The 55,000-nt window shown below is 70.7% G+C and carries 55 protein-coding genes, 1 tRNA gene and 2 pseudogenes; 36 read left to right on the top strand and 22 right to left on the bottom strand.

All coding sequences use genetic code 11. The annotated features are described in order from the left end of the window. Window positions 1-237 precede the first annotated feature (237 nt). From ACFV9H_RS03565 to ACFV9H_RS03550, 4 genes and pseudogenes are all read left to right on the top strand, one after another. Window positions 238-1,401, top strand: coding sequence for an LLM class flavin-dependent oxidoreductase (locus ACFV9H_RS03565; RefSeq protein WP_385392722.1), 1,164 nt, complete (start codon window positions 238-240; stop codon window positions 1,399-1,401). A gap of 64 nt (window positions 1,402-1,465) precedes the next feature. Beyond that, on the top strand, window positions 1,466-2,428 hold the full coding sequence (locus ACFV9H_RS03560; protein WP_385392719.1) for an ABC transporter substrate-binding protein: 963 nt from the start codon (window positions 1,466-1,468) through the stop codon (window positions 2,426-2,428). An 11-nt stretch (window positions 2,429-2,439) separates the two neighbouring features. Continuing rightward, a complete protein-coding gene (locus tag ACFV9H_RS03555; RefSeq protein ID WP_385392716.1) occupies window positions 2,440-3,204 on the top strand; it encodes an amino acid ABC transporter ATP-binding protein in 765 nt (254 codons plus the stop codon). A 373-nt stretch (window positions 3,205-3,577) separates the two neighbouring features. Next, window positions 3,578-3,769, top strand: a pseudogene (locus ACFV9H_RS03550) (purine-nucleoside phosphorylase); the annotation flags it as partial. A gap of 31 nt (window positions 3,770-3,800) precedes the next feature. Here the strand turns inward: ACFV9H_RS03550 and ACFV9H_RS03545 are convergent. Then, entirely contained in the window at window positions 3,801-4,961 is a 1,161-nt protein-coding gene (locus ACFV9H_RS03545) for a sensor histidine kinase (protein WP_385393072.1), read from the bottom strand. 355 nt (window positions 4,962-5,316) lie between these two features. Here ACFV9H_RS03545 and ACFV9H_RS03540 point away from each other — a divergent pair. Beyond that, a pseudogene (locus tag ACFV9H_RS03540) lies at window positions 5,317-5,661 on the top strand (heme-binding protein); the annotation flags it as partial. A gap of 159 nt (window positions 5,662-5,820) precedes the next feature. After that, entirely contained in the window at window positions 5,821-6,447 is a 627-nt protein-coding gene (locus ACFV9H_RS03535; protein ID WP_385393069.1) for a DJ-1/PfpI family protein, read from the top strand. Between the two features lie 36 nt (window positions 6,448-6,483). Here the strand turns inward: ACFV9H_RS03535 and ACFV9H_RS03530 are convergent, their stop codons facing one another. Then, window positions 6,484-8,022, bottom strand: coding sequence for a DUF6056 family protein (locus ACFV9H_RS03530; RefSeq protein WP_385392714.1), 1,539 nt, complete (start codon window positions 8,020-8,022; stop codon window positions 6,484-6,486). A gap of 265 nt (window positions 8,023-8,287) precedes the next feature. Here ACFV9H_RS03530 and ACFV9H_RS03525 point away from each other — a divergent pair, with 265 nt between their 5' ends. Further along, window positions 8,288-9,706 (top strand): hypothetical protein, encoded by a 1,419-nt coding sequence (locus ACFV9H_RS03525; RefSeq protein WP_385392711.1) that lies wholly within the window; start codon window positions 8,288-8,290, stop codon window positions 9,704-9,706. A gap of 41 nt (window positions 9,707-9,747) precedes the next feature. Here the strand turns inward: ACFV9H_RS03525 and ACFV9H_RS03520 are convergent, their stop codons facing one another. The 3 genes from ACFV9H_RS03520 to ACFV9H_RS03510 all read right to left on the bottom strand — a co-directional run bounded on the left by ACFV9H_RS03520 (window position 9,748) and on the right by ACFV9H_RS03510 (window position 14,453). Next, window positions 9,748-10,182: a hypothetical protein gene (locus tag ACFV9H_RS03520; protein ID WP_385392708.1), complete on the bottom strand. Its 435-nt coding sequence runs from the start codon at window positions 10,180-10,182 to the stop codon at window positions 9,748-9,750. 166 nt (window positions 10,183-10,348) lie between these two features. Continuing rightward, window positions 10,349-12,481, bottom strand: a complete 2,133-nt coding sequence (locus ACFV9H_RS03515; protein WP_385392705.1) for a PIG-L family deacetylase — start codon at window positions 12,479-12,481, stop codon at window positions 10,349-10,351. A gap of 367 nt (window positions 12,482-12,848) precedes the next feature. Next, entirely contained in the window at window positions 12,849-14,453 is a 1,605-nt protein-coding gene (locus ACFV9H_RS03510; protein ID WP_385392703.1) for an FAD-binding oxidoreductase, read from the bottom strand. 63 nt (window positions 14,454-14,516) lie between these two features. On the opposite strand from ACFV9H_RS03510, the gene ACFV9H_RS03505 reads away from it, so the two are divergent. Then, the gene (locus tag ACFV9H_RS03505) at window positions 14,517-15,155 is read left to right on the top strand and encodes a TetR/AcrR family transcriptional regulator (RefSeq protein WP_385392701.1); all 639 of its coding nucleotides are present in this window, start codon (window positions 14,517-14,519) and stop codon (window positions 15,153-15,155) included. A 109-nt stretch (window positions 15,156-15,264) separates the two neighbouring features. On the opposite strand, the gene ACFV9H_RS03500 is transcribed toward ACFV9H_RS03505, so the two are convergent. After that, window positions 15,265-15,738 carry a MarR family winged helix-turn-helix transcriptional regulator gene (locus ACFV9H_RS03500; protein ID WP_385392699.1) on the bottom strand — a complete coding sequence of 158 codons (474 nt, stop codon included), beginning with the start codon at window positions 15,736-15,738 and terminating at the stop codon, window positions 15,265-15,267. A gap of 88 nt (window positions 15,739-15,826) precedes the next feature. Between ACFV9H_RS03500 and ACFV9H_RS03495 the strand changes: the two genes are divergently transcribed. From ACFV9H_RS03495 to ACFV9H_RS03485, 3 genes are all read left to right on the top strand, one after another. After that, window positions 15,827-16,711 carry an SDR family oxidoreductase gene (locus tag ACFV9H_RS03495; protein ID WP_385392697.1) on the top strand — a complete coding sequence of 295 codons (885 nt, stop codon included), beginning with the start codon at window positions 15,827-15,829 and terminating at the stop codon, window positions 16,709-16,711. 786 nt (window positions 16,712-17,497) lie between these two features. Beyond that, complete coding sequence (locus tag ACFV9H_RS03490; protein ID WP_385393067.1) at window positions 17,498-18,265, top strand: NPP1 family protein; 768 nt, start codon at window positions 17,498-17,500, stop codon at window positions 18,263-18,265. A gap of 83 nt (window positions 18,266-18,348) precedes the next feature. After that, window positions 18,349-18,996 carry a LysE family translocator gene (locus tag ACFV9H_RS03485; RefSeq protein WP_385392694.1) on the top strand — a complete coding sequence of 216 codons (648 nt, stop codon included), beginning with the start codon at window positions 18,349-18,351 and terminating at the stop codon, window positions 18,994-18,996. Between the two features lie 34 nt (window positions 18,997-19,030). Here the strand turns inward: ACFV9H_RS03485 and ACFV9H_RS03480 are convergent, their stop codons facing one another. Then, window positions 19,031-20,005, bottom strand: a complete 975-nt coding sequence (locus ACFV9H_RS03480; protein ID WP_385392691.1) for a helix-turn-helix transcriptional regulator — start codon at window positions 20,003-20,005, stop codon at window positions 19,031-19,033. A 134-nt stretch (window positions 20,006-20,139) separates the two neighbouring features. On the opposite strand from ACFV9H_RS03480, the gene ACFV9H_RS03475 reads away from it, so the two are divergent. Both ACFV9H_RS03475 and ACFV9H_RS03470 read left to right on the top strand, forming a co-directional pair. Further along, on the top strand, window positions 20,140-20,535 hold the full coding sequence (locus ACFV9H_RS03475; RefSeq protein ID WP_385393064.1) for a RidA family protein: 396 nt from the start codon (window positions 20,140-20,142) through the stop codon (window positions 20,533-20,535). A gap of 249 nt (window positions 20,536-20,784) precedes the next feature. Beyond that, window positions 20,785-22,278, top strand: a complete 1,494-nt coding sequence (locus ACFV9H_RS03470; RefSeq protein ID WP_385392688.1) for an FAD-binding oxidoreductase — start codon at window positions 20,785-20,787, stop codon at window positions 22,276-22,278. Between the two features lie 88 nt (window positions 22,279-22,366). Here the strand turns inward: ACFV9H_RS03470 and ACFV9H_RS03465 are convergent, their stop codons facing one another. Both ACFV9H_RS03465 and ACFV9H_RS03460 read right to left on the bottom strand, forming a co-directional pair. Further along, window positions 22,367-22,666, bottom strand: coding sequence for a hypothetical protein (locus ACFV9H_RS03465; protein WP_385392685.1), 300 nt, complete (start codon window positions 22,664-22,666; stop codon window positions 22,367-22,369). A 126-nt stretch (window positions 22,667-22,792) separates the two neighbouring features. Then, window positions 22,793-24,433 carry a response regulator transcription factor gene (locus tag ACFV9H_RS03460; RefSeq protein WP_385392683.1) on the bottom strand — a complete coding sequence of 547 codons (1,641 nt, stop codon included), beginning with the start codon at window positions 24,431-24,433 and terminating at the stop codon, window positions 22,793-22,795. A gap of 213 nt (window positions 24,434-24,646) precedes the next feature. On the opposite strand from ACFV9H_RS03460, the gene ACFV9H_RS03455 reads away from it, so the two are divergent. Both ACFV9H_RS03455 and ACFV9H_RS03450 read left to right on the top strand, forming a co-directional pair. Then, window positions 24,647-25,213 (top strand): Imm21 family immunity protein, encoded by a 567-nt coding sequence (locus ACFV9H_RS03455; protein WP_385392680.1) that lies wholly within the window; start codon window positions 24,647-24,649, stop codon window positions 25,211-25,213. A 528-nt stretch (window positions 25,214-25,741) separates the two neighbouring features. Further along, window positions 25,742-26,272 (top strand): GtrA family protein, encoded by a 531-nt coding sequence (locus tag ACFV9H_RS03450; protein WP_385392678.1) that lies wholly within the window; start codon window positions 25,742-25,744, stop codon window positions 26,270-26,272. Window positions 26,273-26,321: 49 nt separating this feature from the next. Here ACFV9H_RS03450 and ACFV9H_RS03445 read toward each other — a convergent pair. Both ACFV9H_RS03445 and ACFV9H_RS03440 read right to left on the bottom strand, forming a co-directional pair. Next, window positions 26,322-26,396 (bottom strand) — tRNA-Trp (locus ACFV9H_RS03445). A gap of 23 nt (window positions 26,397-26,419) precedes the next feature. Then, complete coding sequence (locus ACFV9H_RS03440) at window positions 26,420-26,767, bottom strand: hypothetical protein (protein ID WP_385392675.1); 348 nt, start codon at window positions 26,765-26,767, stop codon at window positions 26,420-26,422. Window positions 26,768-26,860: 93 nt separating this feature from the next. Between ACFV9H_RS03440 and ACFV9H_RS03435 the strand changes: the two genes are divergently transcribed. The 5 genes from ACFV9H_RS03435 (at window position 26,861) to ACFV9H_RS03415 (ending at window position 31,096) form a co-directional block, all read left to right on the top strand. Next, window positions 26,861-27,466 carry a hypothetical protein gene (locus ACFV9H_RS03435; RefSeq protein WP_385392672.1) on the top strand — a complete coding sequence of 202 codons (606 nt, stop codon included), beginning with the start codon at window positions 26,861-26,863 and terminating at the stop codon, window positions 27,464-27,466. Then, a complete protein-coding gene (locus ACFV9H_RS03430) occupies window positions 27,463-28,674 on the top strand; it encodes an FAD-dependent monooxygenase (protein WP_385392669.1) in 1,212 nt (403 codons plus the stop codon). The genes ACFV9H_RS03435 and ACFV9H_RS03430 overlap by 4 nt, the downstream gene beginning before the upstream one ends. 274 nt (window positions 28,675-28,948) lie before the next feature. Next, window positions 28,949-29,563, top strand: a complete 615-nt coding sequence (locus tag ACFV9H_RS03425) for a TIGR03086 family metal-binding protein (RefSeq protein WP_385392667.1) — start codon at window positions 28,949-28,951, stop codon at window positions 29,561-29,563. Between the two features lie 90 nt (window positions 29,564-29,653). Then, window positions 29,654-30,478: an alpha/beta fold hydrolase gene (locus ACFV9H_RS03420; protein ID WP_385392664.1), complete on the top strand. Its 825-nt coding sequence runs from the start codon at window positions 29,654-29,656 to the stop codon at window positions 30,476-30,478. A 168-nt stretch (window positions 30,479-30,646) separates the two neighbouring features. After that, window positions 30,647-31,096: a DUF6882 domain-containing protein gene (locus ACFV9H_RS03415; protein ID WP_385392661.1), complete on the top strand. Its 450-nt coding sequence runs from the start codon at window positions 30,647-30,649 to the stop codon at window positions 31,094-31,096. A gap of 19 nt (window positions 31,097-31,115) precedes the next feature. Here the strand turns inward: ACFV9H_RS03415 and ACFV9H_RS03410 are convergent, their stop codons facing one another. Then, entirely contained in the window at window positions 31,116-32,009 is an 894-nt protein-coding gene (locus ACFV9H_RS03410; protein WP_385392659.1) for an IS982 family transposase, read from the bottom strand. Window positions 32,010-32,324: 315 nt separating this feature from the next. Between ACFV9H_RS03410 and ACFV9H_RS03405 the strand changes: the two genes are divergently transcribed. The 7 genes from ACFV9H_RS03405 (at window position 32,325) to ACFV9H_RS03375 (ending at window position 37,673) form a co-directional block, all read left to right on the top strand. Then, on the top strand, window positions 32,325-32,795 hold the full coding sequence (locus ACFV9H_RS03405) for a hypothetical protein (RefSeq protein WP_362624016.1): 471 nt from the start codon (window positions 32,325-32,327) through the stop codon (window positions 32,793-32,795). Between the two features lie 467 nt (window positions 32,796-33,262). After that, entirely contained in the window at window positions 33,263-33,826 is a 564-nt protein-coding gene (locus tag ACFV9H_RS03400; RefSeq protein ID WP_385392657.1) for a S1 RNA-binding domain-containing protein, read from the top strand. Window positions 33,827-33,950: 124 nt separating this feature from the next. Then, window positions 33,951-34,490, top strand: coding sequence for an NUDIX domain-containing protein (locus ACFV9H_RS03395; RefSeq protein WP_385392655.1), 540 nt, complete (start codon window positions 33,951-33,953; stop codon window positions 34,488-34,490). Between the two features lie 111 nt (window positions 34,491-34,601). Next, window positions 34,602-34,937: a hypothetical protein gene (locus ACFV9H_RS03390; protein ID WP_385392652.1), complete on the top strand. Its 336-nt coding sequence runs from the start codon at window positions 34,602-34,604 to the stop codon at window positions 34,935-34,937. Between the two features lie 259 nt (window positions 34,938-35,196). Beyond that, window positions 35,197-35,625, top strand: coding sequence for a protein phosphatase (locus ACFV9H_RS03385; RefSeq protein ID WP_385392650.1), 429 nt, complete (start codon window positions 35,197-35,199; stop codon window positions 35,623-35,625). 282 nt (window positions 35,626-35,907) lie between these two features. Beyond that, window positions 35,908-36,900 (top strand): ABC transporter ATP-binding protein, encoded by a 993-nt coding sequence (locus ACFV9H_RS03380; protein ID WP_385392648.1) that lies wholly within the window; start codon window positions 35,908-35,910, stop codon window positions 36,898-36,900. After that, window positions 36,897-37,673 (top strand): ABC transporter permease, encoded by a 777-nt coding sequence (locus tag ACFV9H_RS03375; RefSeq protein WP_385392645.1) that lies wholly within the window; start codon window positions 36,897-36,899, stop codon window positions 37,671-37,673. The genes ACFV9H_RS03380 and ACFV9H_RS03375 overlap by 4 nt, the downstream gene beginning before the upstream one ends. A gap of 106 nt (window positions 37,674-37,779) precedes the next feature. Here ACFV9H_RS03375 and ACFV9H_RS03370 read toward each other — a convergent pair whose 3' ends face one another. The 3 genes from ACFV9H_RS03370 to ACFV9H_RS03360 form a co-directional block, all read right to left on the bottom strand. Next, entirely contained in the window at window positions 37,780-38,571 is a 792-nt protein-coding gene (locus ACFV9H_RS03370; protein ID WP_385392642.1) for a hypothetical protein, read from the bottom strand. A 421-nt stretch (window positions 38,572-38,992) separates the two neighbouring features. Further along, window positions 38,993-39,568 (bottom strand): glyoxalase/bleomycin resistance/dioxygenase family protein, encoded by a 576-nt coding sequence (locus ACFV9H_RS03365; RefSeq protein WP_385392640.1) that lies wholly within the window; start codon window positions 39,566-39,568, stop codon window positions 38,993-38,995. Continuing rightward, a complete protein-coding gene (locus ACFV9H_RS03360) occupies window positions 39,565-39,792 on the bottom strand; it encodes a hypothetical protein (protein ID WP_385392638.1) in 228 nt (75 codons plus the stop codon). The genes ACFV9H_RS03365 and ACFV9H_RS03360 overlap by 4 nt, the downstream gene beginning before the upstream one ends. 133 nt (window positions 39,793-39,925) lie before the next feature. Here ACFV9H_RS03360 and ACFV9H_RS03355 point away from each other — a divergent pair, with 133 nt between their 5' ends. The 3 genes from ACFV9H_RS03355 (at window position 39,926) to ACFV9H_RS03345 (ending at window position 42,102) form a co-directional block, all read left to right on the top strand. Beyond that, window positions 39,926-40,231, top strand: coding sequence for a helix-turn-helix domain-containing protein (locus tag ACFV9H_RS03355; RefSeq protein WP_385392636.1), 306 nt, complete (start codon window positions 39,926-39,928; stop codon window positions 40,229-40,231). Continuing rightward, complete coding sequence (locus tag ACFV9H_RS03350) at window positions 40,228-40,809, top strand: hypothetical protein (RefSeq protein WP_385392633.1); 582 nt, start codon at window positions 40,228-40,230, stop codon at window positions 40,807-40,809. The genes ACFV9H_RS03355 and ACFV9H_RS03350 overlap by 4 nt, the downstream gene beginning before the upstream one ends. Before the next feature lie 144 nt (window positions 40,810-40,953). Beyond that, window positions 40,954-42,102, top strand: a complete 1,149-nt coding sequence (locus ACFV9H_RS03345; RefSeq protein ID WP_385392631.1) for an amidase — start codon at window positions 40,954-40,956, stop codon at window positions 42,100-42,102. Between the two features lie 126 nt (window positions 42,103-42,228). Here the strand turns inward: ACFV9H_RS03345 and bla are convergent, their stop codons facing one another. Together bla and ACFV9H_RS03335 are read right to left on the bottom strand one after the other, a co-directional pair. Beyond that, window positions 42,229-43,116 (bottom strand): class A beta-lactamase, encoded by an 888-nt coding sequence (bla, locus tag ACFV9H_RS03340; protein ID WP_385392628.1) that lies wholly within the window; start codon window positions 43,114-43,116, stop codon window positions 42,229-42,231. 339 nt (window positions 43,117-43,455) lie between these two features. Continuing rightward, complete coding sequence (locus ACFV9H_RS03335; protein WP_385392625.1) at window positions 43,456-43,668, bottom strand: hypothetical protein; 213 nt, start codon at window positions 43,666-43,668, stop codon at window positions 43,456-43,458. Between the two features lie 312 nt (window positions 43,669-43,980). Here ACFV9H_RS03335 and ACFV9H_RS03330 point away from each other — a divergent pair, with 312 nt between their 5' ends. Continuing rightward, window positions 43,981-44,721, top strand: a complete 741-nt coding sequence (locus ACFV9H_RS03330; protein WP_385392623.1) for a VOC family protein — start codon at window positions 43,981-43,983, stop codon at window positions 44,719-44,721. A 545-nt stretch (window positions 44,722-45,266) separates the two neighbouring features. On the opposite strand, the gene ACFV9H_RS03325 is transcribed toward ACFV9H_RS03330, so the two are convergent. Further along, window positions 45,267-45,470, bottom strand: coding sequence for a hypothetical protein (locus ACFV9H_RS03325; protein ID WP_385392621.1), 204 nt, complete (start codon window positions 45,468-45,470; stop codon window positions 45,267-45,269). A gap of 333 nt (window positions 45,471-45,803) precedes the next feature. Here ACFV9H_RS03325 and ACFV9H_RS03320 point away from each other — a divergent pair, with 333 nt between their 5' ends. Further along, complete coding sequence (locus ACFV9H_RS03320; RefSeq protein WP_385392618.1) at window positions 45,804-46,220, top strand: ankyrin repeat domain-containing protein; 417 nt, start codon at window positions 45,804-45,806, stop codon at window positions 46,218-46,220. Here the strand turns inward: ACFV9H_RS03320 and ACFV9H_RS03315 are convergent. Further along, window positions 46,211-46,918 carry a hypothetical protein gene (locus ACFV9H_RS03315; protein WP_385392616.1) on the bottom strand — a complete coding sequence of 236 codons (708 nt, stop codon included), beginning with the start codon at window positions 46,916-46,918 and terminating at the stop codon, window positions 46,211-46,213. The two genes, ACFV9H_RS03320 and ACFV9H_RS03315, sit on opposite strands and share 10 nt — an antisense overlap. Before the next feature lie 226 nt (window positions 46,919-47,144). Between ACFV9H_RS03315 and ACFV9H_RS03310 the strand changes: the two genes are divergently transcribed. Together ACFV9H_RS03310 and ACFV9H_RS03305 are read left to right on the top strand one after the other, a co-directional pair. Beyond that, window positions 47,145-48,425: a DUF2716 domain-containing protein gene (locus ACFV9H_RS03310; protein WP_385393061.1), complete on the top strand. Its 1,281-nt coding sequence runs from the start codon at window positions 47,145-47,147 to the stop codon at window positions 48,423-48,425. A gap of 251 nt (window positions 48,426-48,676) precedes the next feature. Beyond that, window positions 48,677-49,648 carry a PP2C family protein-serine/threonine phosphatase gene (locus tag ACFV9H_RS03305; RefSeq protein ID WP_385392614.1) on the top strand — a complete coding sequence of 324 codons (972 nt, stop codon included), beginning with the start codon at window positions 48,677-48,679 and terminating at the stop codon, window positions 49,646-49,648. Between the two features lie 38 nt (window positions 49,649-49,686). Here the strand turns inward: ACFV9H_RS03305 and ACFV9H_RS03300 are convergent, their stop codons facing one another. From ACFV9H_RS03300 to ACFV9H_RS03290, 3 genes are all read right to left on the bottom strand, one after another. Further along, window positions 49,687-50,541, bottom strand: coding sequence for a GNAT family N-acetyltransferase (locus ACFV9H_RS03300; protein ID WP_385392611.1), 855 nt, complete (start codon window positions 50,539-50,541; stop codon window positions 49,687-49,689). Window positions 50,542-50,788: 247 nt separating this feature from the next. Further along, on the bottom strand, window positions 50,789-52,327 hold the full coding sequence (locus ACFV9H_RS03295; protein WP_385392609.1) for a carboxylesterase/lipase family protein: 1,539 nt from the start codon (window positions 52,325-52,327) through the stop codon (window positions 50,789-50,791). 117 nt (window positions 52,328-52,444) lie between these two features. Then, a complete protein-coding gene (locus ACFV9H_RS03290) occupies window positions 52,445-53,662 on the bottom strand; it encodes a tryptophan 2,3-dioxygenase family protein (protein WP_385392606.1) in 1,218 nt (405 codons plus the stop codon). A gap of 440 nt (window positions 53,663-54,102) precedes the next feature. On the opposite strand from ACFV9H_RS03290, the gene ACFV9H_RS03285 reads away from it, so the two are divergent. Further along, complete coding sequence (locus ACFV9H_RS03285) at window positions 54,103-54,261, top strand: hypothetical protein (RefSeq protein ID WP_385392603.1); 159 nt, start codon at window positions 54,103-54,105, stop codon at window positions 54,259-54,261. A 77-nt stretch (window positions 54,262-54,338) separates the two neighbouring features. Further along, a complete protein-coding gene (locus ACFV9H_RS03280) occupies window positions 54,339-54,497 on the top strand; it encodes a hypothetical protein (protein WP_385392600.1) in 159 nt (52 codons plus the stop codon). Window positions 54,498-55,000 lie beyond the last annotated feature (503 nt).

Below are 55,000 nucleotides of genomic sequence, written 5' to 3'. Positions count from 1 at the left end.
GGCCGAGATCCCCCTTCGCACGACCACCGGGCCGCGGGCAGCGACCGGCACGAGGACACGCTGCCGCGAGCGCGTACGTGCGCTGCCGCCACCCCGATTTCCCGACGCCCCGCGTCGTCACGCCCGCATCGCACCGCCGCATGCGCATTTTTGACGTCTTCTCATTTCACGCAGCAGCAAGGGTTGTTCACTCCTGCCCGCGTGCACGATCCACCATCGCTTCCGAAAGGCCACCCCATGCCCGTGGAATTCCTCGGCATCGCCGCCACCAACGACGGCTCCGAAACCACCGCGCGAACCGGCGCCGCCTTCGACAAGGAGTACACACTCCGGCTCGCCCGGGCGCACGAGGACCACGGCTGGGACCGGGTGCTGTTCGCCTACGGTTCCGGATCCCCGGACCCCGCGCCGGCGGCCGCGTACATCGCGAGCAGGCTGGACCGCCTCCAGATCCTGCTCGCCCACCGGCCCAACGTCTCGTACCCCACCTACGCCGCCAAGACGTTCGCCACCCTCGACCGGATCAGCGAGGGCCGGCTGACCGTCCACTTCATCACCGGCGGCAACGACCATGAACAGGGACGCGAGGGCGACACCCTGACCAAGGACGAGCGCTACGCCCGCACCCGCGAGTACATCCGGATCGTCAAGAAGATCTGGACCACCCACGAGCCCTTCGACCACGAGGGCGACCACTACCGCTTCCACGACTTCGTCAGCGACGTCTTCCCCGTCCAACAGCCGCGTCCGAACGTCTCGTTCGGCGGCTCCTCACCCGCCGCGTACGCGGCCGGCGGTGCGGAGGCCGACATCTACTGCCTGTGGGGCGAGCCGCTCGCCAAGACCGCCGAGCAGATCGAGGCCGTGAAGACCGCCGCGCGGGCCGCGGGCCGCACCGACGTGCCGCGCATCCAGGTCGCGTTCCGCCCGATCATCGCCCCGACCGAGGAACTGGCCTGGGAGAAGGCCCACCGCACGGTGGGCGCCATCCGGCAGCGGCGCGAGGCGGGCCTCGTACGGCACCAGCGCAACGGCGTCCTGGAAGCCCCGGCACCCCAGAACACCGGATCTCAACGGCTGCTCGCCATAGCCGAGGCGGGGGAGCGCTACGACCGGGCGCTGTGGACCCCGACCGCCGCCGCCACGGGCGGCGCGGGCAACTCCAACGCCCTGGTCGGCACCCCGGAGACGGTGGCCCAGGCGCTCCTGGACTACTACGACCTCGGCGTCGACATCCTCTCGGCCCGCGGCTACGACCTGCTGGACGACGCCATCGACTTCGGCCGGTACGTGATTCCCCTCGTCCGCGAGGAGGTCGCGAAGCGCGACGCGGAGCGCCAAGCCGCGCACGCGGCACACGACCACGACCCCCACCAGACCCTCACGGCGGTGCGCGGGTGACCTCCGCAGCACGCACGCACGCCCCGCCTCGGCACCACGCCCCGCGATGAAAGGCCTCCCCGCTGTGAACCTCCCCGGGAGCGAGATCCACACCCGCCTGCGACGCACCGCCGCCGCCCTCGCCCTGCTGCCCCTCCTGGCGCTGACCGCCTGTGGCTCCGGTGGCGCGGCCCCGGCGGTCGGGGGTGCCCAGGCCTCTCCGGCGCCGGCCGACGACCCCGTCGCCGGGGTACGGACCGTGGACTCGATCGCCGCCCTGCTCCCCGCCGACGTCCGCAAGGCGGGCAGCCTGCGGGTCGGCAGCTCCGTCGGCTCCCCGCCCTCGGCGTACTACCCGAACGGCCAGGACAAGCCGCCCGCCGGCCAGGACATCGACATCGCCGACGCGGTGGCCAAGGTCCTCGGCGTGAAGCTGGAGCGGCAGGACGCTTCCTTCGAGACGATCCTGCCGGCCCTCGGCAGCGGCAAGTACGACCTCGGCACCGGCAACTTCGGCGTCACCACCGAACGCCTGAAGACCATCGACTTCGTCACGTACATCAACGACGGCCAGGGTTTCGCGGTCAAGACGGGCAACACCACGCTGACCACACAGGTCTCCGACCTCACCCAGCTGTGCGGACTGACCATCGGCACCGGAGCCGGCACGACGTTCGAGAAGACCCTCACCGCGCAGAAGGGCGTGTGCGCCGAGGCCGGCAAGAAGCCGTACGAGGTCAAGGTCTTCTCCGAGCCCGGGGCCGTCACCACCGCCCTCCAGCAGGGCCGGATCGACGTCGTCATGTCGACGATCAACGGCCTGCGCCACCAGGCCGCGCAGCCCGCCGCGCAGACCACCTTCCTCGGCGAGTACCACCGCCTCGACGTCGGATTCGCCTTCAAGAAGGGCTCCCCGCTCACCCCGGCCGTCCAGGCCGCCGTCAACGAACTGATCAAGGACGGTACGTACGCGCGGATCCTGAAGAAGTGGGGTACCACCGCCTCGGCGATCGACACGTCGCAGATCAACCCGGCCGAGCACACGTGAGGGGCGAGCCCGTGAGCGACGTCATGGTCGACGTGCGCGGCGTCCACAAGAGCTTCGGGCCGCTGGAGGTGCTGCGCGGCGTCGACCTGAAGGTCCGCGCAGGCGAGGTCACCGTGGTCCTCGGCCCCTCGGGCTCGGGGAAGTCCACGCTCCTGCGCACGATCAACCACCTGGAGAAGGTCAACCGCGGCTGGGTCGGCATCGACGGCGAGATCATCGGCTACCGGAGCTCCCGCGGCAAGCTGTACGAGCTGAAGGAGAAGGAGGTGCTGAGGCAGCGCACCCGCATCGGGTTCGTCTTCCAGAACTTCAACCTCTTCCCGCACCTCACCGTGATGGACAACCTCGTCGAGGCCCCGGTCTCCGCGCTGCGCCGCCCGCGCGGGGAGGCCGAGGCGGCGGCACGCCGGCTGTTGGACCGCGTCGGGCTCGCGGACAAGGCCGACGCCTATCCGCGACAGCTGTCCGGCGGGCAGCAGCAGCGCGTGGCCATCGCCCGCGCGCTCGCCCTCGAACCCAAGGTGCTGCTCTTCGACGAGCCGACCTCGGCGCTCGACCCGGAGCTGGTCGGCGAGGTCCTGGACGTCATCAAGGACCTCGCCCGCGCCGGAACCACCATGATCGTCGTGACGCACGAGATCGGCTTCGCCCGCGAGGTCGCCGACACCGTCGTGTTCATGGACGGCGGAACCGTCGTCGAACAGGGGCCGCCCGCGGCCGTCCTGGACGACCCGCAGCACGCCCGCACCCGCGCGTTCCTCTCCAAGGTCCTCTGATCGGCGGCCGCGCGCGTCGCCGGTACAGCGGAAGCTGCGGTGGCGTTCGTAGACCGGCCAGGAGACCGGGGACTCGCGGTCCACGCCCACGCTGATGCCTTGCAGGGGCGCCATGCCGATGAGCTGGTGGACGCTGTCCGACCGGCCGGTCTCCACACCGTCGATCAGGACGCGGAACTCCCAGCGCCGTCCCTCCACTGCGGCGGCCGAAAGCGTGACCGTCCGCCGGCCCGCGGGCAGCGGGCCGGCGTCGGTCTCGTGCAGCTCGCCGCTGCCGTCGGCGAGGGGGAAGACGCCGTTGCGCCAGGCCGCGGACTCCCAGGCCGCCGCCGGCTCCTTCACCACCGCCGGGTGGTCCTGCGCGACGTCGATGGTTTCGGTCGGAGAGGCGGTACTGGCGCGCCAGCAGGCGGCCCGTGAGGCCGGCGCACCCCACCACCGGGGCATCGTCTGGACGCGCGCCGCCTTCCAACCCGGCCTCCTCCCCTTCCCGGCCTACGAGAAGGCCGGCGCCGCCGCCGCGATCGAGATGGAACTCTCCGCGCTTCTGGTGACGGCTCCGTTGGATCGGCCGCCGAGTGAACTGGCCGACGCTCTCAGGGGAGTGGGGCGGTGGCGGTCAGTACGGCACCCTCTCCGGGCGCCGACTCGATGGTCAGCGTCCCACCGAGCTGGCGTATCCGGGCCCGCATCGCCGGGACGCCGTGTCCGCGCACGCCGGACGGGGACTCGGGGAGGGCGGCGGGGTCGAAACCGTGTCCGTTGTCGGCGACATCGAGGACGACCCGGTCGTCGAGCCCGGTGAGGGTGAGCGCGGCGGTGGTGGCGCCGGAGTGCTCCCGTACGTTGGCCAGCGCGCCTTGGGCGATGCGCAGCAGCGCGGACTGCACACGATCGGGCAGCGGGGCGCTCTGCTCACCGGCGTCGATGTGGACGCGCACCGTGAGCCCCGCGCCGGACTCCCGCTCGGCGAGGGCGTGCAGCGCGGCGTGCAGGCCGCCGCCGTGGGCGAGGTCGGCGGGTGCGAGGTCGTGCACGAAGCGGCGCGCCTCGGCGAGGTTGTGCTCGGCGATGGACGCGGCGGTGCGGATGTGGCCGCGGGCCTTGGCCGGGTCGGTGTCCCAGGTCCGGTCGGCGGCCTGGAGCAGCATCTGCTGGCTGGACAGGCCTTGGGCGAGGGTGTCGTGGATCTCCATGGACAGCCGCTGGCGTTCGGCGAGGGTGCCTGCGCGGTGTTCGGTGGCGGCGAGCTCGCGGCGGGTGCGGACGAGGTCGTCGATGAGAGCGTGCTGGCGGGCCGCTTGCCGCTGCATGTGGAGGAAGACGGTGGTGGCGAGCGCGGAAACGGCGACGGGCCCGATCACCAGATCGAGGTTGAAGCGGGGGGCCAGCGCCAGCTGCGCGAAGATCACGAAGAGGGTGAGGAACGCGACGAGGACGTACGCGGCGACGGGCGGAAGGGTGCGCAGCGCGGAGTAGAACAGGGGAACCGCGACCCACGCGAAGCTGGGCGCGAGAAGGACGAGGACGGCCCAGGTGGTGACGACCAGGCCCAGCCAGACCAGTCGGGAGGCCGGCGGCCACGGCGTGCGGCCGTGGGTCGGGTACGTCTTGGCGGCCATGGCGGGGCCGAGCGTGTAGAGGACGGCGAGCGCCACCGCGAGGGCGATCACCCAAGGGGCGCGGGCTTCCTGCGTGTGCCGCTGGACGAAACGGAGCATCGACGTGCCGACCAGTACGAAGAACGTGACCCGCATGACCAGCGCCAGCCGCCGGTCGTCCGGCTCGCTGCCGGAAACGGTCCTTCCGCCCTCCTCGGCGGAGCCGAGGTCGGAGCGGGAGGGCTCTGCCGGGGCACCCACACCCCCGGGGACGCCGCCGGCGCCTGGTTCGCGGGCCGGGCCAGAGCGGTCGGGCCGCACGTGCACCTCCTGACATAGGGGTCCTGAACTGGACAAACAACCCTATTGTCGCCCAACGAGACGGAGTCGGGGTAAACCGATCGGATGACCCGTGTGTCACCCCTCTTGCACGCGGCATGCAGCCGGTCCGCCGACAAGCCGGGGCCGCCGACGGGTCCACGAGCGCACCCGTACCGTCGCCGGCGGTGCCCTGATCGCCGCCCTCGCCCTCGGCGGCTTCGGCGCGTACAACGCCAGTGCCGCCCCGGCCCCGGCCGCCCAGACCGCGGCGAAGGCAGACGCCAAGAACAAGAACCTGACCCAGTCGACCCACCTGACCGTCGACGCCGCCACGAGGGCCGCTCAGGTCGCGCTCGACGCCGCGGAGAAGGAGAACCAGCGCGTCACCGTCGCCGTCGTCGACCGCGACGGCAACACCATCGTCACCCTGCGCGGCGACGGCGCAGGCCCGCAGTCCTACGAGTCCGCCCAGCGCAAGGCCTACACGGCAGTGTCCTGGAACGCCCCGACTTCCGAGCTGGATGACGAGGACCAGCTCATGGGTCGTGCCCCGGGCGGAGGCGACGCATATGACGACGCGCCAGGGGCGTGCGTGGGGCCGTGGCAGGCAGGCCACCTGTCGCCGATTGGCTCGCGGCCCGGGCACGGCACGCTTGGGAGAGTGGAGTTCGGATTTCGAACCGAGGGAGTTGTCATGCAGGTAGCCGTGGTCACCTTCGACGGGTTCAACGAGCTCGACAGCTTCATCGCCTCCGCGCTGATCAACCGGTGTCGAAAGGACGGCCTGGAGGCCTTCATCACGACGCCGACACCCGTGGTGACCTCGATGAACGGTGTCGAGGTGACCGGGCAGCGGCCGATGGAGTTCGTGGCCGATGCCGACGTCGTGCTGATCGGCAGCGGCGTGAAGACGCGCGATGTGGTCGCCGACGACCGGCTGCTCTCCATGTTGCCGCTCGACTCGTCGCGACAGCTGATCGGTTCGCAGTGCTCCGGAGCGCTGGTGCTCGCGCGCCTCGGGTTGCTGGGTGGCATGCCGGCGTGCGCGGACATGACGAGTCGACCCTTTGTCGAGGCCTACGGCGTCACCGTCTTGGACGCGCCGCTGCACGCCGAAGGGAACATCGCCACGGCGGGTGGCTGCCTGGCATCGCAGTACCTCGCCGCCTGGGTGATCACCCGAACGCTCGGGGAGGATGCCGCGCGCGGCGCCATCGGCTACGCGGCTCCGGTCGGCGAACAGGATGAAACCGTCGAGCGTGTCATGCGCGCCGTCCACGCGGGCGAGGTCGCGCGCGCGAAGGCATCGTCGATGACCTGACGGCGTCCCGTACAAGGGTGCGGCGCGGGTCGCGGCTCAGCGGCGGTGGATCCGGTCGACGCCGTACCACTTCGACACGCAGGCGGCGACCCAGTCCCGCTCGTAGTTCCCTGTGAAGAAGGGCTCGGCGAGAGCGCCGATGTACAGGGGCCGGTAGCCCACGTCCGTGGCTCCCCGTGCGATCTCGGTCCGGATACGGGAGTTCTGGGCGTCCCAGGCGACGGAACGGGCGACGGTGGTCGTGGTCAGCTGCCGGACGTTGGGGACGAGCGCGGCAACTGCGGCAAGCGCCACGCAGCCCGCCGCGACGGCGCCGGTCACGAGGACCGGGTCGGCGGCACGGCGGCCCGAGAGCCGCCGCCCGCCCCACGCTCCCAGCAGTGCGCCGTAGCCGCAGAGCGCGAGTTCCATCGGTACGAGAAAGCTCGTCCAGGTACGGGCGTACGTCCACCCGCTCGGCCCGTAGCCGCTGCGCAGACCCACCATCACCGCGAGCGACCCCAGCACCACCACGGGCACCGGGACCAGGAGCATGGCGATCAGCATCTTGCGAGGGACGGCACGCCGCGGCTCCCGTTTCCCGGGCGCGGGCCCGCCGAGTCCGCTCGCCAGACCCAGCAGGACGCCGACGGCCGCGGCCCCGAGGTAGGCCCACTGGCCGGTGACGGAGTCCCAGATGCTCAGCCAGCCCTCGAAGGTGCCCCTGAGCTCGTCCCCGGACAGCATGGATGCCCGATCCGGCTGCTGGGCCCGGCGCCATCGGGCGCCCGGGGAGGCGTACAGCACGACCAGACCGAAGACGAGGCCGGAGCACCAGAGCAGGCACCAGGTGAACGGACGCCAGTCCCGCGCCAGGCCGAGACGGGGCAGCGAGAGCAGTCCGACCAGGGCGGCGAGCAACCCGCTGACGAGCGCGAACGGCTCGCTCAGGGTGCCGAGCGCGAAGCCGATGAGGAACGCGGAGACGAAGCCGGCCACGCGGGCGGTGGCGCTTGGATGGCGGACGGTCCGGATGGCCAACAGGAGCGCCCACAGGCCGATGACGCTCGGGACGGTGTGGGAGATCGTGGCAGGGGCCCACAGCAGCACCTGGTAGCTGCGGGTGCCCCCGAAGTAGACCAGGGCCTGTACGACCAGGGCGCAGGCGGTCAGGGCCGGCGCCCGGGGTCTGCCGCCGAGAAGCCGGACGAATTCACGCCCCAGCAGGACCAGTCCGACCGTGAAGCAGACGGCGATGACCGTCGGCAGGATCTTGGCCCCGACCAGTCCGCGGCCGTAGACGACACCGCTCATGAAGGCGTTGGCGACCCTGCCGTTCTGGGTCGTGTAGAAATCGGACGTGATGCCGAGCACTCCCAGGTCACGGGCCTTCCACGCGGCGCACCAGTCGTCGGACGTGGGCCGCACGTAGAGACCGAGGAAGCAGCCGACGGCGATCAGGGCGCCGCCCGCCGCGACGAGCGTCGCCCCGGCCGCGGGGAGGAGACCGCGCAGGAGGGGACGGCGGCCGGTGGCCCGGCGCACCGCGGATGAAGGGGTCCGGACGTCCTCGCCCTCGACCGCAGCAGTGCCCATACACCACCCCTTCGCAGCGGGGCCCGGCCGGAGAAGCAGCCGACGCGCCCGCCGACCGCGGTGACCGCACGGCCCGCGAACACCCATGATGTGCACGGTTCGACACCACCGGCATCCCGGGTGCGCCAGGACGGTTACGGCCGCGAGACCCCTCGGGCCCCGTTGCTCACCCGGCCGGCGGGCATACCGTGGCGGCCTTCTCAGGGCTGTTCCAGGATGGGGAACCCAGGTCCGCGCGTCCGCGGGCCCGGCAGATGGAGTGGCGATGCCCGGTGTCCTACGCGGCCGTTGGGCAGTCGTCACGGCGGTCCTGGCGTTCGTCGCCGTTCCCGTGTGCGCCGGCGGCGACCAGAGCCGTCGTGAGGCCGAGCGCAGGTACGCGCCGCCGTCGGTGCCCGCCGCTCCCGCCGTCGGTCTCCTGTCCAACACGACGGCCGCCGAAGGGGTTCCGCCGACCGTCGCCCGGGGCGCGCGGTACGTCGAGGGGAGCAACGTCCTGCGGCTGGCGTTCGGCCGGTGGATGTACCTTCCCGCCGCCAGGACCACGTCGGCCGTCGTCGCCCTCGACCATCCGCCGGCGCGGCAGCAGATCGCGGAGAGCCGCGCCTGGCTGGCCTCCGGCCGCGTCCCGGGCAAGTCGCCGGCGCAGCGCGCGGCGGCCGAGCGGGCCCTCCTGGCCATGCGCGCCCTGCTCCAGCCGAACGGCGCCCTGGCGGCAGGGTGGAGTCCCGGCTGGAACTACTCCTGGCCGCGCGATGCCAGCTTCGCCTCCGCCGCGTTCGCGCACACCGGCCATGACGCCGAGGCCTACCGCATCCTGCGCTACAGCGCGGCGACCCAGCGCAAGGACGGCACCTGGGAAGCGCGGACGAAGCTCGACGGGTCCGGCCCGCCCGACGGCAGGCGTTGGCAGCTCGACGCCAACGGATGGGTCCCCTGGGCCACCTGGCAGTGGTACCGGACGGCACCCCGGGCCACCCGCCGAGACCGGCTGACCACCCTCTACCCGATGATCCGCAAGGCGGCCGACCACGCGGCGCGCTCCCTACGGACCGACGGTCTGCCCCCGGCCTCCCCCGACTACTGGGAACTGATGACGAACACCGCGAACATCGGCACGGCCGCGCCGCTGCTCGCCGGGCTCAACGCCTCCGCCGACCTCGCCCGGGAGGCGAACCGGCCGGACGACGCGGCGCGCTGGGCCCGGGCCGCCCGGCGGCTCTCCTCCGCGATCTCGGCACGGTTCGTTCCCCTGGGATACCAGCGCACCGTCGACGGACGACATGGGTACGACAGCGCGGTGGCCTTCATGGCGCCTCCCTTCAACGCGGCCCCCACCGGCCTGCACCGGGCACTGGACGTCACCTACCGGGCGCTGCTCCTGCCCAACGGAGGGCTCACCCCGGGGAACGACCCCACGGCGCCCTGGGGCGGGAACGCGTGGACGCCCAGTACGGCGTTGTTCGCGCTCGCATGGGCCGCCACGGGGCGGCCGGCGAAGGCCGGAAGGGTCCTGGACTGGATTCTCTCCAAGAGGAACTCGCTCGGCGAGCTGCCGGAGAAGGTGGACAAGGAGGGCAGGCCCTCCTCGGTCGCCCCCCTCGCCTGGACGGGCTCGATCACCGTCCTCTCCCTCGTGTCGCTCGACGGCACGGTGCTCCCCACCCCGCCCCGGCGGCCGTAGCGCCGGCGCCCCTGGCCGCGCCCCCGGCCGGTGGCGCAGGCTCAGACGGGCTCCATCCCGTCACCCGGCGGCGGAGTGGCGCGGACCCTCTCCAGCTCGACCAGAAGGCGCCGATAGGCGAGCCGTTCGGCCGCCACCGCCCGCTCGAAGGGGACGTAATGCGGATCACGGCGTGACCGGGCCTGTGCTTCGGCGGTGAGGCGGAACTCCCTCGTGCGGCCCACATCGCTCCTGGCGTCGACGAACGCGGCGTCGAGGAGTCGGTGGTCGAGGACCTCGGCGAAGGCGCGCTCCGCCAGGGCGGCGAGCCCGTCGAGGTCGTCGGCGCAGCTGCCGGGAGCCTTCCCGCGACAGGCTTCTTCCACGGCACGGGAGAGCGACCCCAAGGTCGCCTCGAGCTCCGGGTAGCCCCAGGCCGGCGTGGCATCGTTCCTGCACCCGGTGGCGACGGCCACCAGCACGGCGACGGAGGCCACGGCGCGGACCGTTCCCTGTCCCGCGCGCCCGCGCGTGGTGGAGCAACGGGTCATGGGAGCCCCGATCGCTAGTGGTCAGGTGGCCGGGGGTGTGGCCGGGAGTGTGGTCGGGAGCCGATCTCGGTCGGGCCCGAGGTGGTCCGCCCGCCATACTCGCCCGCGCCCGTCAGCGCTGCCACCCGGAGTCCGGGTCCGTGCGGCCGGCCTGCGCGAGCATCGAGGGCTGGGCCGCCCGGTGCCACGGGGAGGAGGGCGGGCGGCTGCCCAGCGGTTCGGATCCGGCCCGGGGAGCCGTCGTGATGTGCAGACCGGCGTCCAGGCCGAGGGCCGCGGCCACGGTCGTGCCGTCCGGCTCGGCCAGGGCCGCCGGTGCGCCCGTGTAGAGCATCTGGGACTCGTACCAGGACGGGGCGTCGTCCGGGCCGGACACACTGACCGTGCCCGCTCCCGCGCGTCCCGCGAGCACGTTGCCCGCGACACCTACGGCGCCGTAGCCGCCCTCGCCGCCCGTCCCGGTGACCGGGGAGAAGGTCGGCGCGGGCCCGCCGGCGGTGGCCATGCTCGTACCGACGATGCCGGTGCCGGGGCGGCGGAAGTACAGCCGGACGCCGTCGCCCTGCGGGATCGCCGAGAGCGGGCCGGTCGTCGCCGGCAGTCCGGTCGGGACCGGGCCGCTGAACGGGGCGTCCGGGGTCGGCTGGATCCAGGCCAGCACGGACTGGGACGTGGCCGCGTACACGTGGCGCCGCCCCGCCCCGTCGGTCGCGGTGACCGGGTCGCCCTGCAGGCCGGTGCCGCCGAGGGCCTGCCACGTGCCGAAGGCGCCGTCCGGGGTCGCCTGGGCACGGGCGCGCAGGGTGCGCCGGGAATCGCGTACGTACACGGTCATCCGGCCGGTGCTGTCCACGGCGACGGCCGGTGCACTGATCGCCGAGGTGCCGGATATGTCCTCCGTGTCCGGGGTGCCCAGCGACTGCCACGGGCCGAAGGCACCGTCGGGCGCGGCCTGGACGGCGTACACGAGGTCGCGCCCGTACTCCTGGGGCGTGGCGCCGAGGGTGGTGCGGGTGCCGAAGACCGCGACCCTGCCGTCGGGGAGCCGTACCGCCGTCGCGCCCGCGTCGAGGCCGGCGCCGGCGAGGAACCCGGGCCCCTGCCAGGAGGCCTTGGGGCCGCTGCGCGACCAGTACGCCATCCGGCCGTCCAGGACGGCGAAGGCCCACAGTCGGCCGGAGACGCCCTCGGTCATCCAGGAGGTGCCGTCACCCCGGCTGTAGCGGATGGTCCGGTTCCATCCGGCGCCGGTGGGCCGGGTCGCCGTCTTGCGGTCGCCGCAGCCGGCGGGGCTGCCGCACCAGTCCTGGTGGTCCGTCCAGGCATAGGTCTTGAGGTAGCCGAGCTTCTCTTCGGCCGCCTGCGGGTCGAGCGTCGGCGGCAGGGAGCTGTTGGGGTAGCTCACATAGTTCTGGATCGAGAAGTGCGGCCGGTCCGTGGACTTCGCGTAGCGTTCGGCCGCGGCCTGCACGAAGCGGGCGCCGTACATGTGGTCCTGGTGGTCGAGGAAGGCGCCGCCGCCCTGCGACCGGCCGGGCGTCGGGTCCTGCGTCCGTATCGTGGTCGGCCGGTACATCGCGAAGACATCCGCGATGGCGTCCACGGCCTGCTCCTTGGTGTACGAGAACGAGGACTTGACCGGCGTCCCGGAGGTCAGCTGGGCGCCCAGGGCGGGAACCTTGCCGTCCCAGAGGCCGCGCAGGCTGTCCGGATTGTCGCCGGAGATGCTGCGCGCCTCACGCAGCTGCATCCACACCAGGTTGACCTCGGGCCTGGCGACGAGGACGTCGACCTCGGCGCTCCCGCCGCCCGCGGTGGGTATGGACTTGCGCTGCCACGCGCTGGTGCGGTTGCCGGTGGCCATCTGCGCGTAGGCGGCCCGGATGCCGTTCTGCCGGGCCTCCGCGTAGGCGGCGTGGTCGGCGGGGCCCTCGGGGTCCTCCAGGTGCGGGCTGTGGGCCTCGTTCCTGCCGTCGGACTCGCCGGAGGTCAGGTAAACGGTGGCGACCTTGACGCCCGTCGATATGGAGCGGCTCAGGTCGGGGTTCATGAAGAAGAGGTCGTCGTCGGGATGCGCGACGACCTGGAGCACCGTGCCCTCGGTCACACTCGGGCGGAAGGCCGCCTCGGGTGCTGCCGGCCCCTGCGCGTTCCCGTATCCGTAGGCCCAGGTCGTCACCCCGACGGCGCCGGCGGAGAGCGTGGCGAGCAGGGCCGCGAGGCGGGTGCGGCTGGCCAGGGACATCTACAACGCCTTGAGGGTAGATCCGATGCGGAATTCCGCCGAGGGAGTGGGTCGGCGCCCCGATGGCTCCACCACTTCCGGAGACGACCGGGCCCGATTATGCCTCGCGGGTTTGCGACTGACACACCATCAAGGTTGATATGACGGACAATCAAGTTAAATGCAACATTTGCATCGTTTGTCCAATTTGCTACCGCTTGGGTGGCGGTCGCAACGGAACGAAGAGGTGATCCTTTCCCCTCCGGCCACGGACGGCCGAAGCGGTCCGGACGGAGACCGGAGGGCGCCCGAGACCAAGCTCCGGTGTCCGCCCTCCGGTGTCCGCCCTCCGGTGTCCGCCCTCCGGCGGCCGCGCACACGGCCCCGGTCAGTCCACGAGCACGCCGGGGTTGAGGATGCCCCGCGGATCGAGCGCCCCCTTCGCGGCCCGCAGTGCGAGGGCGAAGGGCTCGGGGCGCTGGCGGTCGTAGCCCGGGCGGTGGTCCCGTCCGACGGCGTGGTGGTGGGTGATCGTGGCCCGGTGGCGGTGCAGGACCTCGACGGCGACGGCCTTGAGGTCGTCCCAGAGGGCGTCCTCGTCGCCGGACCGGCCGGCCGCGAGGACGGTGAAATAGGGCGCCGCGCCATCCGGATAGACATGCGTCAGGCGGCAGTTCACGGTCGCGGGATGTCCGGTGGCCTTGAGCGCCGCCGCGCCGACCTCGGTACGTACCGCTTCGATGAGGCCGGGGATCCGGTCCCAGGTGGCCGCCGTCTCGAAGGTCTCCGCGACCGCTCCCATCCTGGCCAGACCATCGCGGAGGTAGGGCATCCGCAGGAAGGCCGAGCGCCAGGCGCTCACGGCCGCGTCGCCGCCGGGGCCCTCGTTCGTGCCGGCCGTCCCGTCGTGCCGGCCGCCGTGCGAGCGGGCCAGGGCGAGGGCCCGTTCGAGCCGGGCGGTCACCGGTTCGTCGGCCGACTCGAACCCCAGGACCAATACGGCGGAGCCGTCCCGGGCGGCGCCCGACAGCGCGGCCTCGCCGGCGTCCAGCAGACGACAGTTGGCGGGGGAGAGGTCGGACTGTGCGATGGCACGCACCGCCCCGAGCGCGTCGGGGAAGGCGGCGAAGAGGACCGCCGCGGACGCCTTGTGTCGGGGGCGTTCCTGGAGGCGGACCCACGCCTCGGTGATGATGCCGAGAGCCCCTTCGGAGCCCAGGAACAGCCGGTCGGGGGAGGGGCCCGCCCCGGAGGCGGGCAGCCGCCAGGAACTGCTCGTGCCGGCGGGGGTGACGACGCGCAGCGACTGCACGAAGTCGTCGATGTGCGTGCGGCCCGTGGCGTAGTGACCGCCGGCCCGGGTGGCGAGCCAGCCGCCCAGGCTCGAGAACTCGAAGCTCTGCGGGAAGTGGCGCAGGGTGAGGCCGTGGGGCCGCAGCTGGTCCTCCAGGCTGGGCCCGAGCGTGCCGGCCTGGATGCGTGCGGCCCGGCCCTCGGTGTCGACCTCCAGGACGCGTCCCATGGCGGTCAGGTCGAGGGACAGCACCGCCCGGTGGGCGTCGCCGCGGTACTCCACGCCCCCGGTGACCGAAGAACCTCCGCCGTACGGGACGACGGCGACCTGCCGGTCGCCGGCCCACTCCAGCAGGTCGGCCACGCCCCGGTCGTCCGTCGGGCGGGCGACGAGATCGGGGATGCGACCGGGCCGCCCGCGCAGGGCGCGCACCACGTCGCGGTACGCCTTTCCCATGGCGTGGGCGGCGCGGTCCCCGGGGTCGGCGGTGACCAGGTGGGCGAGGCTCCGCGGGGGTTCCACGGCGGGGCTCCCCACGCCCAGGTCGCGGACGCGGGGTACGGGGAGCGGGTGGGCGAGGGTGCCGGGGAGCAGGGCGCCCATCGCGGCGCATTCGGCATCGTCGGGATGCGCGTCCGCCCAGCCCCACCCCCACCAGGAGCGGGTGCGGGACGTCGACTGCGCGGTGGTGCCGGCCATGGATGCGCTCCAGAGGTCGAAGAATTTACCTACAGGTAAATTACCTACTGATAATATCGACTCATGGCAACCCCGATGACAACCCCACCTTCCAAAGCCGGCACCAAGGGAGTCCCGCGGGAGCACCGCCGGCAGCAGATGCTGGAGGCCGCCACGAAGGAGTTCGGCACCCGCGGCTACGCGGCCGCATCGCTCCCCGCCATCGCCGCGCGGGTGGGCGTCACCAAGACGCTGCTGCACCAGTACCTCGGCACCAAGGAGGACCTGTACGTCGCCTGCCTGGTCCCCGTGGGGGAACGGCTCCTGGACGCCATCCGGACGGCGATGGGCCCCGACGGGACCGCACCGCACACGCCGCTGCGCGTACTCCACGGCATCTTCACCGCACTGGAGGGGCAGCGGGAGGCGTGGTTCGTGCTGTACGACACCACCCTGCCGCCCGGCGGCGAGGCCGCACGCAGAGCCTCGGAGTACTGGTCGGCCATCGACCGGCTCGCCGCCGGCGGCACCGCCGAACTGCTGCGCGCGGCCGGATCCACCGACCCGCTGGACGCCGACGCGCTCAAGTACGTCTGGCGGGACCTGGTCGCCACCCTCGTCCGCTGGTGGGTCAAGCACCCGGAACAGAGCCCGGAGGCCATGACGCAGCGCTGCTCCCGCCTCTTCGCCGCCGCCGCGACGCTCACCTCCGACGGCGGCTGATGGTTCCGGCGTCCGCCGCGACCATCACGAGCCGGCCCGCTGCCGCGACCGCGTTCCCGGCCGACGCGGACGGCGGAACGGGCGGCGACAGCAGCGGGACGGGCGCTGACTAGCTCTTCTCGGCCCGCAGGTCCTTGTCGGCCTTGAGCTTGCGCCACACGGTTCCCAGCGCCTCCAGGTCCTGCTGGTCGAGCAACTCGGTGAAGACCGGCGCCAGGGCTTCGCGACGGGTCGCGTCGGCCTCGGCGAAGACCGTACGTCCCGTATCCGTGAGGGAGACCTCCACCGACCGGGCGTCACGCGCCGAGGGCGTACGGGTCACCAGCCCCCGGGTCTGCAGGGCGTCCACGACCCGGGAGACCTGGCTGCGACTGAGCAGCGTGCTGTTGCCGAGGACGGAAGCGGGCACGGGCTCGGGGCTGGAAGCCAGCCACAGCATGACCTCGAACCAGGACACGGGGAGGTCGTGGGCCTTCACGAGCGCACGGTCGACGCGATCGGTCAGCACGGTGCCGGCCCAGACCAGCCCGTAGAACGCGTAGTCGGCCGCCGGCATCTCGGCTTCGGTGAGCTTCTTCGGCATGGGCGCCAGTCTAGGGGTTGCGTGCGCACGCACATAATTTTATAGTGTGTGTGCACGCACATAAATCACGTTCCGTGAAAGGCGCCCCATGTCTTCCCTCCCCACCACCCCCACCACCCCCACCACCCCCGACACCTCCGCCCGCACCGTCCTGATCACCGGCACCTCCTCCGGCATCGGCCTGGCAGCCGCCATCGCCGCCGCCCGGGCCGGATGGCGCACGATCGCCACCCTGCGCGACACCGGCCGGGCCGACGCCTTGCGCAAGGCCGCCGCCGACGCGGGCGTCGAACTGGACATCCGACAGCTCGATGTCGTCGACGAGAGCTCCGTCGCGGCCGCCGTGGGCGGCGTGATCGCCGACTACGGGCGTCTGGACGCCGTCGTGAACAACGCCGGCGCCGGGCACGTCGGCACCCTCGAACTCGAATCGGTCGACGATGTCCGCGAGGTCATGGAGGTCAACTTCTTCGGCGTGCTGAACGTCTCCAAGGCCGCACTGCCGCACCTGCGGGCCACCGGAGGTCGCCTGATCACGGTCACCAGTGTCGGCGGAGTCATCGGTCAGCCGTTCAACGAGGCCTACTGCGCCGCGAAGTTCGCCGTGGAGGGGTACATGGAGAGCCTGGCCCCCGTCGCGGGCGCCGTCGGAGTGGACGTGTCCGTCATCGAACCGGGCGCCGTGGCCACGGAGTTCGTCAACAACATCGGACTCGACATCGAAGCCCGCATCGCCGCGGCCGGCCCCTACAGTGACGCGCTGCGCCACTACATCGACCGTACAGTCGGCCAGTTCCTGGACGGCGCCCAGACCCCCGCCGGCGCGGCCGAAGCCGTCATGGAGGCGCTGACCGCCGAGCGGCCCGCGTTCCGTATCCAGACGTCGCAGTGGGCCCGCGAGTTCACCGCGACCAAGCTGGCCGACCAGGACGGCGCGGCAGTGATCGGCATGACCGGAGCCTGGGTGGCCTGATCGACCGCGCCTCAACCGGGGCTGGGGGTCGACCGCCCGTCGCCGGCCGCACCCGGTCGCCCTCTGTGACGGCCGACGACCGGCCGGTGCCCGAGCGGCCGCGCCCCCCGCCGGACCTGTGCGCCGCGCGGAACCGGGTCATCATGGGTGGAGGTCGCCGGACCTTCGTCCGGCCGCCGGGCCTCCGCGTGGCGGCAGGTCCGAGTCGGGAGGTGACTCGTAGGCATGGACGAATCACGCAGAGCCTGGGCCATGATCGGCGTTGTCATCGCCGTCATCCTCCTCAACCTCACGGCCATCGTCCTGATGAACGCCATCGGACTGTGACCGTTTGACGCCCGCTCGTCGCGCTTCGGGGTCCGCTGCGTAGCGGCGCTCGCCCGCGGTCGGGCCGCTACGGCTCGGACCCTCTGTGCCTCACGTCCAGCTCGGCCCCCCGCGCCGGGAAACGGCGGCCCCTTGCCGCCAACCGGCCCGTTCTCACCCGCCGCCGCCCGGCGCCGCACCGATGTCTGCCTGAGGCGCCGCACCGGTGCCTGCCTGAGGCGCCGCACCGATGCCTGCCTGAGCGCTGCCGTCTGGGGTAGAGGTTGCCCCTCGCATCCCATTTCTGACATTTAGTCAACTCTCCTGGCTGAAACCATAGTTAGTCGACATCCGGGCAAGAAAGAGACCGCCCGGACCCTTGCTGTGCCGCCCCGGTTCGCGAATGATGCTCCCGGCGTGTCGGTCGATGGTGGTCGCGATCCGCCCGCCACCTCGATCCCGACCGGCCTGGAGGAACGCTTGCGGACGAACCGTCACATCCGGAGATCGTTAGTGGTCGTCGGCGCCACCCTCGCGCTGGTCGTCGGCCTTCCCCAGGTGGCCTTCGCGGCGCCACCCCCGGCCCTGCCCAGCCAGGCCGAAGCGATCGAGCTGACCTTCCAGCCGGCCTACGACTACGACACCGACGGCTGCTATCCGACACCCGCCATAGGCCCGAGCGGAGTTCTGAACGGCGGACTCAATCCCACCGGCGCCCTCAACGGCAACTGCCGGGACGCCGCGGACCTCGACAACACCAACGGCTACTCCCGCTGGAAGTGCAACAACGGCTGGTGCGCCGTGATCTACGCACTGTACTTCGAGAAGGACCAGGCCGTCCCCGGCATCTCTCTCGGCGGCCACCGCCACGACTGGGAACACGTGGTGGTGTGGATCCAGGGCACCGAGGCCAAGTACGTCGCGACCTCCGCCCACGGCGACTTCGTCATCCACGCGCGTGACCAGATCCGCTGGGACGGCACTCACCCCAAGATCGTCTACCACAAGGACGGCATCGGCACACACTGCTTCCGAGCGGCGAACACCAACGACGAGCCGCCCGAGAACCACCGCCGCGCCTGGCAGTTCCCCGCGTTGGTCGGGTGGTCCGGCTACCCGGCGACACTCCGCGACAAGCTCAGCCAGGCGGATTTCGGCAGCGCGCACTTCGGCCTGAAGGACAGCGCGTTCGCATCCCACCTGGCGGAAGCCAAGCCCGCGGGCATCCCCTTCGACCCGTACCTCTAAAGCAGAAGCCAAAAGGGCTCCCACCTGCCCGATTTCGGGCAGGATATGGGAAGTCGGCCGCTCCGGCGTTACAGTGGCCACTCATGATCACTGCCTCCGCTCTGGGGTCCTTCGCGCTGATCGTGGGACTCCTCACCCTCACACCCGGCCTCGACACCGCCCTCGTACTGCGCACCGCCGCACTGGGTCACCGCAGTTGCGCCTGGGGCGTCGTCCTCGGCATCCAGACGGGAACCCTTGCCTGGGGGGTGTTCAGCTCGCTCGGCATCACCGCCGTGCTGACCGCCTCCCACCTCGCCTACGCGATGCTCCGGTGGGCCGGAGCCGTGTACCTGGTGTGGATGGGAAGCCGGATCCTGGTGTCGACCCTGCGCAGGCGGGCTCGGGCCGATCTCCTCCAGGACGACGCCGCGCACGAGCCGGCCGTCGACGGCAGCTTCGGGAGCGGCTGGCGCCGGGGCGCTCTGACGAACCTGCTCAACCCCAAGGTGGGTGCCTTCTACATGGCCGTCCTGCCGCAGTTCATTCCGGCAGGCGCCCCGCACCTGACGACCGGCATCCTGCTGGCCGACATCCACATCCTGCTGGGCCTGCTCTGGTCCGGCGTATTGATCTCATTCGCCCGGGCGTTCCGCGGCAGCCTTCGGCGCCCCTCGGTGCGCCGGATCCTCGACCGGATCACCGGCACCGCCATCGCCGGCTTCGGTGTTCACCTCGCCCTTGACGACTGATGCCGTCGGCAACCGGTGAATTGGCCTCTCCCTCTCAGGAGGAGTCTCCGTAGCGGGTGGCAATCGCGTCGGCGCGCTTGTGTAGGGCGGTGCGCAACGACCGTGGGGTCAGGGCTTCCGCGTCCGTGCTGAGCTGCCACAGCGCCCATTCGGCATGTCGGGAATCTTGGAAGGTCACCTCCAGCCGCAGCCAGCCGTCCGCGTCGGGTTCCTCCGCGCGGACGGCCAGGGCGGTGTCCAGCAGTTCCTCTCGCCGCGCCGGGTTCACCCGTACCTGCGCGGTGATGTGGTCGCCGCCGGAGAGGAACCGCGCGGAGCGTTCACGCCAGATCCGGTCGAGATCGACCTGGTTCGGTCGCTGTGCCGTTTCCGGGAGTTCTTCGGCCGCCAGCACCCGCGACAGCCGGTAGGTGCGGTCCGCGCCGGATCTGGTGGCCAGAAGGTATCCCTGGCCCCGTACGGTGACCAGGCCGATCGGGTCCACCGTGCGCCACTGTGGTGTCTGGCCTGTGGCCGCGTAGTGGATGCGCAGCTTGTGTCCGGCGAGCACCGCGCGCCTGACCTCGATCATCGTGGTGTCGGGTACCTCCTCGGTGACCAGCCGGCGTGAGAGCAGGTCGGTCTCCGGGTCGACGAGAATCCGCTGGGCCGCGTCGCTCGCGGAGGCCCGGTGGCTTTCGGGAAGCGCGTCGACCACCTTCCGCATGGCCGAAGCGAGCGCCGAGCCGAGACCGAATGCCTGCTCGCCGCGTCCCGATCCGGTGGTCAGCAAGGCGAGGGCCTCGTCGTGGTTCAGTCCGGTGAGCTCGGTCTGGAATCCGGGCAACAGTGCGAACCCGCCGTGCCTGCCGCGTTCGGCGTAGACCGGGACGCCGGCCGCGGACAGCGCCTCGATGTCGCGCAGCACCGTGCGGGTGGATACCTCCAGCTCGCGGGCCAGCGCGTCCGCCGTCAGCCGACCGCGCCGGCGCAGCAGTAGCACCAGTGACACCAACCGGTCTGCGCGCATACGACAACTTTATCGGAATACATGACAGAGGGTGTCGTGATTTGTCGCGAGGCTAGTTGATGCGACGTCAGGGCCGGCGGCTGCCGAGCCAATGACATGCGTGTTTCCGATGAATCGAATGGAGTGAAGTGGCAGTGGAGCGAACGGCGATCAACCCGGTGACGTGGTCGGTGGAGATGGGATTCAACCAGGGTGAGGTCGTCTCCGGGCAGACACGGACCTTGTACATCTCGGGGCAGACCGCGATGAGTGGCGACGGCAAGCCCCAACATGACGGGGACATCGCGGCGCAGTTGACGCTGAGCATCGACAACCTGGAGGCCGTGCTCGCCGAGGCCGACATGTCTCTCGCGAACCTCGTCCGGCTCAACGTCTACACGACCGACGTCGATCAGCTCTTCCAGCACTACGGCGTGCTGGCGGCGAGGTTGGGCGCCGCAGGGGTGGCGCCGACGTCCACGATGCTGGAGGTGACGCGATTGGCGATCCCCGGCCAGATGGTCGAACTCGAGGGCACCGCCGTCGCGTGATGCGACCTCTCCGTCACCGCTACTCGTGCCGGTCGAACCGGCACGAGTAGCAGGCGAGTCCCGCGCCTTGGGGGCGCCGCGCCGTTCTGCGGCGAGCGCGTGCCGAAGAGGACGGGGCCGGGGCGGCCCGGCCTGGGAAACCTTGTGTGCGGTTTTCGACTCGTCTACCCTCCCGGGGGAGCTTCACCATCCACCCGGGACAACCGAAGGCTCTCCGCCCGAAACCCACCACCGGGAATCGGAGCCACCATGACCAGCAACCACACCCCCCGCACTCCCGGCCCGTCCACCGGGCAACCTCCGGCTCGGGACGCTGCGGTGAGCGCGCTCGTCCCTCCATCGGACGACATCGTCGGGCAGTTGCGGTCCGTACTCGGATCGGCGGTGCGCGCGCCGGGAACGGTTGGGTACGAGAACGCTCTGGCGAAGGTCTTCTTCCCCGAGGCAGCCCGGCGACGGCCTGCGTGCGTCGTGGCGCCCCGCACGGCCGACGACGTCGCGACCGTCATGAGGGTCGTGACGGCGGCGGGAGCGCGGGTGACCGTGCGCGGCGGCGGTCTGAGCGCGAACTGCGTCACCGACGGAGCCGTCATGCTGGACCTCTCGGAGCACCTGGACGCCGCCCGACCGGACGGAGACCGAGTGGCCGTCGACGGTGGGGCGACCATGGCCACCATGCTCGGGGTCCTCGCCCCGGCAGGCCGTGCGGTGCCCATCGGCGTCGTCGGCCACACCGGCCTGGGGATGGCCACCCGCGGGGGTATCGGCTATCTGACGAGGTCCCTGGGGCTCACCCTCGACCATCTCGTCGGCGTCGAACTCGTACTCCCATCCGGTGACGTCGTCCACCTCGCGGAGAGGAGTTCGGGCGAGGAGGGCGACCTGTGGTGGGCGGTGCGGGGCTGCGCGCCTGCCGTCGGAGTGGTCACCTCCGCGGTGTTCCGGACCCACGAGATCGGCCCGGTCTGGGTCGACCGGGCGGTGGTGGGTCTGGATGCGCTCGCCACCTACTTCCGGATCGCTCCCGAGCTCCCCCGAGACACCACCATGAGCGCGGTGCTCGGCTACACCGCCCTCTCGCCGGACGAGCCGGTCCTGTTCCTCTACACCGCCTGCGCGAGCCGGCACGACAGCGCCATCCGCCGGGCCAGGTCAGCGGCCTCCGCCGTCGTCGCGGGCGCGGGCTCGCCGCCGCTCTACCGCTCGGAGACGTCCGGCCGCTATCTCGCCGGGCTGCCCGAGTTCGCCATCCCCGGCGCCGGCGGCGCCGAGCCCGACCCGATCCGGCTGCCCCAGCCGGGTGACGGTCCACGTGGTTCGTTCTTCGGCAAGGCGGCCTTCACCGGTCCCACCCTCGACGCCATGGTCGCGGACACCCTTGCGGACAGGATCCGCGCCGCACCCACGAGGGCGTGCCGCATCGACTTCCAGCACACCGGTGGGGCTCTGGCCGACGTCGACGACACCGCCACCGCGTTCTGGGGCAGGACCAGCGAATGGAGCATCCCGCTCAACGCGATCTGGGACGACGCCAACGACGACGAGGCCTGCAGGACGTGGGCACGCGACACGCTGCAGTCACTGGCCGGGCACAGCATCGGGGTTTACAACGTCGAACTGCGACCGGGCCTCCCCGAAACAGAGACCGAGACACGGGCGGCCTACGGCAGCAACCTGGCCCGGCTCCGGACGCTCCAACAGCGCTACGACACCACGGCAGTACTCGCGCCGCTACTCCCGTAGCTCAGCGGCTGAAGACGAACACGACGGGCCGCCCCAAGGGCACCTCCTCGGCCCCCTCCACACTGTCGTCACCCCGCGAAGCACGGGTCTAGTACGTGACGGGAGCCGGCGACTGCTTCAGGCCGAGTGGGCGATCGGCGAACGCGTTCTCCGAGTCGACCTCGTAGCAGACGTTGACGCTCGAGTCCCCGAGAGTGCTGTCGACGTAGCGCTGGACGTCCCCGACGGACTTCGTCTCCCAGAGGCACGTCACGACCGATCCATCGACGTGCGGGTAGAACTGCAGCACCCGGGTGCCATCGGGCGCTCCGGTGCCGGCCATCAGAGCCTGACCGCGGGGAAACGCGGTTTCCGGATTCACGATCTCGTGCTGTACCACGACGTACATGGCGTCCTCCGCGTTCGGTGCCGTGTCGTTCGGACGATTCGACGCTAGGCGTGCGGAGGCGTGGCCCGCATCGCGCACATTCACCACACCGTGGTGGATCGCACTGGTCATTTCTGACCAGGCGGCTCAGGCGAGGCCGTGCTCCAACGCGAAAGTGCTCGCCGCCGTCCGCGAGGAGACCTCCAATTTGCCGAAGATGTTCTGCAGGTGCCGCGCAACGGTGTGCTCGCTGATCACCAGGGCAGCAGCGATCTGCCGGTTGCTCGCGCCTTTGACCACCTGGCGGAGGACCTCCAGCTCGCGTTCCGAGAGGCCGTGGGTTTCCGTGCCCGGTCCGCGAGGAGCGAGGGAAGCGACATGGGCGAGGTCGGGCCCGGCCTCGAGCTCCGCGAACACCGCGCGAGCCGCATCGAGCTCCAGGGCAGCCGCGTCGACGTCATCGAGCGAGCGGCAGGCCAGGGCCACAAGGACGCGCGCCCGGGCGGCTTCGTACGGCGCTTCGAGCTCCTGCCACACGTGCCACGCCCGCCGCCCCGCGGTGAGAGCGGCGGCGGCGTCGCCCGTGGCCAACGCCACGGAGGCGAGGCTGTACGCGGCCCTCGCGCGAAGTAGGTCGCTGTTCTGGTGCTCCGCGATCGCCGAGAGCTGATCGGCAGCCGCAGCCGCGTCGTCGATGTCGCCCCCGGCCAGCATGATTTCGACGTACGCCGCGAGGAGGGCGGCTCGCTCCACCTCCCGGGTGTGCTCGGCCACGGCACGACGGACCGTCGCCGCCGCGGCCTCGTCGTCGCCCTGTGCCAGCCGCAGCAGTGCGAACCCGGGCTGTGGCTCGAACCCACGGCGATTGGCCTCCCGGTAGGCGGCCTCCGCCTCGGCCTGCCGGCCCCGCAGCCGGTGGATCTCACCTTGCCGGTAGTACGCCTCTCCGCAGGCGATCTGGTTCAACATGCCCTGGGCGAAGCGGTCGGAGGCTCGGCGGGCCGCACCGAGTGCGGCGGTCCAGGCGCCGCCGTACTGCAGCACTTCGGCCCGATGCACCAGGCACAGACCGTTGTGCGCGACCATCTGCGGTTGACGGTCGCACCACCGGGTCAACGCGTCCGTCCACTCACGCTCATGACGCAGGTCGAACAGGTCGCGACAGAAGACGATGGTGTTGCAGTAGACGATGCCTCTGACGATCGGCGAGAGCGCACCGGATTCGGCGACCACGAGCGCCTCGTCCACCAGGCGCAGGCCCTCGTGCACGCGGCCCAGGTTCACCAAGGCCCGGCCTTGCTCGTCACGTGCCAGCCACACCAGGTCCGCGTCGCCGAACCGCTCGCCGACCTCGGCGGCCTCGACCGCCGTCGTGTGGCCGGACTGCCAGTCGCCACTGCCCATCTGACTCAGCCATACCGGGATGAGCAGGTACCCGCGTTCGACGCAGTCCCGCCCATCTGCTTTCAGGATGCGCTCGCCCAGGGAGAACCAGCCGTTCGCCCGGGCGGGGTGGCCCCGGAACAGCATGCTGTGGCCGATCCAGAACGCGCAGCGGACGGCGCGGGGTACGTCGCCGGCGTCCAGCCACATCGCATGTGCGCGCTCCAGCCCGGCCACGTATTCCTCGTCGCGCCCGAGCATGTAGGCGGACCTGGCCATCAGCTCCAAGTCCTCAGGGCCGAGCGGTGTGGCTCCCTCGGCGGCACTCAGGCTCTCGAAGGCCTCGAACCAGGCCTCGTCGGCGTAGCACGTACGGCCTCGGGCAAGATCGGTGTTGGCGTCCACGAGGTGATTATCGACTTGCCGCGCACGACATCGACCGAGGCGCTCCAACTGTTCGCCGGGGCGTGGTGAAGGGGGCATGGCCGCCCCGAAGCGCGGGGGACGTCGGTGCCTGATCCGATGCGATGAGATGCGATGCGATGAGAGGCGACGCCGGCCCACGGGCGCCCAGTCGGGCCCTGACCACCGCGTACCAACCCGCTGTAGCTTTCCCGCGTGATCGAAAATGGGAACGGCGCATGCGAGTGGATCGGGTCCGAGGGAGGGCCGCTCATCGTCGTGCCCGAACAGGACCTGACGTCCTGGCAGGGATGCGACTTCGAGTCGAACATGAGCGACGACGACTACAGCAGGGCCTGCGAGGTCGAGGGCTACCTCGGTGTGATCCCGGTCGGACGAGCGGAGGCCCTGGTTCTCGGGGAGCCTTGGTCAACCACCTACGTGCCCGATCACGGCTGCTTTGTGAGCTGGATCGGCGCCGACTCGGAGGACGCCATGCTGGACAGCGTCGAACAGGCGCTTGAGGGCGCAGCGTGGGAGGCGGAGGTGCTCTGGGAGGTTCCGGGCCCGGTGGTCCTTCTGGACTCCGGCCTACCCGGCGTTCCGGGGCCCAACTCCGAGTTCGATGACCTCGACCGGTTGCGCATCGACCTGGAGGCGGGGCGCTATCTCGTCCGCGCCGCCCATGCGAAGCCCGTCCCCGGGACGACCATGGTCCTGGTCGGGCTCACGCGGCTGTCAGGCGACGGGCCGGGAGATCACCGGGGGGACATGACCGAGTAGAACGAAGCCCTCCATCCGGAACTACCGAGATGGGCGCGCAGATCACCCAGTACGGCTGGAGCGCGCCGACGGGCAGCGCGAGCGCTGCGTCATCGCCGCAGGACCGCCCGCGGCAGCCGCCGGCACGTGGTGCAACAACTCTGTCGGGCTCCCGCGCTCTTCGGCCGGCCCACCCCCGCCGGGGCGAGCCGCCCGGCTGTCAGCCGCCGACCGCCGCCGCCAACGGTGTCGGGAAGAGGTCGCCACCTCCTGCTGACCGCCACCGGAGGCCCTCACCGCCGGCCCGTTCGGCGTAGCGTTCATCACCACTTTATTGCAACGAGACCGCTTGGGTTGTTGCATTATCTCGCGATCGTTGCAACGAATTGGTGGCTTCTACCTGCGATTATGAGGATCTATAACCTGGATCAGGTTGTCGGATTAATGAATGCAACGTAGCGTTTCTGGCATAAGAAACGATGCGGTGAAGGCCTCGGAGGTCGAGGGGTGCGCGTTTCGACGGAGTGAGAGATCAAAAGGGGTGGGGTCATGGAGACAGCAGCACACAGCCGGCAGCAGGCCGCACCCGGCGCCTTCGTCGCCTTCGCGCGCTTCGTGCTCTGCGGTGGGGGAGTGGGTCTCGCTTCCAGCTTCGCCGTGGTGGCCGTCGCCTCCTGGATGCCTTGGGCGTTGGCCAACGCCCTGATCACTGCGGCTTCCACGCTCCTCGCCACCGAGCTGCACGCCCGCTTCACGTTCGGCGCGCGACGGCGCGCGACCTGGCGCCAGCACGCACAGTCGGCCGGGTCCGCAACAGCCGCGTACGCGGTGACCTGTGTGGCGATGCTCGTCCTGCAGCAGCTGGTCACGACACCCACTGCCCTGCTCGAGCAGGCCGTTTACCTGTCCGCCTCCGCCCTCGCCGGCGTCGCCCGGTTCGTGGTGCTGCGCCTCGTCGTCTTCGCGCGCGACCGCTCGCAGGAGTGCCCGACCACCGTCCGTACCACGCGTCCGGTGTACGCGAGAGTGGCTCGTGCCGCCGCACCGGCCGACTCGGCGGAGCTCTGCCGCGCAGCCTGACTCGGCGAGGTGGCTCTGCTGCCGGGTCTCCTGCTCGGGCGGCAGCGGACGGAGCCGACCGGATTTGAACCGGCGTCCTCGCGATTTTGGAGACCGCGCGCGTCGACCTCTGCGCTACGGCCCCGCCCGCCCGGCATCCTAACAAGGTCAATTGGCAAGGTGTCGTCGTATGAACGGCGCGGTACCGAGGACGAGTACGGCGAAAGCGGTGAGTCGTTGCAGTCCTGGCTGGGCGAGGAGGCCGCTGTGCTGGATGCCGTGGATCGCGTACCGGTTGGCGACGATGTCGGTGGCCATGACGGCGCAGGCGAGGTCCGCGCCTCGGCGCTTGCCGCCGATGAGGAGCGCGGCAGCGAGAGGGTCGAAGAGGGCGAGTGAGGACCAGTAGAGGTTGAGCCGGGTCGGTGCCCAGGCGTAGGGGTTCAGGCCGTGACGGAGGAGGTCGGTGATGTGGGCGACGGCCCGGTGAGGTCGCCCGGCGCGCCGCCAAGACAACTTGGCGGACTGCCGGGTTCAGGTTCGGACGAAGGGGCTCGGCCTACCAGAATCGGGTCCGCCCCCTCATCATCGCCTACCTCCGAGGTGACCATGCCCACGCTGACCCTGCCATCCGTCCGGTTTCCGGAAGGCCTCCCGGACGGCTTCGCCGTCAAGGGCCCGGGGAAGAACGGCGAAGAACTCGGTCGGTTCGCCCACACCACGACGCGGCTGCTCCTCGGCAGTGACGGGCTGACCACCCCCTTGCTGGAGGCGTGGGTCGGCTCTGCGGTCTCGGTCCGCCGGATGAGCCACCGCCTTGTCCGTGCCTCCGAGGCTCCCGAGGGAGCTGCGGACCTCCTGCAGGTCGCATCGGACGAGATCCTGCTGGAACGCCGCTCCGTACTGGCGTCGTCGAGCGGGGTGGACCTTTCCCGGAACGTGGTGGTGGCCCGGCCCGGGCTGTCCGCGGCTGCCGAACGGTGCCTCACCGACGGCTCGGCGACGATCGGCCGGATGCTCCAGGCAGCCGGAACCGGCCACCGGCGCACGATCGTCGAGGTCGGCCTGGACATCTGGGGAGGAGAGCCCGCGGCTTACAAGACCTACCTGCTGTGGCACGGTGAGCAACCGCTGGCCACCATCACCGAGTTGTTCAACCCCGAGGTCGTCCCCGCCGCCCTGCGCGCCCCCCTGGCTCTGGCGGGCCGGTCGTGAGCGCGCCCCGACGCCACGTTCAGGTGGCCATCGTCGGCGCCGGGCCCGCCGGACTCGTCCTGGCCCATGTGCTGCACAGGGCCGGCGTCTCGGTCGAGGTCCGGGAACGGTCCAGCCGGGCCGAGGTGGAGCAGCAGGCCCGAGCGGGCCTGATCGAGCACCGGGTGGTCGAGTACTTGCGCGACCACGGCCTCGCCGATCGTCTGCTGGCCGAGGGCGGCCGGCACGAATGGTGCGAGTTCATGTGTCTCGGGGAGCGGATCCACATACCGTACGGGGACCTGTCCGGCGGGGCCGGGCACTGGGTGTATCCGCAGCAGTTCCTGGTGCGCGACCTGATCGCCTCGTTCGAGGAGGCGGGTGGCGTACTGCGGTTCGACTGCCCCGTCCTCGATGTGGACACCACGGGCGACCGCCCGCGCGTCCGTTGTCAGGACGACGTCCTGGAGGCCGATCACGTCGTGGGCTGTGACGGTCCGCGCAGCACGGTCGCGCGTTCGTTCCCCGCAGGCATGGATGGAGCCGTCGAACGGCGCTATCCCTACGACTGGCTGACGGTGCTCGCCGAGGTGGACCGTCCCGTGGACGGCATCCGGTACGCCCTCCACGAGGCGGGCTTCGCCGGGATGATGCCCCGTACGCCCCGGCTGGCACGCTTCTACCTCCAGGTCCCGCCGGACGCGGATCTCGCGGACTGGCCCGAGGCGCGCATCCGCGAGCAGCTGTCGCTTCGACTGCGGCTGCGACCGGAGGCTGGGGACCCCCGGCTGGGCAGGCTGACCGAGGTCGGCATGCTGCGGCTGCGGGGCCGCGTCCGGGACCACGTGCACACCGGCCGGCTGCTGCTGGCCGGGGACGCGGCGCACGTGCTGACACCTTCAGGAGCGAAGGGACTCAACCTGGCAGTGGCCGACGTTGCCGACCTCGCGGACAGTCTGCTGCGCTACCACCGCGACGGCGACGAGGACACCCTGGCCGGCTACGAACGGCGTCGTCATCGGGACGCCTGGGCGGCGCAGGAGTTTTCCGACCGGCTGCTGGAAGTGCTGCACCTTCCGCCGGGGAACGCGGCGGAGTCCGCCTTCGGCCTCCGACTGCGCCGGGAAAGGCTCGCCCGCCTGTCCACTCCGGGCCCGGAGGCGGAGACGTTCGCCCGCACCTACGGCGGCGCGGGCCGCCTGCGCCCGGCGCCGCGACCGGGGGAGTGATGCCCGCTCTCGGGTCGGTGACGTCACCAGCGCGGTCGCCCGCATGCTCCGGCGCGCCAAGGCGGCCTGGCCCGTGACGTGGTTCGAAGGCTTCGTGGCGGCGCGCGCTGCTCTGTACACGCGCGCCGCGTCGTTCCCTGCTTGATTCTTTACGGGCTGGGGACGGACACCGTCGGAGCCGGTCGGCTTGGGTGAACATCCGGCCCGTGTTGCGATGAGTACGGGATGCGACGCCGGTCTACCCTTCAGACCCATCGCCCCGGAGGAGCGTCACATGACCGATACGACGACTCTCGACCTCGGACCACAAGCCCGGACCGTGGCCCGTATCGCGGCGGGAGTCCCGGACGCCCGGCTCGCCGACCCGACGCCCTGCCCCGACTACACCGTCGCGGACCTGCTGGGCCACCTCGCGGGCCTCGCCACCGCTTTCCGCGACGCCGCCCGCAAGGACCTGGGCCCCACGACGGACACGGCCCCCGACCCAGCCGCGCTCTCCCTGCCCACCGGCTGGCGCGAGGAACTGCCCCGGGTCCTCGGCGAACTGGCCGAGGCCTGGAGCGATCCGGCCGCCTGGACCGGCATGACCCGCGCGGGCGGCGTGGACCTACCGGGTGAAATCGCGGGTGCGGTGGCCGTCGACGAACTGGTGATCCACGGCTGGGACCTGGCCAGGGCCACCGGCCAGGATTACGCCCCCGATCAGGCCGCGCTGAGCGCCTCACATGCGTTCCTCCTGGCGGCCGCCGAGGACGAGGACCGCGGCGGCGGCATCTTCGGTGCCGTAGTGCCCGTACCGGACGACGCCCCACTGCTGGACCGCGCAGTCGGACTGAGCGGGCGCGATCCGGGCTGGACATCTCCCGAAGTCCCCCTGACGCAGCCGTAGGGCGCCCTGGATCCGTCCCGCGGGCGAGTGCGAGCCGCGATTCATACAAGCGTATTGAACATCTGTCATAGACGCTTGTATGATCGCTGCATGAGTTCCGCACCGAACATGGGGGAGTACCTGATGTCCGTCCAGCCCACCCGCGCCTTCCTGACCATCGACGGCCGTGTCCTGTCCTACCTGGACTTCGGGGGCACCGGCCGCCCCCTCCTCGCTTTGCACGGCCACCTCTCCGAGGGCTCGTCCTTCGCCGCCCTGGCTGCCGCTCTCGGCTCCGACTGGAGGGTGATCGCGCCCGACCAGCGCGGCCACGGCGACTCCGACCGAGCCGACGACTACACCCGCGCCGGTTACCTCGACGACCTCGTCGCCCTTCTCGCCCACCTCGGCATCGGCAAGACCGTCGTGCTGGGCCACTCGCTCGGCGGAATCAACGCCTACCACCTGGCCGCTGAACACCCCGCGCTCGTCGAAGCCCTGATCAACGTCGACGCCCCCGTCGACCTCCCCGACCACGGCACCAGCCCCCTCGCTTTCGTGCTGAACTTCCCCTACACCGCAGCCACTCGTGAGGACCTCCTCGCCGCCTGTGGCCCCCTCGCCCCCGCCATCGCCCCGGCGCTGCGCCGCCTGGCTGACGGATCCGGGTGGCGGCTGCCGTTCCACCCGGGGGACACCGTCGACTCCGAGACCCTTGTCCACGGCGATCACTGGAAGCAGTGGCTCGCGACCGACTGTCCCGCACTCCTGATCCACGGACTCCGCAGCCAGGCCCTGCCCACCCGGCAGGCCCTCGACATGGCCGACCGGCGCCCCGGGACTGCTTACCGTCCCCTGGAGACCGACCACTTCGTCCCACTGGCCGACCCGGACGGCTTCGCGACCACCGTTCAGCAGTTCCTCGCCGGCATCTGAACTCCCGGCCGCCGCCCCTCTGCCAGGCCGCGGCGCGGCGCCGGTGCCGCCGCCCTCTGGACGACTTCGCCGCATGGGAATGTTCAAGCGAAACGGCAAGCCGCGAGTCCCTGCCGCGGACGCTGCGGATCAGTCTGACCTGGGACGTCTTCTCCTTCAGGGTGAGGAATGACCGAACAGCCGGCAGACGCACACAGGTCGTGGGGACTGGGCTCCGCCGACCGCTGGGGACTCGACCAACGCACCGGAGTCATCACCTGGACGTTCCCCGACAAGACGGCAACCGCACCAGCACAGATCCTCGCGAGCTACAACCCGTCCTCTCAGTCCAGGCTCTGGGCGTGGGCCAACCAGAGCATCCTTCCCGAGATGAGCCGCGATGCTCGCATCGTTGCCGAATGGGGGGAGAGCCACGGCCACGCCGGCTTGACGCAACTGCAGATCGACGCCGACGACGAGCTCGCCGCGACGCTCTCGGCGCGCGCCGTGAGGATCACGAGGGCAACAGGCTTCTACCGAGGCACCGGAAGCGCCTCGATCCCGATCATCACCTTCGGTCCGGTCACCCTGACCGCCAACGACGGCACGACAACCACGTTCGAGATCGACATCGACTAGATGAGTCATTCCGAAGTGATCAGTGGTCGTAGGCGATCAGGGACCGTGTGATTGGCTGTCCGGTCTTGTGGTTGTGCCAGATTGCTGCGGCCAGCGCGAGGACGCGTTGGGCGACGCGGACGGCGACGCCCTCAAAGGTCCGGCCGCCGTGTTGTTCCAGGTCGAGCTGGCCTTTGAGGGTGTCGTTCACCGACTCGATCAGTTGCCGCACTGATTCCAGCAGTGACTCGCCCTTGCGGCGCTTCTCCCGCTTGAACGAGGGTCGCAGCAGCTCTGCCCCGCGCATGGCCAGATCGGTCTCGAATTCCTTGGAGGCGAAGCCCTTGTCCGTGATCACCAGCAGGCCGGGGCGGTCGGTGCCTGTGTCCGGCTCACGATCCAACATCGCCGTCAGCACCTCGCGCTCGTCCAGCTTCGGGTTCGCAAGGGACCACAAGATCGGCATACCGGTCGGGGTGCACACCAGGTATAGCCGCAGGCCCCAGAAGAATCGGGAATGGCTGGCGCAGTACCCGTATCCGGCCCAGCCTGCCAGGTCCGACCGCTTCACCGTGGGGCGTGACCGGCCGCACTCGACCGGGGTGGAGTCGATGATCCAGTGGTTGTCGAACCAGAAGTCGGTGTCCGTCGCAAGGAGCCGTTCAGCCCGTTTGACCAGCGGCAGCGCAGCCCGCAGCCGCTTGTTCCAGCCCGGCTGCCTCGGCACGAAGGGGAACATCTCGCCGAGGCGGGAGCCGACGACCCGCAGCCACCTGGACTCCGAGGTGAAGCCCAGCATCGCCTGGGCGACGGCGAGGCAGACGAGCTCGGAATCGGTCAGCCGGGGAGGGCGTCCCAGCCACCGGGTGTCCGTGATCTCGTCGTCGATCTTCACATGCAGTGCGGTGAGCAGGGCGTCCAGGTCATTCGTCACAGAACGATCTTGGCCGCCCTGTCTGTCTCTCCGGCCGCCGGCAGGGGGCTGCCCGATTGCCCGGCTTCACGCTTGAGCAGGCCGACAAGCTTCGGGAGACCGGACGCCACCGCCATGGCCGCCCGTGCCGGACCTCCCGGTCCGCGCTGTGGCCAAGAGCGCCCAGGGCAGCGCGAAGATCTCAGATCTTCCGCCGTCTGCTGCCCGCCGTTGTCGAAGGCTGCGACAACCTGGCCGTCTGCGCGTCCCGGTCCCGGCCCGATATTGCCCGAATCCCGTGCCGTGTTCATGCCATCGATGTCATAATCGGACGTTGTGTGGACAACGCTTGCGCCGCTCATCGGCGTCCTGCTCGGCGGGCTCATGTCGATGCTGGCCCAGCGCTCGGCAGGACGCGCCTTGGAACGCGGCGAGGCGCGCCGCAGTGTTCGTGAACTTGCCGAGGCGCGCCGCAACGAGCGTCTCACTCACCTCATCGAATTTCTGTCTGCGGTGCAGGAAGCAGAACGAGTCGCGGTGGATCGGCATCACCACAACCTGGCTGACGAGCAGTGGCAGGCCCGGGCAAGGCAGGTTCTTGACAGGGTGTGGGTGACGCAGAAGACGATCCACGTGCTGTGCACGTCCGAGGTCAGCGAAGCGGCACGCAGCCTCGCGTGGGCAGTACAGGAGGTGATCAGGAAGGGCCCCGAAGACCCGGGAGAGCCACAGGATGAGAAGGTCTGGGCGCACATCCGTCCGAGCCGACAGGCATTCCTTGATCTCGTGCGCGACCAGCTGAGTTGAAACCCCGGGGAGGGATTCGGCAGCTGCCGTGAGCGGCCCGGGACAAGCAGCACCAGCTCCGGCCTCCATTGTGTGGCGAGCGTCATCTACTTCGCCGGCTTCTCGAGGGACGCAAAGCCCGCCTTGGCGCAGGCAGCATGCATGTCCACGGGCCAGCAGCACGCCATCGAATGGCCCCTTGGCCCATCGGCAAGCTGAGCACGATCACTTCGGAATGACTCGTCTAGGACGTGTCCAGTCCGGTCGATCTTGGGTATCGAGACGGTTGGGCGACATTGCGCACGCCCTCCGGTCTCGTTTTCGCCTTCCAGCGGTCAGCGGACCATCGGCCGCCTGGGTGGCTGGACCGCGTATCCATGCCGATCCCGCAGGGCATCCGTTCTGCCTGGTCCCTCACTGAGGGTGGGGCACGGCATCACTCAGACATGGACGGCTCAGGCGCAGGAGTTAACGAAGGGCTGGACAGCATGGACTGGCAGGCCGAGTGCCCAGAACTCTGGGCGTTCCTGGAATCACTGCAGCGCGGCGAGAACCTCTCCGGCACCGTCGCGGCGATTGAGCCGTTCGGCGTCTTCGTGGCCCTCGACGATGGCCCCCAGCATCCGATCTTCCCCGGCCTCGGGTTGATCACGATGCCCGAACTGTCCTGGCGGCGCTTCGAAGCGGCTTCCGATGTCGTTCAGGTCGGGCAGCGCGTTTCTGGTGAGTTCCTCCAGTTCGACACTCACAATGCAGAGGCCAGACTCTCCCTGCGCGCAACGCAGCCCGACCCCTTCCAGACATTCGCCGACTGCACTGCGGTGGGCCAGGAGCTGCGCGGAAGCGTCACCAAGATGGTGCCGTTCGGCGTCTTCGTTCAAGTCGCTGACGGGATCGAAGGACTGGTCCATCTTCGAGACCTCACATCGGCGCCCGCGGAGGGTCCGGAAGAGGTCGTCCAGGTCGATGACGTCGTCACGGTCATCGTCACCGAAGTCGACCGAGAAGAACGCCGGCTGTCACTCTCCCGACGGACAACAGGTCGGCCGTGACCTCAGACGCTGTCGGTGGCGGAGCGGTGGCGGAGGCGTGCTGCTTTTGCTCAGGCGTTCACGTGGAGGAGTTCGGCCGGGCGGCGCAGCGCCGGGGTGCAGGCCGGCCGAGATACTGGTGGTCATGACGAACTTCCCTGCCGCACCTGTCCCGTTCTCGCGAATCAAGATTCGGACCGGGGCGCTGGTGTTCTGCGGCGACGACGTCGCCCTCATCCGCCGCGACCGAGCCGACTCCACCCACTACACTCCGCCCGGCGGCAATGTCGAAGACGGCGAAGATCTGGCCGTCGCGCTGCGCCGCGAGCTCGCCGAAGAGCTCGGCCTGGACACCGCACTGGCTGACGGCGGGGAACTGCTCTGGGTGGTCGACCAGCGCGTCACCCGCCCCGGTCCCACCCCGCCGCCGCGCAAGCTTCACCTGATCTACCGCTTCCACATCAGCCCCGACATCCGCGCGAACCTCGCCGAACAGGAACTGGACGAACTGCCCGACGGAAGCCACGAGGTCGGCGTGATCGAGTGGATCGACTACCGCAAGACCGCCGAACTCCCGATCTTCCCGCCCATCGGTCCTGCCCTCGCCGCGTTGTCCGACCCCCACGCAGCCACGACCGACGCTGCCCTGGACGCCGTCACCGACGAAAACTACACCTGGGTCTGACAGCCTGCTCCGATCGATGAGTTGGGGCGGATAGTTAGGATCCGTAGCGCCCCGTGGGCACACGTCGGCCTCGGCTCTTCGCAGTCGGGGCGGCCCGCGATGATGTGGGGTATGGATGCTGCTGAAGACCCTGTGGCCATGGTTGCGTGCCTGCGGGAGGAACATCAGAACGAGCCGTGGGACCGCAGGTGGAACGACCTTGAGGTGGCGGGCGTCGATCTGGTGTCGCTCGACACCAGGCTGGAGGGCTTCACGTACACGTGGGTCGCCAACGGCGGTTCCTTCAACGGGCGGGGCATGGCGGACGTGAGACTCATCCTCGACCAGCTTGAGAAGGTCCTCCCCGAGATCGCTGAGGATGACAACCCGCACGTCTGGCATCGGTTGCACCGGATGGCTCAGCTCATCGTGGCTCACAACACCCCACCGCCTGAGGTGAGTTCCTAGGAGCTGTCCGGTCGGTCCTACCACCGCATCTCCACGGCTGCTACTCGATGGACGACGACACTCTCCGGGGCGTCAACCGCCGCCGCGAGGGTGCCGCCAGCACCCTCGCCGCCCTCAAGTCGATCCGCGGCACCACACCGTCCAGACCCGGGAGCTGCACTGCCACCTGCGCTCGCGCGCAACACCAACACCCTCCGCCGGCGTGGCCGACCGATCAAAGCCGCCTGACCGTCAACCGAACGGGGGCTACGCTCGCACCGTGACCGCAGCATGGGAACCCACGATGGCGGGTGTGCTGCGACTTCCCTCAGGCCGGCTCGTCCGCGGCCGGGGGCTGAGCCGGCCACTCCCGCAGGGCCCGCAGCCCACCTTCGCGCTCTACCCGCTGGGCCACCGGTCACCGCCGGTCGCCTGGGAAAGCCGCTGGCTCCGCCGGCCCGACTTCTGGCTGCCTTCCCACCGCGCCGCAACCGCCGACGCGCTGCGCGAGGCATGGACACGCGCCGAGGCCGAACGCGTCGAGATCGCCTGCGCCGGTGGACACGGACGGACCGGCACCGCACTGGCATGCCTCGCCGTGCTTGACGGGGTACCCAACCGTGAGGCCGTCGCCTACGTCCGGGAGCACTACGCTCCGCGCGCCGTCGAGACCCCCTGGCAGCGCCGCTTGGTCTCCCGCTACCAGTAGCGGCATCACTCATCAGCCATCAGCCATCAGCCATCAGCCATCAGTACGAGACGCTTCACCAACCCGGTGAACCTTCTCGATCACAGCACCAGTTACTCCGTGCCCACCAACCGACTCGGCACGGCGGCCGAAGTGCCGTCAGAAACCCTTGTGCTCCCCCTACTGAGGAAAACGCCGGAGAGCGACCCCCCCTCTTCTTGCCTCTGTCATGAGGGAAGCATCGCTGGATAAACGTGCGCATACATCTCATTCGCGGCACGCGAGCGACCTATATTGCGTCGTGTGATCCAGTTATGTGGGCTTACCAAGCGGTACGGGGACAAAACCGCAGTCGACCATCTGACGTTCACCGTGCGCCCCGGCGCGGTGACCGGCTTCCTGGGCCCGAACGGGGCGGGGAAGACGACGACCATGCGCATGATGCTGGACCTGGACCGGCCGACCGGTGGCAGCGTCAGCATCGGCGGGAAGCGCTACAGCGATCTGCGCGAGCCGATGAAGCAGATCGGCGCGCTGCTGGACGCGAAGGCCCTGCACCCCGCCCGCACCGCCTACAACCACCTCCTGTGGCTCGCGCGGTCCAACAGGATCCCGGACCGCAGGGTCGGAGAGATCCTGGAGACGGTCGGACTCGCCGACGTCGCGCACCAGCGCGCGGGTGCCTTCTCGCTCGGTATGGGTCAGCGGCTCGGCATCGCCGCCGCGCTGCTTGGTGACCCGGAGACGCTCGTGCTCGACGAACCCGTCAACGGACTCGACCCCGAGGGCATTCTCTGGATCCGCAATCTGATGAAGCAACTGGCGGCCCAGGGGCGTACGGTCTTCGTCTCCAGCCACCTCATGAGCGAGATGGCGTTGACGGCCGACCACCTGATCGTCATCGGCCGCGGTCGGCTGCTGGCCGACACGTCCACGGCGGACTTCATCGAGAACAACTCCCGTTCCGTCGTCCGGCTGCGCACCACCCAGCCGGAGCGGATGCTCGACGTCCTCGCCGACGAGGGGATCGTGCCGGTCCTCACCGGGGACGGGGCCTTCGAGATCCAGGACGGCGACGCCGAGGCGCTCGGTGAGCTCGCCGCCGCCCACCGGATCGCGCTGCTCGAGATCGGCTCGCAACGCGCCTCGCTGGAGGAGGCGTTCATGAAGCTCACGGCGGGTTCGCTCGAGTACCAGGCCGGCGGCGCCGCGGACGCCGGCCTCGCCCTCGCCGGGACCCCGTCCCCGGAACAGGCGCCGGCCCTGGTCCGTTCCCGCACCGGGAAGGAGTCATGACCATGGCCGCAACCACTGCCGTCCTCTGGGCGGAGTGGACGAAGATCCGGACCATCAGCTCGTCGATGTGGACGCTGACCGCCGCGTTCTTCTCGACCATCGGCCTCGGTGCGCTCCTGAGCGTCATCCTGGGCGGCGAGTTCGACACCCTCGGCGCCGCGGAACAGGCCGCCTTCGACCCGGTGATGACGAGCTTCATCGGCATGGGCCTCGGTCAGCTCGCGATGATCACCTTCGGCGTCCTGGTGGTCACCAGCGAGTACGGAACGGGGATGATCCGCACCACGCTCGCCGCCGTACCGCAGCGCGGATTGCTGTACGGCGCCAAGGCCGCGGCCGCCGCCGTACCGGGCCTGGCCGTGGGCATGGCCACCAGCGTCGCGACGTTCTTCGTCGGCCAGGCGCTCCTCGGGGAGCACGGCGCCTCCCTCGGCGACCCCGGGGTGCTGCGGGCGGTCACCGGCGCCGGGGTGTACCTGACGCTCATGCTGCTGTTCGCAGTCGGCGTCGCCACGATGCTGCGCAAGGCGGTGCTCTCGCTCAGCGTCCTGATGGCGTACTTCTTCATGATCGCGCCGATCTTCAACTTCGTGCCTGCGACCAGGAAGGTCGGCTACTTCTTCCCCGACCAGGCGGGCACGAGCGTCATGCAGGTGGTGCAGCAGGCGGACGGGCCGCCGTACGGCCCCTGGGTAGGGCTCGGCATCATGGCGCTGTGGGCCGCGGCCTCCCTGGCCGGCGGCTACTTCGCGCTCAAGCGCAACGACGCCTGACGACCGAAGGCCGTCCGACCAGTGCCCGCGCTGGTCGGACGGCCTTCGGTCGGCCGCGGCCTGCTCGGGGGCTTCGGGCAGCGTGGCCGGGTGTGTTCTGGTGGCGTCAGAAGGGTGGTTCGTCGCTGTACCCGCATCCCGGTGCGCGGGGCTGGAGGCGCTCGGTGGCCAGCCGGGCGTAGCGGGCTCGTGCCACGCTGTCGGCGTCCGTTTCCAGGGTGCTGGTGTCGTGTCCCCAGGCCTGCAGGGCGTCCAGGGCGCGGTCACGCTGATACCGATCGGTGCTGGTGATCAACAGGCGGCGGGCGTGATGGGCGAGTTGGTCGCGGTGAGGAACGAGCTCGGGGTGTTCGGCCAGTGGGATGGCGGCGACGAGTCCCGCATGGCGTACCGCCTCGTCCTCGTCGTCCAGCAAGGGGCGGATGGCGTGGTAGAGCTGCGGGCGTAGGTCCCGGAAGGCACGCATCGCCGGGTAGTCGGAGAGGAACGCGTTGTCCCACATGCGTTCGCCGATCTCGACGGTTTCGTCGTCGGCGTCCCGCGCGGTGGAGCCGAGCCATCGCAGCAGGACGACGCGGGGCGCTGTCAGCCCGAGCACGGGGCGGTCCAATGCATTCCCGATGGTCGCGGTACGCGCGGCAGTCGCGGTGGCGGGATGGGAGAGGATCGCCGCGACGTAGTGGGCAACAGGCACAGTGGCCTCGTAGATCGTGTTCTGGTGGCTGGGCAGCGCCTGGCCGAGTGCCGCGGCGCGGACGGCCGGGTCAGGGTCCAACAGTCCGGCCAGGGCGGCCTGCAAGTACCCACCTGAAGCAGGTCCGGCAGGGGTTTCGAGTGATGCCCAGTCGGTTCCCTCCAACACCACCTGCCACTCGGGAGCCTCACCTGTGCCGATCATCCACGCAGGCTACCGCGACTGCGGCCTGCCGTTTCGCGGGTAATGGGGATCCTCCCGCTCGGCCGGCCGTCGCCGCCTACCGCTGGATGAGCCCTGTTCGCTCAAGGCCGCTCGTACGACTCTCAAGGCCATCGGCTTCCACTCGTTCGTCCACGCCGCCGATCGCGACCCCGGCGAGAACGGCATCCCCAGCCACCGCTGATCCAATCCCCGTGCTTCCGGGTCCGGTTGCCACCAGACCGGCGGGGAAGCGACCGGTTCGCAGCGGGCGCGGGCAGGGGCGGGCCAATGGCGCGCCCGCCGGGGCTGCGGTCCGGCCGGTCCGCGCCTGCGCTCGGTCGTACCCACGCACCGGCAGCTGACCGGAGGCGCAGCCGCGAACACCGGTGGCCCACGCAGGTGGTCCGGCCGGAACCGGGTCTTATCGGGTACCGATCTTCCCGCGCACACCGCGGAGGGCATCCTCAAGGCTGTCCGCGCCGTGGTCGTGCCCGGTGAAGCCTTCGGCGGGACCCGGATCCACGCTCCAGCCCCATCCCGTCGCGTCTTCTCCGTCGACCATCGCGGTGTGACGCCCGAGAGTGATGGTGATCGACATGTTGCCGCCGGGGAACACGTGGACTTCGGCCCGCGCGGCATCCCCGAGGATGCGGGACACGGCGTCGCGCGCGGTCCCTTCGTCGGTGAGGGTGCTCCGCTCCGGGACGGTCAGGACGACCGTACGGCCGTCCGGGTCGGTCAGAGTGTGCCGCCCGGCCAACCGCCCCCCTGCGCCGCGCGCCGGCGCCGGCGCCGTCAGTCCGAGGCGCAGGTAGCCGGTCTCCGGTCGGCGGGCGGCCGGGTACAGCTCCAGGACGCCTCCGTCGGCGAGGGTCGCGGCGTAGTGGTCCGGCCCGTTGCCGTGCCGCTCCGGTACGAGGTCGAGGCCGAGGCCGGCGTAGAAGTCGCGGCACGCTTCCAGTCGGGTCGTGTAGATCACGAGCAGGTCGATGGTCATGAGGCGCCGCCCGTGTGGCCGGCGGTGCCGGCGGGCGCGCCCCTGCGTCCCAGCATCCGAGCGGCGCAGACCTGGATGCCTGCGGCAGCCGCTCCCCATGCCCAGGCGATCCACAACAGCGGCGGGAGGTCACCCAGGAACTCCGCCAACCCGAACAAGAGCCCGGCGCACGCGGTGCTGGTCAGAGTGAGCGCGATGTGGTGTCGAACGATGAGCTCGAGCATCCGTTCCCTTCCGTCGGTCGGGCGCGAACCCGTCCACCAACTGGGCGTACACAGCGGGGCGATGCGGCCTGGTGCCGGTCATGAGCACCGCGCGCTCTTGCATCCCACTCAAGGTATACATACCATCGGAGATATGCCAAGGAAGCAAGAGTCCGATGAACTCGAGGAACGGGATCTCGCCTACCGGATCGCCCAGGCGGTACACGACCGCCGGACGGAACTCGGCTGGTCCCAACGCCAACTTGCGGAAGCGGCCGGCATGAGGCAGCCGCACATCTCCCGGCTGGAAGCAGCCAGGAGCCTGCCAAGTCTCGATGTGCTGCGGCGAGTTGCGGAGGCACTGGGCACCGACCTCACGGTGGCCTTCGTGCCTCGCGAAGCCGACCACACGCCCCAAGACTCCCTGCCCCCGAAAGCCACGGAGGTGATCTCCAGATGACGTACTGGCGCAACCGAACCTCTGCGGTGAGGCATCGCCACTTCGGGGACACGTTGGCCTTGGTCGCCACCGCCGTCGTGATCCTTTCCGCCCTGGTCACCTACCGGACGGGCTTCGCCTTGGTCGCCCTCCTGATCGGCGATGTGCTGTTGACCTGCTCCATCGTGATGCAGTTGCGGCACCGGTACGGGCCGCCCTGCGTGGAGTGCGTCAAGCAGATGCCGCTCAACCCGGCGGAATCGGCTCGGGAGGATCGCAGCGCACGCTGGGGGCTGAGGGCATTCCACAGTGCAACCGACTCGCTCCCGAGAGTCCTCCTGGGCTGTATCGCCCTCCTCGGCTGCATGGTCCTCACGTGCGTTTCGTTGTACAGGGTGATCGCCATGGGGGGTGCGGTAGGGTCGGCGACCCCCTTCCTCGGCCTTGGGCTCGCTCTCACCGCGGTCGGAGAGTGGATGATCCGGACGCACAACCGCCTGGCTCCATGGTGTCCGTACTGCGACGACGGTGACGAGGACGACGACGAGTCCCCGGTGGACGACCCCACCGATGGACGGGGTCGGCCCGTACCGGCGTGAACCCCCACGCCTTCGGCCTGCTGCCCGCAGGGTGCAGCCTCAACAGCGTTGATGGCCCGGCAGTAGCCGGTGATCGCCACGACCGGTCCGCGAAACCCGGATCGCAACCGCATGCGAAAATGATCCGAGAGCAGGAAGGTTCGCATGCTCGACGATCGCCTGTACATGTCGCTGACCGCCGCCGAAGTCGCCGACCTGGTCAACCACGGCAAGGTCACCGCCGGCGAGGTCGTCGATACCGCCCTGGCCATGACCGCCGAGCGCGATGGCGGCCTGCGCGCCTTCACCGCCCTTTGGGCGGACTCGGCCCGGGCCCTGGCCGCCGAGGTTGACGCCGCGGTAGCCCGCGGGGTGCTCCTGCCCCTGGCCGGGGTACCGATCGCGGTCAAGGCGAGCGAAGGCGCCCAGTCGGTACAGAACCAGCGCTTGATCGCCGCCGGATGCGTGCCGATCGGAGCGACCTCCGTACCGCGCGCCGGAACCGGCTGGCAGACCTACGGCTCCACCGACCGCGGCCCGACCCTCAATCCTCTCAATCCCGCCTGGTCCCCGGGCGGATCCTCGGCCGGGTCCGCAGCCGCGGTCGCTGCCGGGCTCGTCCCGATCGCCACCGGATCCGACGGAGCCGGATCCGTCCGCATCCCCGCCGCCTGGTGCGGCGTCCTCGGCTTCAAGCCCACCAACGGCTTGCTGCCCGCGCGGGATCGAGCCGGGCTCAACAGCCCGGGCGTGCTCACCCGCACCCCGGACGATGCGGCGGCCTACCTTCGTGCCGTCGCTCCCACCAGCCCCCCGGCCCCAGGGGCCGGGACACTGAAGGTGGCCTGGACGCCCACGCTGGGGTACGCGGCCACCGACCGGGAGGTCGCCGGGACCGCCTGGCGTGCCCTGCACCGGATCGCACGCGCCGGGCTGTGCAGCCTCGTCGAGCGGCCGGTGGAGCTTCGCGACCCGGCTCCGGCCTGGACCGCTCTCCGCGCCGGCACCCCGGACCGGGACATGGAGGCCCTGATCGCGGCCAACGCGCAGGCCCTGCACGGCGTCTTCGAGGAAGCGGACCTCATCGCCACCCCCACCACGCCGCACCCCCCACACGGCCATGACGGCCCCGGAGCGCGCATGAGCGTGGCGCTCACCTGGGCCTTCAACCTCTCCGGCCATCCGGCACTCACCCTGCCCGCCGGAAGGACACCGAACGGCGAGCCCGTCGGCCTCCACCTGATCGCTCGCCACCACCTCGACCACCTGCTCCTCGCCGCCGCCGAAAGCTGGCACCGCACGGCGGCTCCATGAGCCTGCGCGTGCCGGACCCGACGTTGCTTCGGAGCGGCCCCGACTCGTGGGAACCGCCGCCCGCCGAGAGCCTCGGCCGGGAGGTATCAGACCCGGAGGTGCGCCAGGCCCAGGGAGCCCGCCCCGTCAGCCCAGTGCGTCCGCCAACAGCTTCGCGGCCCTGGCCACCAGCTCGTTGTCACGCGGCGCTGTCGGCTCCGTTTTGGTGGTGAGAACCGACAGTACGATCGGCGGCCGCCCCGGCGGCCAGGCGATCCCCGCGTTGTTGTTGGTCCCGTACGACCCGGCGCCGGTCTTGTCCGCGATGACCCAATCCTTGGGAAGGCCCTTCCGGAACCGCTCCCAGCTGGTCGTGTTGGCCAGCATCCACCCGGTCAGCAGCTCCCGGTGCCGAGGGACGAGCGAGTCGCCGAGTACGAGCCGCGCGTACGTCCGCCCGATGGCGCGGGGGCTGGTGCTGTCAGTGACCCGCGTGGGCTCGGCCGAGTTCAGCTCCGGCTCCCACCGGTCCAGCCGTGTCGTACGGTCGCCCAGGGAACGGCAGAGCCGGGTGATCGCGGTGGGCCCGCCCAGTTCGCGGAGCAGCAGGTTCCCTGCCGTGTTGTCGCTCTGGGCGATCGCGGCGGAACACAGCTCCGCCACCGTCAGGCCCCGCGCGATGTTCTCCTCCAGCTTGGTGATCTCACCCCCGCCCGCCTTCGTGACGTCCTCCTGCGTGTAGAAGACGCGCTTCGCGAGGTACTCGCCGTCCTGGTCGAACTCCCGCATCACGGCCGCCGCGGCCAGCGTCTTGAACAGCGAACACATGGGGAACAGCTCATCGGCCCGGTACACCACCGTCCTCCCGCCGGCCAAGTCCCGCGCGTACACGCCCAGACGCGCGCCGCGCTCCCGCTCCAGCTCCCGTAACTGCCGTACGACACCGCTGTCCGCGGCGTGGGCGCCCCCGGCCGGTAGGGTGGTGGCCACTGCCGCCCCCGCCCCCAGAGCCAGTACTGCACGCCGTGTCTTCATGTCGGCCTCTTCTCACCTCGGCGATCACATACGCCGACGGAGACGCAAAGACGATCAAAAGGGTTCCAGGGCGGCACCTCTGGTGGGAACCCGTGCTTCACCGCCCGGCTCACCACGTCGCCTGCTCCTGCCGCGGCGCGCCGCACAGTGCGTGCTGGTACGGGAACGGCAGGCATGCCAGTGGGCGGTTGCGGGTGGCATCGTTGAGGCGATCCGGGAGATGCAGGCGGCGATGACCGCGGTTGCTCTGGTCACCATGTGGAGCTGACCGCTACAGCCGGCACCACGATGCCCCGGGAGGCCTGTCCCGCGGCATCATGGCTCGGTACGAGGCCGGGGTCAGGGTTCTCGGTCCATGACGCGACGGGCCGCCTCGGCCTCCGCCGCCGGTGGGGACAGTTCATCGAGAGTGTCGAGCTCGTCGTCCGACTCCAACTCCTGCTCCCAAGCCGCCACGAGTCGCTCCTGCTCCTCGCGGGGTCTGCTCGTGAAGGCCTCCCGATGGTGCGGGTCCAAGGCCGCGAGGAAACGTCCGACCGCGTCCGTCGGCATGCGGTACTCCTTCTCGCCGTGGGGGAGGGGCGGCACCAACGGTGATGCCGCGCCCGGCCCAGGATGACGAACGCGGCCGGCGCCGACAGTCCGACACGGCGCGCCGCCACCCGAATGCCTGCGCAACGGGTCTCGGCCAGGTCCCGCGGATGCTGTGGCCGGCTCACGGTTGCCGGGCCGGAACGGTTTGGCTTCGGGGGCGATCGCGACGACTGCCTCGACAGGTCGCACCCGGACGGTGAGAGTTGATCCCTGTTTGACGACGGTACCTGCGAAGGTCGTCGCAGGGCAGGCGCGCGTAAGATCGCCGGCATGGCGCTGCGACCCGTTCACGTGAACTTGAAGGCTCTTGATCACTTGGCGGTCGGCCGGTTCTGGGCCGCGGCGCTCGGCTGGAGTGCTTACAGCCCCGGCGTGACCACCTACGTCGGACCCGTCGGCGGTCTAGTTTGGCCGGACCCGGTCGTGGTGGGCATTGACGTCGTTCCCGTCCCGGAACCCAAGACGACAACCAAGAACCGTACGCACCTCGATCTCGCCACCACCTCTGTGGCCCATCAGGCGGAGTTGGTCGCGCGCCTGAAGGCTCTCGGTGCGACGCCCGTCGACGTGGGCCAGGGCGACGTTCCGTGGACGGTCCTCGCCGACCCGGAGGGCAACGAGTTCTGTGTGCTGGAGCCCCGGGAGGTCTACAGGGATACCGGGCCGATCGCCGCGGTGGTCGTCGACTGCGTGGATCCGCGGGCCATGGCCCGGTTCTGGGGCGAGGCGATGGACTGGACCCTGCACGAAGTGTCCGGCGATCAGGCGGTGTTGCGCTCCGCCAAGGGTGTCGGCCCGTATCTGGAGTTCCTCCGCACGCCCAGCGTGAGGACCGTGCCGGACCGTGTCCATCTTGACCTGCTGCCGTATCCCGGTGACGACAAGGAAGCGGAGGTGGCCCGGCTGCGGGCCCTCGGCGCCACCGACCTCGACCTCGGGCAAGGCGACGTCCCGTGGACGTGCCTGGCCGACCCGGAAGGCCACGAGTTCTGCGTCCTTGCCCCGTCCTGACGGGGTCTTGGCTTGCCGCGTCCGTGCAGATGGCGTGTCCGGATCCGGTTGCCCCCTCGTCGACCCGGCGTGTCCGGCGTGTCCGGCGAGGAGCGTGTCGACGAGGCCGTCGAGGTCCGGCCAGGGGAAGCTCGGGCGGTCCCGACACAGAACGACAAGCCCGTGAAGGGCGGCCCAGAGGCACAGGGGTGGCGGGGGCGATGCCGGCGGCGGTGTCGTCAGTGCACTCGCTGACTGCGGTGTCGAGCACGGCCAGAGCGGGCAGTCACGGGCCACCGTGCGCAGAGACAGGGTCTGCTCGCCGCTCCCTTCCTCCAGCAGGCGGTTCGCGGCAGGCGCCTTCACCGCGGGGCTGCTACGCGATGCGACCGTCCTCAAGCTCGTCCGCAACCGCCCTGACCTCTATCGCGACGCCGACGTACACATCCTCAGCCCCGGCACACCCCTGACCCTGTGACGGTGAGGGGCGTGCCAGGACCCGGCCGGGGGAGTGACTACGGGTCCCCGACCGGGTCCTGCGCGTGGGCGTGACGGCTCTGTGCGGGTCAGGGCTCTTCGTCGCGCATCTCGTCGTCGTCGCGCCCGCGCTTGATCGGGTCCTGACCGCGTCGCTTGAGTTCCTCGGGGCTCTTGCCCCGGGCGCCTTCCTGGTCGGTGCCGGGGTGGACGGGGTCCTGGTCGGAGCGCAGGCGCTCCTGCTCCTCGCGGCTCGTGCCGGGTTCCTTGCGTTTGTCCTGCCTACCGCCCATGACGGCGACTCCTCTGCGGTGCGGGGATGGAAGGGAGAGACTCTCCCCGTCAACCTGACACGCAAAGTTGGAAGACGCATCATTTGAGTAGCCAGCCGTGGCGAGCAGGGGCGCCTGCGTCGTCGTCCGCCGCCTTGCGGCCCCCCAAGCGGAGAGCGTGCCCGCCCCGCCGGGTTCATGCCGGCAGGGCACGGCCGTTCGTTGTGGTCGGGTCGCTAGGGACACGCGACGCTTCGTTCGTCACCGATCGCCTCCGCGGTGCAGCCTTCGGGGGGCCGCCTGAACACCGTGGTCGGCAGCCCGTCACCGCTCCGACGACTAACCTCGGCCACCATGAATCGAAGACGGCAAAAGAAACTGTCAAGGCAACTCGTCGACGCTTCGGCGTTCGGGTCCACCGCGCGTGTCAGAGCACTCATCCGAGCCGGCGCTCAACCGGAGACGGCCGACTCCGAGGGCACCACTCCTTTGTACGCGGCATCTGTCCAGGGGGCTGTTGACACCGTCCGTTGTCTACTGGCAGCCGGTGCCTTGCCGAACACCGAAAGCGGACGCGGCGCAGAGGGCACGCCTTTGTGTGCGGCTGCATGCTGGGGCCACACCGACACGGTGCGCGAACTGCTCGCCCATGGCGCAGACCCGAACCTCCGGGAGGATCAAGGCGCGGGCCGTACCCCCCTGGACTGGGCGTTGACGGGACCGTACCCGGAGACAGTCGACGCACTTCTTGCCGCAGGAGCTCACCCGTGAGATGCCGCGACCGCGTAGTGGTCGAGGTACTTCTGGAGGTGGGGGGCCAACGTGATGTCCGGGTTGGTGGTGTTCAAGTACATCCACAACTCGTTTTCCACCACGAAACGGTAGGCGAACTCCTCGAAGGTCGAAGCACATCGCACAAGTGAGTCCGCCGCTGCGGTGCGGAACTCGGCAGCCTGCGCCTCGTTCAGCTCCTGCCCGGCGAGCTCCAGGTCCAGGCCAGAGCAGACTACGAACGTCTCTCCCGAGGGGCGCAGGTACAGGTACCAGATGACGCAGTCCTGCTGATCCCTCAGGAAGCGTATGAGGCGGGCGCCCTCCTCGACCGGGCTCCGCAGCGGTCCGGACAGGTCGCTCCAGCAGGCCGTCACCGACACCTCGTCGAAAGCCAGGCAGAGGCTGCCGCTGCTGTAGAAGGCGAGGAAGTCGGCGGGGAGGTGCAGGCCGACGGGCGCCAGATCTGCCTCAACGGCCGCGAGGTGCTCTCCGTGCCCCGACCGCGCCCCGTCCGGCGCATCCGATCCGCCCAGCCACCCGAATCCGCCGTCGAGGCCGCAGGCGTCCAGCGAGGGCAGGCTCTCCAACGGGTAGACCTCGTAAGTGAAGTCGCACGGCCGGTGGGAGCCCAGGTCGGTGGCGCACCATCCGGCGGGGAAGCGGAACGGAGCGGGCGCGGGCGCGGGTGCGGACATGAAGATTCCTTTGGGTGTTGCCGGTTCATCGGTACGGTCACATCCTCGTACCCGCCACTGACAACGCACGACGGGCCGGCGGCGGTCGGCCCCTTCCCGGAGCGGCTGGAGTTCGGCCCGGCCGGGCACGGCCGGGCCGGGCCGGCACAAGAGATGTGCGTCGGGCACCCGTCCCGAAACGTGTCGTTGGGGCATTCCGAGCCCGTCTAGGCTTCCACCCGTGGACATGGGTGAGCGGTGGGAATTGCACGACGGGCTGCGGGGGCGAGCCCCTGCCTGGCATCCGGTCGGGGTGGTGGTCCAAGCCGACGGGCAGGTCGTGCGCCGGCACTACGGGACGCACGGCACGGCCGAGCACGCCCCCCTCGCGCCCGGGACGGACATCGCCGGGCTGGTGCGCCGCCAACAGGAGGCCTTCGCGGAGCGCGGTGAGCCGGTGGAGTGGAAGGTGTACGGGCACGACTCGCCGGACCTGGGTCCGGCGCTGACGGCGGCGGGGTTCACCGCGGGCTGGGAGCGTTCCGTGCTGATCGCCGGCCCCCTGCGCGACGAGGAGCGCGGCACCCCGCCCGCCGCGGTGGTCGACCGTCCGGCGGCGCCGCCCCGGCGGGGGGTGCACAACCTGTACGGCGTGCGGGATCAGGCCGAGCGGGCGTGGAAGGTCGCCGTCGGGTCCCCGGGACCCCACGCGATGCCCTACGCGGAGATGATCGCGGACGGCGCCTCGGATGACGGTGACGTGTTCATCGAGGTCCTGCTGGAGGACGGCCTCGTCGTCGCCGTCGCCTGGATGCACGCCGAAGAAGGCTGCCCCTTCGCCGTCGTGGGCGGTCTGACCCGCGACGACGCGGATTTCGTCAAGGCCTGCACCGACGGATGGCGCAGGCTTTGGCGGGGCACAGCCCTCCTCGCCGAGGCCGACGGGCCTCTGCGCGCGCGGCTCCTGGAGGCAGGCTTCAGCGAGGCCGCCACCGTCCGCTCGTACCATTGGAGCCCGCCGGGCGCCCCCGAGTCGACCCGTCCCGCACAATTCCTCGACTGGCTCCACGACGACGGCCCGCTGTGGGACCGCTTCTACGCGGACTTCGACTTCAAGCCGAGCACCACATACCGGCCCACGATCACAGACCCCTCCCCTTCAGCCGTCTGGAACCTGCACTCCCACCACCGCCTCGTCCCGGACCTCCCCGCGGAGCTCGACGCGATCGTCCGCCGCGGACTCCTCGCCGCCACCGAGCCCGGGGAGTTCGTGTACTGGCTGGACTGGCAGCACAACGGCTACCGCTACGACCCCCGCCGCACCGATCTCCCCGAACGGCCGCCCCGGCCCGGCGAGGGCACGTACCCCAACGGCGACTACTACCTCCACCTCACGCATGACCTGCGCCTGGGCACCTTCGGACACCCCTGGGAACAGACACTGACCGTCTGGGGACCGACACTGCTCACCGCCGTCGAGGCGGAACTGACCGAGCTGCTCGGAGAGCCGGTCAGGCGCCGCGACTGAGGGTGGCCCGGCCCGCGCCCTCGGGGCGCGACGGGACACGAGAACCATGACCGCGCAGTGCAGGGCCGGCCGGGCAGCCGGCTCCGGTCGTCAGAGTGCTGTGCCCTCATTGCGCGGATATTCTGGGAAGTGTGATCGAGTCTGGACGGCCGCGGCTCCGTAGGCGCCCCGGCCCGGGAAGACTTGTGCGGCTGTCGCCGGTCATCCTGACCGTCGTCATCGCCAGCCTGGCATACAACACTCCGCCGGAAATGGCCTTCAGTCGCCTCCTGCCTGCGGCGCCGGCCCTGGCCGCCGCCATGTGGCCGGTCCTCCCCACAGTCCTGCTCGGGACGGTCTGCCTCTTTCTGATGATCGGCCTCAGCCTCGTCTTCCCCGATCTGGGAACGTGGTGGACGGCCGCGGGGATCATCGCGGTCACCGTGGCCGCAGCGTACGGAAGTCATGTCCGGCTCCAGCGGGAGCGCACCCTCTTCCAGGTACGGCTCGTCGCCGACGCGGCGCAGCAGGTGGTGCTGAGCCCCATGCCACGCCGCTTCGGCAGCATCGAGATCGAGTCGCTGTACCTCGCCGCCGCGGCGGAGGCCCGCATCGGCGGGGATTTCTACGAGGTTGTCGACACGCCGTACGGCGTCAGGCTGCTCATCGGTGACGTGCGGGGCAAGGGCCTGCCGGCCGTGGGGGCCGCCGCGGCGATCGTCAATGCCTTCCGGGAGGCCGCCTACGACGAGACCGACATGGTCGACGTCGCACGCAGGCTGGACGCCAGCAGCACCCGGTACAACGCCGCCTTTCCGCCCGAGGGGCCGATGGAGCGCTTCGCCACCGCGCTTCTCGTCGAGATCCCGCACGAGGGCAGACGCATCGACATCCTCAACTGCGGACACCCCCCGCCCCTGCTCCTGAATCGCGGGAAACTCCGTGTCCTGGATCCCGTCACCCCCTCGCCGCTGCTCAGCCTCGCGGAGCTGATCGGCGAGCACTACAATGTCGACACCTTCGACTTCGCCCCCGGCGACCTGCTGCTCCTCTATACCGACGGGATCGCCGAGGCCCGGGCCCGCGACGGCGAGTTCTTCCCGCTGGCGGCTTGGATGGGTCGACAGCCCCCGACACCGCCCCGCGAACTGCTCACGGCTCTTCACCGCGACCTCCTCCGCCATAGCAGAGGACGCCTTGACGACGACATCGCCGCCCTCGCCGTACGCCTGTCCGAGCGCTGAGGAACCTGAGGCTCACACCCACCCTTACCGCAACAACTTCAGAAGTCGTACACCGCGAAGTCGGCGATCGGACGGTACCCGATCCGCTGATAGAGGTTGTTGCTGGTGGGGTTGGCCAGGTCCGCGAACAGCAGGACCTCCGTCGCCCCCGCGGCCAGAGCGGCGCGGCTCACCTCGACTGTCGCGGCGCCCGCGTAACCGCGGCCGCGCAGGTGGGCCGGGGTGTAGACGGGGGTCACCCGGATCTGGCCCGCGACCATGGGGGTCCTGCCCGCCATGGAGACGGGCGTGCCGTCCGGGGTTTCCCAGAGCGTGACGCGTTCGTGGGCGATGCGCGTGTCCGCCCACGAGCTGTTGTCCGCAGAAGGCGTTCCTCCGATGTCGGTGACGAACTCGCGGTGCCAGAGCATGAGTTGCTCACGGTCCCGCTCGCCCGCGACTCGCCCCCGACCCTCGGGGAACGGCTCCGGTGGTGTGAGCGTGCCCAGGCGGTACAGGCGCTCCCGCTCGTGCAGCGTCGGGACCGCGCCCGTGTGCCGCCGCCAGGCCTCGGCGAAGGAGGTGGCGGTGTCGTGGTCCGCGTTGACGCCGGGGAGCGGGTGGCCGAGGTCGGCCAGGTGGGCGGCGAGGCTGTCAGCCTCTCGGGGGGTGAGGGGGGTGAGGGACAGGCGTCGGGGCGGGGTACGGAAGAAGGTCGCGCGGACCTCGCCGGCGCGCTCCAGCATGCCGAATGTGGGGGCGTCGGCGCCGTACGCGTCCGCCCCGCGTGTGCGCAGTGCCTCGGTCACCGTCAGCGGGACGGTGTGCAGGGCGGGACGCGACTGCAGGAAACCTCCGGCGCGAGCGAGAAAGTCGTCGAGGTCTTCGGTGAGGTGCCAGCCATCCGGACTCATGCCCCATGATCCCGCGTGCCGCCGGCGTGCGCGCGTGGTTTTCCGCCGAGAGAGGCGTGAACATGCCTGCCGCCAAGGGGACTTCGCCGCCGGCACCGCGCCGGACTTCGTACTCCACGACGTCACGCCCGTCGTGTGGGACGGCCGAGGAGACGGCGGGTACCGGGACATGCTCCCGATGAGCTACGAAGCTGGCTACTGACCGACCACGCCGCGGGCTGATCCGGCCTGATCCGAAGGAGACGAGCTAGCGGTCGAGCAGCGGCAGTGCGGGGAACGTGTGGTCCTGCCAGATAAGGCGCGAGGCCTCTTCCGGGTAGGCGGCGAGGGTGGGCCGGGTGTCGAAGAGACGCACGGGGCGCTGTTCGGTGTCGTACGCGGGCCAGCCCGGGTCGCCGTGGGCGGCGAACGCCGTCCACGCGGCCCGCATGCGTGCGGACAGCTCCTCCGCCTCCGTGGACGGGCCTTCTCCGATCAGCGCCGCGGGCTGCCCGCGGTCCAGGTTGCCGAAGACCAGGGGCACGTCGAGGCCGTGGCAGGCGCCGAGTACGCCTCCCATGCCCGGGGCGGACCAGGTCAGCTCGTAGACGTGGGCGCGGCCGCCGGCGGCGGTCTGGGCCTGGGCCAGGTGGAGGGACGGCATGCGGAACAACCAGTCGGAGTTGACCAGCTCGTACAGCTCGTCCGGGCCCGCGGCGGGGAACGCCTCGCCGTAGCGGTGTGCGGAGTCCCGGCCGGGGCCGAAGACGCACAGGGCGGTCTCCGCCTGCTCGGCTGTGACCTGGCCGAGCACTCCGTCGAGCGCGGCCAGCAGCCGCGTTTCGTCGCGGGTGTGGCCGACGAGGAGTTCGATGCCCCGGCCGGCGCCGTCGGCCAGGGCCTGCCACGGGGTGACCGGCAGGGTGTCGCCGTCGATGACCGGCGAGAAGGGGATCGCCCGGTGCGCGACCGGACCCCAGCGGTCCGCCCACCCGTCCATCTTGGCGGCGACCGCGTCACCGGCGGCGGCCAGCCGGGCGGGGTCCACCCCGGACAGGTCGGCCACCGTGGGTCGCAGCCCCAGCTCGGCGGCGCAGGCGGTGGCGATGTCGGCGGCCAGCTCCGGCGAGAAGAACGTGCCCTGCACGCTCTGTGCCACGGCTCGGCGGAAGAGCCCGGCCGCGCGCTCCGTCGCCAGCAGGGCGGCGACCGATCCGGCGCCCGCCGACTGGCCGAAGACCGTGACACGGCCCGGGTCGCCGCCGAAGGCCCGGATGTTGTCGCGCACCCACCCCAGTGCGGCGACCTGGTCCAGCAGGCCCCGGTTGGCGGGCGCCCCTTCGATCTGCCCGAAACCCTCCAGGCCCACCCGGTAGTTGAACGTCACCACGACGACACCACCGTCACGCGCCAGGCGGCCGCCGTCGTACTCGGGAAGGCCGGACATGCCGATCGAGTAGGCGCCGCCCTGGATCCACACCATCACCGGCAGACTTGCGTCCGGTCCCGGCTCCAGCGACCAGACGTTGACCGTCAGCCAGTCGTCGCCCGCCGCGTCCCGCGCCAGCGCGTCCATGCCGAAATGGCCGCCCTGCGGGGGCGGCGGACCGTACGACACCGCCGTCCGTACCCCGTCCCATCCCCGTACGGGTCGCGGCGCGGCGAAACGCAGCGGGCCGACCGGCGGCTCGGCGAACGGGATGCCGCGGAAGACCGCCACGCCCGCCTCGCGGCTGCCGCGCAGCAACCCGCCCGCGACACGGACCTCGGGCCGGGATCCGGACGGTTCGGACGCGGCAACGGTCATCACAACTCCCTTACTGGGCGGCCTGTTCGTCCGGGGATCATCCCCCTGTCGCCACGACGCGCGCGAGTCATTTAACCGATGCCCGCCGCGGCCGGGTTCGGCATGGCCGTTTCCGTGTCAGCGGCAGCCGTAGGAGTGCAGGAGGGTCCGCGATTCCTCGTTCGCAGGGGCGAGCGGGCGGGTGCCGGCGTCACGGGTGTCCCGGTCGCCGAGTTGCCAGAAGAGCCGGTTGGCCAGGCACTGGGTCAGGTACGGGACGCCTTCGGTGTACCCCGACCCGCGTGAGTCCCCGAGCATGCGTGCGGCGAGGCTGCGGTGGGTGGCCTTCCAGCGCTGATGCCTGGCTTCCAGCCGGTCCAGCGAGGCATGGAGGAGGTTCCGCTCCGCCTCGCTGATCCGGGTCCGGCGGCGGAGGTCGAGGTACGCGCGCACCACGGTGTCGTGGCCGGACTCCTCCGCCTCGGCCCGCACCGCGGGGACGCTGGTGAAGGGCTCTGACCGCAAGCGCTCCGTGGGCGGGACACCGCACAGGATCTCGAACCGCTTGTACTGCTCGGACTGGATCGCACTGGCGCCCTGGGTGAACTGTCGGAACGCCGAGAAGTGCGCCGGCCGCATCGTGGCGACCATCCGGAACAGCGTCGAAGCCCGGTCGAAGAGGCCGACGGCACGGTCCACGTGCCCCGCCCCCGCTTCCGGGCTGCCGTCGCGCAGGGCCGCGATCGCCGCCCGTACGTCCGCCACGATCGCCGTGAAGAGCATCTCGTGCGCCTGGAGCGCCCGGATGAAGAAGTACTCGTCGTGCAGCACGTACACGGGCTGGACCGTCACGTCGAACCAGCGGCCGGCATCCGTCGCCGGGGGCCCGGGGAGGAGGTCGGCCACCTCGTCGGCGCCTGCTCCTGCGAGGTCGTCCGAGACGAACCGCAGGGCGTGGCGCAGCCGCTTGCGCAGGAGTGCCGCCTCGGGAGGGTCCCGATGCACCGGTCCGGGCGCCCCGGCCGCCACCCGCGTCTCGAAGCGCACGATGTCGGATATGAGCAGCGTCGCCAGTTCGTTCGGATCGAGCGCGTTGCCGGAGTCGTCCACGATGAGCTCCAGCAGGGGCAGCGAAAGGTAGGTCCGGTTCCAGTAGCGCCCGTCGTGCTTGTCGAGCAGGCAGTCGAGGAACGCCCGGAGGAAGGGCATCTCCTCCGCGGCCCGGTCGGAGCGGATCCCACTCAGCCGGTTCAGGAACGGCTGCGGCAGGAAGTGCTTCCCGGTCCGCCGTACCTCTTCCGTGACCAGCCGGGCCAGGTTGATTCCGTCTCCCCGGGTGCGGCATTCCTCGTCCATCGCTCTTCGCCTCCTCGTGTGCGTCGGGCCTCACGCTCCTCGTGAGGGGTTCTTCAGTAGGCGGGAAGGCCGGGAGGCACGTCATGACGCGGGAAGTCGTGACTTGACAGCGCCGGACGAGCCGTTCGTTGATCGCGACGACTGGTGCGGCACTGGGCCCCGGACCGGCCCGGGGGCCCGCCCAGCCCGGGGGGAGCGGCCAGGCCGCGGAATCACGAATGCCGCACGTGGTCCAGTCCAATACGGCTCGGGAGCGGCCCGGCCCCATGACCGATCGCGGCGCACGATTCGCCAGAGGCCCCACCTTGCCGCTACTGCGTCGTGCCGTCCTCCCTGGGTGGCAGGCGTTGCACCGAGGTCCCTCCGCCTCGGTGCGGTGCCACCTGCCCCGTTCCGGCATCGCGGCCTGCCCGGCGGGACCCGACGCCCCAGGGGACTCCGTGCGCAATCCGGCGGCGCACGAGCTACCGGACGCGGTAGTCGCCGGTTCGCTCGTCTCCGCCGGATCCGCCGGCGCACAGGGGGCCTGGAACGACTGGGGTGCGGGCAGCTACCACGCCGGCTACGACGGTGTGGCCGGCGGCAGCGCTTCACGCTGAAGGGTCGAGCGTGTGGAGGCGGTGACGCCCGCTACTTCCACGTCCAGCTGGTCCGCACCCGTGACACCGCGAAGATCATGTCGTCGTACAGCTTCCCGGCTGACAACCGTGTGTACACCCGGGGCGGCGGCGAGATCAGCGCCGGCACCGCCTACTACGTGCGCTGGTACGGCCAGAACAGCAACCTCGGCAACGGCTACTCGGCACCCTGCGGCGGCGGTGGCTTCGACGCCTGAACGACTCCCCGGAGGCGGGACCACCGGGACCCGACCGGCCGGAGGCGACCAGCCGGCCGGTCGGCCCCACCGCACCCCTCACATCGGAAGGCCAGAGCTATGACACGTGTCAGCACCGGCGCGTCCGCCAGGACGGGGAACTCTGCACCGCGGTCAAAATCCGCTCCGAGGCGATCGGACTGGCCTGTCCGAACGGCCCACCCCGTACAGGCCGACCCAGAGCACCGCTACTTCGCGTACGAGGTGCTCCCCGGCCGAGCCGTCGATCTCAGCGCGAAGGCCGCCAACGGCACCATCCTCATGTCCGGGGCGCCGAAACCGGCCGACGCACCGGACCGAACCGGGCACTGACGAGGCTGCCGCCTCGTATCCCGCGCTCGAGACGGCTGCTCACCGTCGCCCGCGAACGAGACCGACTCAGATGTCGAGGAAGCGGACGTCCTTGGCGTTGCGCTGGATGAAGGAGCGTCGAGCCTCGACGTCCTCGCCCATCAGCACCGAGA

Origin of the sequence: Streptomyces sp. NPDC059874, assembly GCF_042731135.1 — a bacterium.
Classification (GTDB): Bacteria; Actinomycetota; Actinomycetes; order Streptomycetales; family Streptomycetaceae; genus Streptomyces.
Note: the sequence above shows the minus strand (reverse complement) of the source record. Positions and strands in the feature narration are given on the sequence as shown.

Excerpts from the sequence above, each read along its gene's own strand:
- ACFV9H_RS03510 (WP_385392703.1), bottom strand. The coding sequence starts at position 14,453 with ATGGCCGGCACCACCGCGCAGTCGACGTCCCGCACCCGCTCCTGGTGG.
- ACFV9H_RS03320 (WP_385392618.1), top strand. The coding sequence starts at position 45,804 with ATGAATCGAAGACGGCAAAAGAAACTGTCAAGGCAACTCGTCGACGCT.
- bla (WP_385392628.1), bottom strand. The coding sequence starts at position 43,116 with ATGAAGACACGGCGTGCAGTACTGGCTCTGGGGGCGGGGGCGGCAGTG.
- ACFV9H_RS03515 (WP_385392705.1), bottom strand. The coding sequence starts at position 12,481 with ATGTCCCTGGCCAGCCGCACCCGCCTCGCGGCCCTGCTCGCCACGCTC.
- ACFV9H_RS03360 (WP_385392638.1), bottom strand. The coding sequence starts at position 39,792 with ATGCTCGAGCTCATCGTTCGACACCACATCGCGCTCACTCTGACCAGC.
- ACFV9H_RS03310 (WP_385393061.1), top strand. The coding sequence starts at position 47,145 with ATGGGTGAGCGGTGGGAATTGCACGACGGGCTGCGGGGGCGAGCCCCT.
- ACFV9H_RS03505 (WP_385392701.1), top strand. The coding sequence starts at position 14,517 with ATGGCAACCCCGATGACAACCCCACCTTCCAAAGCCGGCACCAAGGGA.
- ACFV9H_RS03375 (WP_385392645.1), top strand. The coding sequence starts at position 36,897 with ATGACCATGGCCGCAACCACTGCCGTCCTCTGGGCGGAGTGGACGAAG.
- ACFV9H_RS03450 (WP_385392678.1), top strand. The coding sequence starts at position 25,742 with ATGGAGACAGCAGCACACAGCCGGCAGCAGGCCGCACCCGGCGCCTTC.
- ACFV9H_RS03395 (WP_385392655.1), top strand. The coding sequence starts at position 33,951 with ATGACGAACTTCCCTGCCGCACCTGTCCCGTTCTCGCGAATCAAGATT.
- ACFV9H_RS03530 (WP_385392714.1), bottom strand. The coding sequence starts at position 8,022 with ATGGGCACTGCTGCGGTCGAGGGCGAGGACGTCCGGACCCCTTCATCC.
- ACFV9H_RS03280 (WP_385392600.1), top strand. The coding sequence starts at position 54,339 with ATGTCGTCGTACAGCTTCCCGGCTGACAACCGTGTGTACACCCGGGGC.
- ACFV9H_RS03350 (WP_385392633.1), top strand. The coding sequence starts at position 40,228 with ATGACGTACTGGCGCAACCGAACCTCTGCGGTGAGGCATCGCCACTTC.
- ACFV9H_RS03400 (WP_385392657.1), top strand. The coding sequence starts at position 33,263 with ATGGACTGGCAGGCCGAGTGCCCAGAACTCTGGGCGTTCCTGGAATCA.
- ACFV9H_RS03290 (WP_385392606.1), bottom strand. The coding sequence starts at position 53,662 with ATGGACGAGGAATGCCGCACCCGGGGAGACGGAATCAACCTGGCCCGG.
- ACFV9H_RS03355 (WP_385392636.1), top strand. The coding sequence starts at position 39,926 with ATGCCAAGGAAGCAAGAGTCCGATGAACTCGAGGAACGGGATCTCGCC.
- ACFV9H_RS03470 (WP_385392688.1), top strand. The coding sequence starts at position 20,785 with ATGACCAGCAACCACACCCCCCGCACTCCCGGCCCGTCCACCGGGCAA.
- ACFV9H_RS03465 (WP_385392685.1), bottom strand. The coding sequence starts at position 22,666 with ATGTACGTCGTGGTACAGCACGAGATCGTGAATCCGGAAACCGCGTTT.
- ACFV9H_RS03485 (WP_385392694.1), top strand. The coding sequence starts at position 18,349 with ATGATCACTGCCTCCGCTCTGGGGTCCTTCGCGCTGATCGTGGGACTC.
- ACFV9H_RS03495 (WP_385392697.1), top strand. The coding sequence starts at position 15,827 with ATGTCTTCCCTCCCCACCACCCCCACCACCCCCACCACCCCCGACACC.
- ACFV9H_RS03335 (WP_385392625.1), bottom strand. The coding sequence starts at position 43,668 with ATGCCGACGGACGCGGTCGGACGTTTCCTCGCGGCCTTGGACCCGCAC.
- ACFV9H_RS03480 (WP_385392691.1), bottom strand. The coding sequence starts at position 20,005 with ATGCGCGCAGACCGGTTGGTGTCACTGGTGCTACTGCTGCGCCGGCGC.
- ACFV9H_RS03370 (WP_385392642.1), bottom strand. The coding sequence starts at position 38,571 with ATGATCGGCACAGGTGAGGCTCCCGAGTGGCAGGTGGTGTTGGAGGGA.
- ACFV9H_RS03295 (WP_385392609.1), bottom strand. The coding sequence starts at position 52,327 with ATGACCGTTGCCGCGTCCGAACCGTCCGGATCCCGGCCCGAGGTCCGT.
- ACFV9H_RS03390 (WP_385392652.1), top strand. The coding sequence starts at position 34,602 with ATGGATGCTGCTGAAGACCCTGTGGCCATGGTTGCGTGCCTGCGGGAG.
- ACFV9H_RS03420 (WP_385392664.1), top strand. The coding sequence starts at position 29,654 with ATGAGTTCCGCACCGAACATGGGGGAGTACCTGATGTCCGTCCAGCCC.
- ACFV9H_RS03500 (WP_385392699.1), bottom strand. The coding sequence starts at position 15,738 with ATGCCGAAGAAGCTCACCGAAGCCGAGATGCCGGCGGCCGACTACGCG.
- ACFV9H_RS03365 (WP_385392640.1), bottom strand. The coding sequence starts at position 39,568 with ATGACCATCGACCTGCTCGTGATCTACACGACCCGACTGGAAGCGTGC.
- ACFV9H_RS03415 (WP_385392661.1), top strand. The coding sequence starts at position 30,647 with ATGACCGAACAGCCGGCAGACGCACACAGGTCGTGGGGACTGGGCTCC.
- ACFV9H_RS03345 (WP_385392631.1), top strand. The coding sequence starts at position 40,954 with ATGCTCGACGATCGCCTGTACATGTCGCTGACCGCCGCCGAAGTCGCC.
- ACFV9H_RS03305 (WP_385392614.1), top strand. The coding sequence starts at position 48,677 with ATGGCCTTCAGTCGCCTCCTGCCTGCGGCGCCGGCCCTGGCCGCCGCC.
- ACFV9H_RS03425 (WP_385392667.1), top strand. The coding sequence starts at position 28,949 with ATGACCGATACGACGACTCTCGACCTCGGACCACAAGCCCGGACCGTG.
- ACFV9H_RS03300 (WP_385392611.1), bottom strand. The coding sequence starts at position 50,541 with ATGAGTCCGGATGGCTGGCACCTCACCGAAGACCTCGACGACTTTCTC.
- ACFV9H_RS03545 (WP_385393072.1), bottom strand. The coding sequence starts at position 4,961 with ATGCGGGTCACGTTCTTCGTACTGGTCGGCACGTCGATGCTCCGTTTC.
- ACFV9H_RS03435 (WP_385392672.1), top strand. The coding sequence starts at position 26,861 with ATGCCCACGCTGACCCTGCCATCCGTCCGGTTTCCGGAAGGCCTCCCG.
- ACFV9H_RS03315 (WP_385392616.1), bottom strand. The coding sequence starts at position 46,918 with ATGTCCGCACCCGCGCCCGCGCCCGCTCCGTTCCGCTTCCCCGCCGGA.
- ACFV9H_RS03535 (WP_385393069.1), top strand. The coding sequence starts at position 5,821 with ATGCAGGTAGCCGTGGTCACCTTCGACGGGTTCAACGAGCTCGACAGC.
- ACFV9H_RS03565 (WP_385392722.1), top strand. The coding sequence starts at position 238 with ATGCCCGTGGAATTCCTCGGCATCGCCGCCACCAACGACGGCTCCGAA.
- ACFV9H_RS03325 (WP_385392621.1), bottom strand. The coding sequence starts at position 45,470 with ATGGGCGGTAGGCAGGACAAACGCAAGGAACCCGGCACGAGCCGCGAG.
- ACFV9H_RS03525 (WP_385392711.1), top strand. The coding sequence starts at position 8,288 with ATGCCCGGTGTCCTACGCGGCCGTTGGGCAGTCGTCACGGCGGTCCTG.
- ACFV9H_RS03330 (WP_385392623.1), top strand. The coding sequence starts at position 43,981 with ATGGCGCTGCGACCCGTTCACGTGAACTTGAAGGCTCTTGATCACTTG.